General features: G+C 52.3%; 53 protein-coding genes (2 of these 53 running past the window's edge). 23 read left to right on the top strand and 30 right to left on the bottom strand.

From position 1 onward, the window contains the following. On the bottom strand, window positions 1-558 hold the 5' portion of the coding sequence (locus tag H7U12_RS07230) for a M15 family metallopeptidase (RefSeq protein ID WP_186635216.1). Its footprint begins 162 nt before the window's first position; the window shows 558 of its 720 coding nt (coding positions 1-558); it begins with the start codon at window positions 556-558; its stop codon lies off the left edge, out of view. Next, entirely contained in the window at window positions 555-719 is a 165-nt protein-coding gene (locus tag H7U12_RS07225) for a hypothetical protein (RefSeq protein ID WP_186635213.1), read from the bottom strand. The genes H7U12_RS07230 and H7U12_RS07225 overlap by 4 nt, the downstream gene beginning before the upstream one ends. Before the next feature lie 398 nt (window positions 720-1,117). Here H7U12_RS07225 and H7U12_RS07220 point away from each other — a divergent pair, with 398 nt between their 5' ends. Both H7U12_RS07220 and H7U12_RS07215 read left to right on the top strand, forming a co-directional pair. Then, on the top strand, window positions 1,118-3,979 hold the full coding sequence (locus H7U12_RS07220) for a M16 family metallopeptidase (protein WP_186635209.1): 2,862 nt from the start codon (window positions 1,118-1,120) through the stop codon (window positions 3,977-3,979). A 311-nt stretch (window positions 3,980-4,290) separates the two neighbouring features. Beyond that, the gene (locus H7U12_RS07215; protein ID WP_186635206.1) at window positions 4,291-4,947 is read left to right on the top strand and encodes a hypothetical protein; all 657 of its coding nucleotides are present in this window, start codon (window positions 4,291-4,293) and stop codon (window positions 4,945-4,947) included. Window positions 4,948-4,956: 9 nt separating this feature from the next. Here H7U12_RS07215 and H7U12_RS07210 read toward each other — a convergent pair whose 3' ends face one another. Next, the gene (locus H7U12_RS07210) at window positions 4,957-7,671 is read right to left on the bottom strand and encodes a TonB-dependent receptor plug domain-containing protein (RefSeq protein ID WP_186635203.1); all 2,715 of its coding nucleotides are present in this window, start codon (window positions 7,669-7,671) and stop codon (window positions 4,957-4,959) included. Window positions 7,672-7,865: 194 nt separating this feature from the next. Here H7U12_RS07210 and H7U12_RS07205 point away from each other — a divergent pair, with 194 nt between their 5' ends. Both H7U12_RS07205 and H7U12_RS07200 read left to right on the top strand, forming a co-directional pair. Continuing rightward, complete coding sequence (locus H7U12_RS07205; RefSeq protein ID WP_186635200.1) at window positions 7,866-8,183, top strand: thioredoxin family protein; 318 nt, start codon at window positions 7,866-7,868, stop codon at window positions 8,181-8,183. A 7-nt stretch (window positions 8,184-8,190) separates the two neighbouring features. Further along, window positions 8,191-8,433 (top strand): DUF6952 family protein, encoded by a 243-nt coding sequence (locus H7U12_RS07200; RefSeq protein WP_123131649.1) that lies wholly within the window; start codon window positions 8,191-8,193, stop codon window positions 8,431-8,433. Between the two features lie 84 nt (window positions 8,434-8,517). Here H7U12_RS07200 and H7U12_RS07195 read toward each other — a convergent pair whose 3' ends face one another. The 5 genes from H7U12_RS07195 to H7U12_RS07175 all read right to left on the bottom strand — a co-directional run bounded on the left by H7U12_RS07195 (window position 8,518) and on the right by H7U12_RS07175 (window position 13,931). Continuing rightward, window positions 8,518-9,126: a TetR/AcrR family transcriptional regulator gene (locus tag H7U12_RS07195; protein ID WP_186635197.1), complete on the bottom strand. Its 609-nt coding sequence runs from the start codon at window positions 9,124-9,126 to the stop codon at window positions 8,518-8,520. 138 nt (window positions 9,127-9,264) lie between these two features. Further along, on the bottom strand, window positions 9,265-9,873 hold the full coding sequence (locus H7U12_RS07190) for a TetR/AcrR family transcriptional regulator (RefSeq protein ID WP_186635194.1): 609 nt from the start codon (window positions 9,871-9,873) through the stop codon (window positions 9,265-9,267). Between the two features lie 391 nt (window positions 9,874-10,264). After that, the gene (locus H7U12_RS07185; protein ID WP_186635191.1) at window positions 10,265-11,710 is read right to left on the bottom strand and encodes a hypothetical protein; all 1,446 of its coding nucleotides are present in this window, start codon (window positions 11,708-11,710) and stop codon (window positions 10,265-10,267) included. A gap of 163 nt (window positions 11,711-11,873) precedes the next feature. Continuing rightward, a complete protein-coding gene (gene crtD, locus H7U12_RS07180) occupies window positions 11,874-13,361 on the bottom strand; it encodes a 1-hydroxycarotenoid 3,4-desaturase CrtD (RefSeq protein ID WP_186635188.1) in 1,488 nt (495 codons plus the stop codon). Window positions 13,362-13,487: 126 nt separating this feature from the next. Next, a complete protein-coding gene (locus H7U12_RS07175) occupies window positions 13,488-13,931 on the bottom strand; it encodes an SRPBCC family protein (protein WP_186635185.1) in 444 nt (147 codons plus the stop codon). Window positions 13,932-14,043: 112 nt separating this feature from the next. Between H7U12_RS07175 and H7U12_RS07170 the strand changes: the two genes are divergently transcribed. From H7U12_RS07170 to H7U12_RS07160, 3 genes are all read left to right on the top strand, one after another. Then, window positions 14,044-14,715, top strand: a complete 672-nt coding sequence (locus tag H7U12_RS07170) for a hypothetical protein (protein ID WP_186635183.1) — start codon at window positions 14,044-14,046, stop codon at window positions 14,713-14,715. Between the two features lie 146 nt (window positions 14,716-14,861). Then, a complete protein-coding gene (locus tag H7U12_RS07165) occupies window positions 14,862-15,521 on the top strand; it encodes a hypothetical protein (protein WP_186635180.1) in 660 nt (219 codons plus the stop codon). 239 nt (window positions 15,522-15,760) lie between these two features. Next, the gene (locus H7U12_RS07160) at window positions 15,761-16,390 is read left to right on the top strand and encodes a DUF2939 domain-containing protein (RefSeq protein WP_186635177.1); all 630 of its coding nucleotides are present in this window, start codon (window positions 15,761-15,763) and stop codon (window positions 16,388-16,390) included. Window positions 16,391-16,494: 104 nt separating this feature from the next. Here the strand turns inward: H7U12_RS07160 and H7U12_RS07155 are convergent, their stop codons facing one another. The 13 genes from H7U12_RS07155 to H7U12_RS07095 all read right to left on the bottom strand — a co-directional run bounded on the left by H7U12_RS07155 (window position 16,495) and on the right by H7U12_RS07095 (window position 30,457). Then, on the bottom strand, window positions 16,495-16,737 hold the full coding sequence (locus H7U12_RS07155; RefSeq protein ID WP_186635174.1) for a PLD nuclease N-terminal domain-containing protein: 243 nt from the start codon (window positions 16,735-16,737) through the stop codon (window positions 16,495-16,497). Window positions 16,738-16,808: 71 nt separating this feature from the next. Next, window positions 16,809-17,573: a type I methionyl aminopeptidase gene (gene map, locus H7U12_RS07150; RefSeq protein WP_186635171.1), complete on the bottom strand. Its 765-nt coding sequence runs from the start codon at window positions 17,571-17,573 to the stop codon at window positions 16,809-16,811. A 164-nt stretch (window positions 17,574-17,737) separates the two neighbouring features. Beyond that, a complete protein-coding gene (locus H7U12_RS07145) occupies window positions 17,738-19,255 on the bottom strand; it encodes an ArnT family glycosyltransferase (RefSeq protein ID WP_186635168.1) in 1,518 nt (505 codons plus the stop codon). A 150-nt stretch (window positions 19,256-19,405) separates the two neighbouring features. Then, window positions 19,406-20,227 (bottom strand): AraC family transcriptional regulator, encoded by an 822-nt coding sequence (locus H7U12_RS07140; RefSeq protein WP_186635165.1) that lies wholly within the window; start codon window positions 20,225-20,227, stop codon window positions 19,406-19,408. 30 nt (window positions 20,228-20,257) lie between these two features. After that, window positions 20,258-21,253 (bottom strand): SDR family NAD(P)-dependent oxidoreductase, encoded by a 996-nt coding sequence (locus H7U12_RS07135; RefSeq protein ID WP_186635162.1) that lies wholly within the window; start codon window positions 21,251-21,253, stop codon window positions 20,258-20,260. A gap of 311 nt (window positions 21,254-21,564) precedes the next feature. Beyond that, entirely contained in the window at window positions 21,565-21,975 is a 411-nt protein-coding gene (locus H7U12_RS07130) for a hypothetical protein (RefSeq protein ID WP_186635159.1), read from the bottom strand. Window positions 21,976-22,127: 152 nt separating this feature from the next. Then, entirely contained in the window at window positions 22,128-22,649 is a 522-nt protein-coding gene (locus H7U12_RS07125; RefSeq protein ID WP_186635156.1) for a hypothetical protein, read from the bottom strand. Between the two features lie 378 nt (window positions 22,650-23,027). Continuing rightward, complete coding sequence (locus tag H7U12_RS07120; protein WP_186635154.1) at window positions 23,028-23,531, bottom strand: hypothetical protein; 504 nt, start codon at window positions 23,529-23,531, stop codon at window positions 23,028-23,030. Window positions 23,532-23,647: 116 nt separating this feature from the next. Then, window positions 23,648-26,587, bottom strand: a complete 2,940-nt coding sequence (locus H7U12_RS07115) for a DEAD/DEAH box helicase (RefSeq protein WP_186635151.1) — start codon at window positions 26,585-26,587, stop codon at window positions 23,648-23,650. A 218-nt stretch (window positions 26,588-26,805) separates the two neighbouring features. Continuing rightward, complete coding sequence (locus H7U12_RS07110) at window positions 26,806-28,029, bottom strand: FtsX-like permease family protein (protein ID WP_186635148.1); 1,224 nt, start codon at window positions 28,027-28,029, stop codon at window positions 26,806-26,808. 155 nt (window positions 28,030-28,184) lie between these two features. Beyond that, complete coding sequence (locus tag H7U12_RS07105; RefSeq protein ID WP_317170755.1) at window positions 28,185-28,580, bottom strand: GNAT family N-acetyltransferase; 396 nt, start codon at window positions 28,578-28,580, stop codon at window positions 28,185-28,187. Between the two features lie 557 nt (window positions 28,581-29,137). Continuing rightward, window positions 29,138-29,950 (bottom strand): class I SAM-dependent methyltransferase, encoded by an 813-nt coding sequence (locus H7U12_RS07100; RefSeq protein ID WP_186635143.1) that lies wholly within the window; start codon window positions 29,948-29,950, stop codon window positions 29,138-29,140. A 54-nt stretch (window positions 29,951-30,004) separates the two neighbouring features. Further along, the gene (locus tag H7U12_RS07095; protein ID WP_186635140.1) at window positions 30,005-30,457 is read right to left on the bottom strand and encodes a ribosome-binding factor A; all 453 of its coding nucleotides are present in this window, start codon (window positions 30,455-30,457) and stop codon (window positions 30,005-30,007) included. A gap of 96 nt (window positions 30,458-30,553) precedes the next feature. On the opposite strand from H7U12_RS07095, the gene H7U12_RS07090 reads away from it, so the two are divergent. Then, on the top strand, window positions 30,554-31,963 hold the full coding sequence (locus tag H7U12_RS07090) for a hypothetical protein (RefSeq protein ID WP_186635136.1): 1,410 nt from the start codon (window positions 30,554-30,556) through the stop codon (window positions 31,961-31,963). A 382-nt stretch (window positions 31,964-32,345) separates the two neighbouring features. Here H7U12_RS07090 and H7U12_RS07085 read toward each other — a convergent pair whose 3' ends face one another. From H7U12_RS07085 to H7U12_RS07075, 3 genes are all read right to left on the bottom strand, one after another. After that, on the bottom strand, window positions 32,346-33,134 hold the full coding sequence (locus tag H7U12_RS07085) for a TPM domain-containing protein (RefSeq protein ID WP_186635133.1): 789 nt from the start codon (window positions 33,132-33,134) through the stop codon (window positions 32,346-32,348). Further along, on the bottom strand, window positions 33,134-33,595 hold the full coding sequence (locus H7U12_RS07080; RefSeq protein WP_186635130.1) for a TPM domain-containing protein: 462 nt from the start codon (window positions 33,593-33,595) through the stop codon (window positions 33,134-33,136). The genes H7U12_RS07085 and H7U12_RS07080 overlap by 1 nt, the downstream gene beginning before the upstream one ends. Before the next feature lie 125 nt (window positions 33,596-33,720). After that, entirely contained in the window at window positions 33,721-34,299 is a 579-nt protein-coding gene (locus tag H7U12_RS07075) for a LemA family protein (protein WP_186635127.1), read from the bottom strand. A 320-nt stretch (window positions 34,300-34,619) separates the two neighbouring features. On the opposite strand from H7U12_RS07075, the gene H7U12_RS07070 reads away from it, so the two are divergent. The 7 genes from H7U12_RS07070 (at window position 34,620) to H7U12_RS07040 (ending at window position 40,063) form a co-directional block, all read left to right on the top strand. After that, window positions 34,620-35,618, top strand: a complete 999-nt coding sequence (locus tag H7U12_RS07070; protein WP_186635124.1) for a sugar phosphate nucleotidyltransferase — start codon at window positions 34,620-34,622, stop codon at window positions 35,616-35,618. Between the two features lie 107 nt (window positions 35,619-35,725). Then, window positions 35,726-36,670 (top strand): NAD(P)H-dependent flavin oxidoreductase, encoded by a 945-nt coding sequence (locus H7U12_RS07065; protein WP_186635121.1) that lies wholly within the window; start codon window positions 35,726-35,728, stop codon window positions 36,668-36,670. Between the two features lie 243 nt (window positions 36,671-36,913). Beyond that, window positions 36,914-37,156 carry a DUF433 domain-containing protein gene (locus tag H7U12_RS07060; protein WP_186635116.1) on the top strand — a complete coding sequence of 81 codons (243 nt, stop codon included), beginning with the start codon at window positions 36,914-36,916 and terminating at the stop codon, window positions 37,154-37,156. After that, window positions 37,140-37,463 carry a DUF5615 family PIN-like protein gene (locus H7U12_RS07055; protein ID WP_186635114.1) on the top strand — a complete coding sequence of 108 codons (324 nt, stop codon included), beginning with the start codon at window positions 37,140-37,142 and terminating at the stop codon, window positions 37,461-37,463. The genes H7U12_RS07060 and H7U12_RS07055 overlap by 17 nt, the downstream gene beginning before the upstream one ends. 1 nt (window position 37,464) lies before the next feature. Beyond that, window positions 37,465-38,055: a Crp/Fnr family transcriptional regulator gene (locus H7U12_RS07050; RefSeq protein WP_186635111.1), complete on the top strand. Its 591-nt coding sequence runs from the start codon at window positions 37,465-37,467 to the stop codon at window positions 38,053-38,055. A 177-nt stretch (window positions 38,056-38,232) separates the two neighbouring features. Next, window positions 38,233-39,063, top strand: a complete 831-nt coding sequence (ygiD, locus tag H7U12_RS07045) for a 4,5-DOPA-extradiol-dioxygenase (RefSeq protein ID WP_186635108.1) — start codon at window positions 38,233-38,235, stop codon at window positions 39,061-39,063. 247 nt (window positions 39,064-39,310) lie between these two features. Then, window positions 39,311-40,063: a DoxX family membrane protein gene (locus H7U12_RS07040; protein WP_186635105.1), complete on the top strand. Its 753-nt coding sequence runs from the start codon at window positions 39,311-39,313 to the stop codon at window positions 40,061-40,063. Between the two features lie 94 nt (window positions 40,064-40,157). On the opposite strand, the gene H7U12_RS07035 is transcribed toward H7U12_RS07040, so the two are convergent. Beyond that, window positions 40,158-41,426, bottom strand: coding sequence for an exo-beta-N-acetylmuramidase NamZ family protein (locus H7U12_RS07035; RefSeq protein ID WP_186635102.1), 1,269 nt, complete (start codon window positions 41,424-41,426; stop codon window positions 40,158-40,160). Between the two features lie 250 nt (window positions 41,427-41,676). On the opposite strand from H7U12_RS07035, the gene H7U12_RS07030 reads away from it, so the two are divergent. After that, window positions 41,677-42,621, top strand: a complete 945-nt coding sequence (locus H7U12_RS07030; protein WP_186635098.1) for a hypothetical protein — start codon at window positions 41,677-41,679, stop codon at window positions 42,619-42,621. Window positions 42,622-42,697: 76 nt separating this feature from the next. On the opposite strand, the gene htpG is transcribed toward H7U12_RS07030, so the two are convergent. Further along, window positions 42,698-44,527 (bottom strand): molecular chaperone HtpG, encoded by a 1,830-nt coding sequence (htpG, locus tag H7U12_RS07025; protein ID WP_186635095.1) that lies wholly within the window; start codon window positions 44,525-44,527, stop codon window positions 42,698-42,700. Window positions 44,528-44,974: 447 nt separating this feature from the next. On the opposite strand from htpG, the gene H7U12_RS07020 reads away from it, so the two are divergent. The 5 genes from H7U12_RS07020 to H7U12_RS07000 all read left to right on the top strand — a co-directional run bounded on the left by H7U12_RS07020 (window position 44,975) and on the right by H7U12_RS07000 (window position 51,581). Then, window positions 44,975-45,403, top strand: a complete 429-nt coding sequence (locus tag H7U12_RS07020) for a hypothetical protein (protein ID WP_186635092.1) — start codon at window positions 44,975-44,977, stop codon at window positions 45,401-45,403. A 51-nt stretch (window positions 45,404-45,454) separates the two neighbouring features. Continuing rightward, window positions 45,455-47,812, top strand: a complete 2,358-nt coding sequence (locus tag H7U12_RS07015) for a TonB-dependent receptor (RefSeq protein ID WP_186635089.1) — start codon at window positions 45,455-45,457, stop codon at window positions 47,810-47,812. A gap of 44 nt (window positions 47,813-47,856) precedes the next feature. Then, window positions 47,857-48,462, top strand: coding sequence for a hypothetical protein (locus tag H7U12_RS07010; RefSeq protein ID WP_186635086.1), 606 nt, complete (start codon window positions 47,857-47,859; stop codon window positions 48,460-48,462). A gap of 242 nt (window positions 48,463-48,704) precedes the next feature. Further along, on the top strand, window positions 48,705-48,998 hold the full coding sequence (locus H7U12_RS07005) for a hypothetical protein (protein ID WP_241749208.1): 294 nt from the start codon (window positions 48,705-48,707) through the stop codon (window positions 48,996-48,998). A 159-nt stretch (window positions 48,999-49,157) separates the two neighbouring features. Then, on the top strand, window positions 49,158-51,581 hold the full coding sequence (locus H7U12_RS07000) for a TonB-dependent receptor (RefSeq protein ID WP_186635083.1): 2,424 nt from the start codon (window positions 49,158-49,160) through the stop codon (window positions 51,579-51,581). A gap of 268 nt (window positions 51,582-51,849) precedes the next feature. Here H7U12_RS07000 and H7U12_RS06995 read toward each other — a convergent pair whose 3' ends face one another. Next, complete coding sequence (locus H7U12_RS06995; RefSeq protein WP_186635080.1) at window positions 51,850-52,734, bottom strand: TraB/GumN family protein; 885 nt, start codon at window positions 52,732-52,734, stop codon at window positions 51,850-51,852. Between the two features lie 215 nt (window positions 52,735-52,949). Here H7U12_RS06995 and H7U12_RS06990 point away from each other — a divergent pair, with 215 nt between their 5' ends. Beyond that, entirely contained in the window at window positions 52,950-54,185 is a 1,236-nt protein-coding gene (locus H7U12_RS06990; protein WP_186635077.1) for an MFS transporter, read from the top strand. A gap of 99 nt (window positions 54,186-54,284) precedes the next feature. Here the strand turns inward: H7U12_RS06990 and H7U12_RS06985 are convergent, their stop codons facing one another. Continuing rightward, entirely contained in the window at window positions 54,285-55,013 is a 729-nt protein-coding gene (locus H7U12_RS06985) for a hypothetical protein (protein ID WP_186635074.1), read from the bottom strand. Between the two features lie 140 nt (window positions 55,014-55,153). Between H7U12_RS06985 and H7U12_RS06980 the strand changes: the two genes are divergently transcribed. Further along, window positions 55,154-55,459, top strand: coding sequence for a DUF4286 family protein (locus tag H7U12_RS06980; protein ID WP_186635071.1), 306 nt, complete (start codon window positions 55,154-55,156; stop codon window positions 55,457-55,459). A gap of 284 nt (window positions 55,460-55,743) precedes the next feature. On the opposite strand, the gene H7U12_RS06975 is transcribed toward H7U12_RS06980, so the two are convergent. Further along, window positions 55,744-56,220 (bottom strand): GNAT family N-acetyltransferase, encoded by a 477-nt coding sequence (locus H7U12_RS06975; RefSeq protein WP_186635068.1) that lies wholly within the window; start codon window positions 56,218-56,220, stop codon window positions 55,744-55,746. A 137-nt stretch (window positions 56,221-56,357) separates the two neighbouring features. After that, window positions 56,358-57,048, bottom strand: the final stretch of a protein-coding gene (locus H7U12_RS06970; RefSeq protein WP_186635065.1) for a prolyl oligopeptidase family serine peptidase. The gene runs 1,502 nt beyond the window's last position; only the last 691 of its 2,193 coding nucleotides appear in the window; its start codon lies off the right edge, out of view; its stop codon occupies window positions 56,358-56,360.

Below are 57,048 nucleotides of genomic sequence, written 5' to 3'. Positions count from 1 at the left end.
TAACTTGGCGTAGTCAGAATGAGCTTTGGGCGTGAAGGCATCGTAAGCGGTGGGCATTTTCAGCTCTTTTCCGTCTCTCAATCTGATCAAGGTCAGGTCCATGGCGCAGCCGCGGTTATGGCGGGAGCCGGTGCGCGGGGAGGCCACAAACACAGAGTCTTTCACTTTCTCGAAGAACTGCACTGTGACCTGGTACGGGCGGTAGCCATCGTAAATCTTGAGGCCCAGCCCCAGCGGTTTCAGCTCGGCCTGGATCTTCTTCAGCGCATCGGCCACGGGTTTACGGGCGTAGGCCGTGGCCAGCGTGTAGACGGGCTCGCCGGCCAGGTTGTCTTTTGTGGCGTATCTGATGTCCAGCACCAGCCCCGGAATGTAGGAAGCTAACTCCACCAGCTCCTGTTTGGGATCTTGCGCCACTAACTCCTGGTACAAGGCGGTGCTGGAAACCACGGGTAAGCCGAAGTGGTTTTTAGGAATGGAAGACAGCGCCGGAGCCTGGGCGTGGGCAGTGGCTACGGTGACCGTCCAGAGCAGGAACAGGAAGAAGTGCTTTTTCATTTGCGCTGATAGACGATGTACGCTAAAATACCCGAGGCAAGAAAGGTGATGAGCCGGAGCCACTCTATCCGGCCGGTGGTAAAATAGGTGAGGCAAAGGGCGGTCCAGGCTAACAAAGTCCCCAGGCAGAAGAGGAACAAAATGAGCTTTCTATTTTTCATGCGGTTGTCATATATAAGAATAGCGGCCGATGCCGCGAATAGGTGTTGGTGTTTTCCATCGCCTGAACAACTAAATAAGGGAAATAACTCATTTTACGCCTCTTTTTACGAAAATATGCCCAAAACGCAGCAAAGCGATTCTCGCCTAAATATAGCTAACATCTAATATATAAGTTTTCTGAAACAGAAGTCAGCTCCATCTTCCTGCGGAAATTCTAAAGGAGGAGATTCGGTCTGCTTTGGGCCTGTTTTCCGGAAAACGGGTGCGAAACGGAAAGAAGCAGCCAAGCGCAAAATCCCGCGTCTTTCTCTGTAAGAAATCAGCTTGAGCCGCTACTAATAAGACAGCCGATACAAGTCATCAAACCTAACTCACCTCAAACCCTTTTCCTCTGATCATGAACAAACGAATCAAAGTGGCCTGCTTGTCTATGCTGATAGGCGGTATGGCAATAAACCCGGCCCAGAGCGTGTGGGCGCAGGCCGCCAAGAAGCCTGCGGCCAAGACCTCGGCGGCGGCTGCCAATTTCGACCTGAAGTACGAAAAATACAAGCTGCCCAACGGGCTGGAGGTAGTGCTGCACCAGGACAAATCAGACCCGAAAGTGGCGGTGGCCATCATGTACCACGTAGGTTCCAGCCGTGAGAAACAGGGCCGCACCGGCTTTGCGCACTTCTTTGAACACATGCTGTTCCAGAACTCAGAGAACGTGGGCAAAGGCAACTTCATCAAAGGAGTAAACCAGATTGGCGGTACTTTCAACGGCGGTACGTTCACGGACGGAACCGTGTATTATGAAGTAGTGCCCAAAGACGCGCTGGAAAGAATCCTGTGGATGGAGTCTGACCGCATGGGCTTCTTTATCAACACCGTGAGCGAATGGGGACTTGAGAACGAGAAGCAGGTGGTGAAAAACGAGAAGCGCCAGCGTGTGGATAACCAACCCTACGGCCACACCAACTACGTGATCCTGAAGAACCTGTACCCGGCCAGCCATCCGTATAACTGGGAGGTAATCGGGTCACTGGAAGACCTGCAGAACGCCACCCTAGCCGATGTCAAAGAGTTTTATGAACAATGGTACGGCGCCAGCAACGCCACGTTGGTGTTGACCGGAGACTTTGAGACGCCCGAGGCCAAGCAACTGATCTCAAAGTATTTTGGCGAGCTGAAAAACAAACCAGAGGTTAAGAAATTAACGCCGCAGCCCGCCAAACTTACTTCTACCAAGTCACTTTTCCACGTGGATAACTTTGCCAATCTGCCCGAGTTAACCATGGTGTACCCCACGGTAGAGCAGTACCACAAAGACTCGTACGCCCTGAGCATGCTGGGCAGCCTGCTGTCTGAAGGCAAGAACTCGCCCTTTGAGCGCATCATTGTGGAAGAGAAGAAACTGGCGCCGGGTGCCTCCGCGGACCAGAGCTCCGCGGAGATTGCCGGTACCTTCCGGGTACGGGTGCGCGCCTTCGATAAGAAAGACCTGGACGATGTGCAGGCCGCCGTATTTGCGGCGTTTGACAAGTTTGAGAAAGACGGCGTGAACCAGCAGGAGCTGGATCGTTTGAAGATCAAGGAGGAAACCGCGTTGTACAACGGCATCTCCAGCCTGCTGAACAAAGCCTTCCAGCTGGCCCAGTACAATGAGTTCGCTGGGGACCCGGGCTTCGCGAAGAAAGACATTGCCATGACCCAGGCCGTTACCGCGCAGGACATCATGAACGTGTACCGCAAGTACATCAAAGGCAAGCCGTACGTGATGACCAGCTTCGTGCCCAAAGGGCAGGAAGAACTGGCCGTGAAAGGCGCCGTGAAAGCCGAAGTGGTGGAAGAGAAAGTAGTGGCCGGGGCCGAGGGAGCCAATACGGGCACTGAGCCTACCACCTTCGCCAAAACGCCGTCTAAAATTGACCGCAGCAAGATGCCGGAGCTGAGCAACAATTTCGCGTTCAAAGCCCCCGCTATCTGGACTTCGCAGCTGAAAAACGGCATGAAAGTGTACGGCATTGAGCAGAATGAATTACCGCTGGTGCAGTTCAGCATTCAGCTCAAAGGCGGCATGCAGCTAGACGCGCCTAACAAGATCGGGACTGCCTCTCTGGTGGATGCCATGCTGCTGGAAGGCACCAAAAACAAAACCCCGCAACAGCTGGAGGAAGCCATCGGGCAGTTGGGCGCGTTCATCAACGTAAGTTCTTCGTCTGAGAACATCACCATTTCCGGCAACACGCTGGCCCGCAATTTCCCGCAGGTGATGAAACTGGTGGAAGAGATTCTGCTGGAGCCGCGTTGGGACGAGGCCGAGTTCACGAAAGCCAAGCAGGCGGCCCTGAACCAGATCAAGCAGATGCAAGCCAACCCGTCGGCGGTGGCGTCTCTGGCCTTCAACAAAGTGCTATACGGCGAGAACAGCCGCTTCGCCTACCCTACGGCCGGCACCATGCAAACCGTGGAAGGCATTACGCTGCAAGACCTGAAAGACTACTACCAGAAGAACTTCTCGCCTAGTGTGGCTAGTTTCCAGGTGGCCGGTAGCGTGAAACAAGCCGATGTGGCCAAAGCCCTGGCCAGCCTTGAGCAGAAATGGACCGCCAAAAACGTGGCGTTGCCTGCCCCGGTAACCGCCACCGCCAAACCAGCCGCCCGCCTGTACTTTATTGACCAGCCAGAGGCCAAACAGTCGGTGATTTACGCCGGGTACCTGGCCGTGCCGGTAGGTTCACCAGACTACGCCGCGCTGCAGGCCATCAACCACAAACTGGGAGCCGGATCGGCCTCTACCCTGTTCAACGTGCTGCGTCTGCAGAAAGGCTACACCTACGGGGCAGGCTCCGGGTTCTCGCGCCGCCCAACCGCGCCGGGCATGTTTGCCGCTTCATCCAGCGTGCGGACCAACGTCACCAAAGAATCACTGCAAACTTTTGACGAGATCCTGAAAACCTACGGCACCAGCTACACAGAGCAGGATTTAGCCACCACCAAAGGAGCCTTGGTCAAAGAAACGGCATTGAGCTACGAGACCCTGGGCAGCCTGGTGAATCTGCTGGAGACCATCAACACGTACAATCTGCCCCTAGATTACCTGAAGCAGAACGAAGTCGCCATCCAGAACCTGAGCTACACCCAGGCCAAGAGCCTCATCAACAACTACATCGACCCGAGCAAAATGGTGTACGTAGTGGTAGGCGATGCCAAAACCCAGTTAGCCGGCCTCAAAGACTTAGGCTTAGGAGAACCGGTTGTGTTGCAAAACAAATAGCAGCAAGATTTCCTCCTTTCTCAAAAGCCCGTTGCCCCCGCAGCGGGCTTTTGTTTTGGGGCCATTTTCCGAAAAACAGCTTAATTCTGGACGGATAGTTCTGAGGACTTTTTCTGAAAACGGGCTTAAAACGCTCAGTAACGCTTTCATTTTTGCTTTTAACCGAAGGGCGATATGTCCACTGGCCGCTGCTTTTGTGATTCATGCCGACAAGCCCCATCTTTGTTCCCGTAAAAGCACGTAGTGCCCTTTTAAGAACAGAACCCATGCGGACACCCAAGATATATTTGATTTGCCTTAGCCTCAGCTTTTTGGCCCTCGGATGTGAACCAGAGAAGCTGGAGCGCGGAAAAGAAATGGCAGTGGAAGCCGAACGGCACAAAGTAAAGCGGATCACCGAGGAAGACATGGAGAAACAGGCCATTGCCGCCGGTGATACCATTATCCGGTTGGTGGAAGGAGCGTTCCTGCAGTTAGCCGAGAGCCAGCCCAAAGAGCAGGCGCTGTTTGTCGCGCAACCAGACAAGCTGCCCACCGTGAACAGCATTCTGCAACGCTACAACGCCACCCTGAAACGGCAGACGTTCTCCTCTGAAGCCGAGGCCCAACAGTACATCACCAAAGCCGGACTTGTCACTTCTGATGGTAAAACCCAGCCCACGGCCACCCTGCAGGTGCGCGAAGGACAAGTGAATTACCAGCGACCCATTGAAATCAGGAGACGCAACTGCGCCAGCTGCGATGAACCCAGCCTGCTGGACTACACCTCCCCTACGCTGGAGCAGCTACGGGTCTACTCGGCGCAGGGCAAGCCCGAGGGGCTCACAGAAGGCCAGGTACGCGGCCTGTGGCTTATCTCCTTCCCCCGGCAGAAGATCATTGAGCAGATTACCCTCAAGACGAAACCATCGCGCCGGGGCCGGGGCGGCTTTTTCGGGAGCAAACCAGATACTGCCGCCAAACAGTAGCCCAAGCCCTTACTTCACCTGAAACGTGGCGGTCATGCTGCCCATCTTCCCGGTGGTGGTCATGCCCTCCAGGATAGCCCGGTAGGTGGTTTTCTGGTCGGCGGTGAAGAAGGTGATTTCGGCTTTGCCGGTGGCGTCTGTCTGAACTTTGGGGTTCCAGTACAGGGTGGTGCGTAAATCAGGCATGACCACGTTGCTGGTGTCGGGCTTGTCATAGCGGGGCAGGTAGAACTCGCGGGCTTTCTGGAAGTACAGACCCTGGTAGGTGGCCATGCCCGGCATTTTTCCGGCAGTAGCGGTTTTGTCGCTTTTATCGCCTCCTTTCTTGGAAGTAATGGCAATCACCCCATTTCCGCCCCGGGAGCCGTACACCGCCGAGGAAGCCCCCGGTTTCAGGATCTCCACGGCTTCTACGTCATTGGGGTTCAGCGTTTGGATGAAGGAGGCATCTATCTGGGTACCGTCCAGCAAAAAGAGCGGTGGTCCCCCACCCCGCATGCTCACCTGGCCGTTGCTCACCTGTAAGCCGGCTACCCGTCCCTGTAAAGCTTGTATGATGTCCATGCCACGGGGGAGTTCAGAACCGCGCAACACTCTATCGGCGGTGGAATGCAGGCTGCCGGCGGCGGGTTTGAATTCTTCCTGTTTCTTGCCGCGCACGTTCACCTGCTGGAGCATGATGCCACTTTTGCCGGAGAACTGGTCCAGTTTCAGCTGCTCGCGGTTCCGTTGCAGGTAGGCCCATACTTCATTGGAGTAAGGCGCGGGAACGGGCTCATACGGCACCTGCGGGAAAGCCGGGATCTGCGGTAAGTTGTTGTCCAGTTCCAGCATAGACGTGACTACCCCCTTGGTGGTTTGCACGGTAATGGTGGAAGTATCCGGGAAACTGGCCAGGCTGAACTGGAATTTCCCCCGGTCATCGGTCTGGAGTTTGATGGCGCTCATGGGGTTATTGCCGTTCATGAGCGTAATGTCTGAATAGGCATCGGGCTGGCCCGTAATTTTGGAGACGGTGCCGCTCACGTATAAATCCCGTTCGGCGCGGTACTGCATCTGCGGGAACTTGTCTTGCAGAATATCTTTCCAGACAAACCGACGCCACCCCTGGGTGAGCAGCAGGTTGTCCAGGGCCAGCACCACCTCGGGCGCAGCCGAGCTGAAGTAGTACGAGGGATCTTCCACGTGGCCTTTCAAATCTGAACTGAGCAGCAGGTAAGACACCAGGTTGGCGGCGTGCGGAGCCGGAGTGACGGTTTTCTGGTCGGTGATGGCCAGGGAGAAGTTGCCGGCCACGGGAGCGCCGGTCTCGTCCTTGGCCTGGACCTGCAACGTGACTTTCTCGCGGGGTTTGTAGGCGGGTTTGTCTGGGGTGATGCTCATCTGGACCTGCGGACCGTGGTTCACAAACACCAGCCGTTCGGCCAGGGGCTCACCGGTGTCAGAGAAGACGGTGAACTGCACCAGACCCGAGGGGAATTTGTTTTTGGGCACCTCTACCTGAAAGACCTCGTGGGCGGTGGGGCTGGAGGCGGCGTACAGGACCTCGCCGCGCACCTGGGCCACCAGATGCAAGGCCTTGGGTTTGCCCACGCTGTCTTGCTTGAAGCCCAGGCTGTAGAACTTAACCCGCATGGCCGGACCGGTTTTGTTATCGATGGAGAAAATAAAGCCTTTTTTCTGCGGAACCGGCAACGGGTATTCCTTGGCTACGCTTTTGGGTGCCGTGAGGCGCGCCGTGTATTTCTGGCCGGCCTCCGGAATAAAGCCGATGCGGCCCATCCCGAATTTCAGACTTTTGAAATCAACTACTTTCTGGCCCTGCTGGTTGTAGATGGCACCTTGCACGTCTTTCCCCAGGCCGTTGGCGTCTACCGCTTTAAAACCTACCACGTTCCAGAGGCCGCCCACCAGATTACCCCCTTCGGGGAAGAACTGCAGGTCCAACTGATCTTTGGGCGTGGGAATGGCGATGGTGCGGTTCAGGTTGCCGCCCGGTTGCTCCAGGGTTAGAAAGAGTTTAGGGCTGGAGGTTTCATCATGGGGTAGGAACAGCCGCAGGAAAGATTTGCCCTCCGCGGAGGTCGTGGTCTTTTTAGTGCCGCCCTTTTTATCGAAGTTGGTGGAATAGGAAAAGCTGGTCTGGGCCAGGGGCTTTGCCGCGTAGGTTTGCAGGCGCAGGTTCACCAGAACAGAATCGCCGGAGGGTTGGGGTTTGAAGGTGAAGGCCGTGGAAGTGACTACATCGGTTTTGCGCGGGCTCCAGATGGTGATGTTCTGGTGGAAGAAATAAGCCTCGTCAAAGTTCTGCATCCAGCTGGTGAAGGCGCGCAGGCGGTACGTACCCTCGGGCAGATCATCGGGTAAGGCGAAATCGCCGTGGCCCTTGCCTTTGTCCAGCCGCACCACGCTGGTTTTGTAAAACGTGTTCTCCGGGGTGATCAGTTCTACGTACAGCACTTTGCTCAGATCGCTGGGCTGGTGGTTCTGCGCGTTGACCAGATAGGCCTTGAACCAGATGTCTTCGCCGGCGGCGCAATACGGCTTGTCTAGGTGCAGGTACACTTTCTCCTGCGGGTACTTGTTGTGCAGCGTGGTGAGGTTGGCGACGATCTTGTTGATGACGCCGTTCTGTTGCCAGGCCGGCGGAGCGAAGGCGGCCAGCAGGCCCACCAGCGCCAGCAGTAGAAAGAAGAAGCTTTTAGGGAAACGTAGAAAAGGCATGCAGCGGAAATATGTGAGAACCTGAGAAAGCACAATGATCTGTCCGTAACAGACGCTTTCAGGAGACAACGTAATTTAGCGCAGTCTTTTACATAATAAAAAGGGATAGGCTGTTTTTGGCCTTTATTTCTGAAAATAGATCAAAAACGTTAATTTTGCGCTTGATTCATTTTTTAAATGTACCTACATATATTATGGCCATCATTCAAGCAACCGATACAGATTTCCAGGACGTGCTGAAAAGCAACGAGCGGGTAGTAGTGAAATATTTTGCGGACTGGTGCGGCAACTGCCGGCTGTTCTCGCCTAAGTTCAAGCGCATGGCTGCCAACGAGGAGTTCGCGAACGTGGCGTTTCTGGACGTAAATGCGGAAACCAGCCCCGAAGCCCGCAAACTGGCCGGCGTAACCAATCTGCCTTACTTCGCGGTGTTCAAGAACGGCGAGTTGGTAGAAGGTGCCGCCACCAGCAAAGAAGACTTTGTTCTGGATATGGTTCGTAAACTAGCCTAATACTCCCATGAAAATACCTGCCATCAAGAAACTGGTAGAAACGCAGACCATTGAGAGCCTGCGCGAAGCCGAGGAACAACTCATCAACGAAGAAACCCCCGCCTTTGAGATTGAAGGCGCTGACGAAGGCGAGAAACTGACCCACGTCTTCGGGGCTATCTGGATCCTCAACCACATGGGCGACCACAACACTGATTTCAAAACCGCCCTGCGCGAGTTCACCCAGAAGGTGCGAGTCTCCATCAGCTAATACGCGGGAGCGTTTCCTTACCAAAAGAAAAGCCTGCCACTGGAGAAGTGGCAGGCTTTTCTTTTTATGCGTTTTAGCGGTGTTTTACTTTAAAGAGGCGAAAAACTGCTCGGCTTTCTTCACGCCCTCATCGGTGCAGATGCCCCGGATGTAGTACAGGAAAACGCTTCGGAACACTTCGGCCACGTTGAATCTTTCGGGCGGAAAAGTCACCGGGTTCACAATCATGGACAACTGCTCCAGCATGATCTTGGTGACCAGCTGGATGTTGAGGTCCTGCCGAAGCTCCTTCTGCAGCACGCCGGCGTTCAGGAGATCATACAGCAAGTGCGCCGAGTAGTCATTGGAGTGCCGCCAGTAAAGGTTCCAGGCCGCCGGATACTGCTCCTGAATTTCCTGCAGCAGAGTTGGCTGGGCTTCCTGTATGGTTTTCAGGCCCAACTGCACCACCAGCAGCAGCCGCCGCAACGGACTCGCCTCCTGCTGAAACAAACGTTCATGCTCCTCTTTGCGGCTTTCCAGGTCATACTGCACCACCTGGGTCACCAGATCATTCATGTCGTTGAAAAATTCTCTGAACGTGGCGGAGGAAATATCAACCCGATCAATAATTTTCTGCTCGTCTAAATGAGCCAGTCCTTCTTGTCTGATGAGGTGGAGCAATTCCTGTAAAACAGTTTGCTTAAAAGTCATATAGAAGTTTAGAATTCAGAGTAAAACCGAACAAATGGTGCTACTCAGGTGGTGGAAGAATGCAAAGATATTCTTTTACCTGGGAAGTAGGCGATTCCTGCCTCCCAGGCAAAGGGGCACTTGCCCCCGCATCTTAGGTTAAAGTGAAAAATCAGCGAAAAAGTTCTCCAGCACCTTATTGCCTTTTTCGGTGCAGATGCCTTGCAGATAATACAGGAAGATTCCCCTGAAAACCTCGGCCATGTTGTAGCGGTGGGGCGGAAAGAGGGCCTGGTTCAATAGGATATTGATCTGCTCCAGCAAGACTTTGGTGACTACCTCAATGTTAAGGTCGGGCCGAAAAAGGTGTTGCTGAATGCCTTTGTTCAAGAGGTCATAGAACACGTAGTACGAGTGCATCTGAACGTGCCGCAGGTACAGCGCCCAGATGCGCGGGTACAGGTGCTGGATCTGGAGGAAGAAACTGGGGGTAAACTGCTGTAGCTGGGTCACGTGGTGTTTAATGACCTCCAGCAGCTTCTGGATGGAGTCATCCGCCTGCGTGAGAAGCGTGTTCTGGACTTCTTTCTGCTCGGTCAGGTAAAGCTCTACGGCCTGGCGCAGGAAGTCTTCTTTATCTGAGAAAGACTGGTTGAATTCTTCCCCAGATAAACCGAATTCCTGCATGAGCCGCCGCTCTGTCAGGTCTTTTACCCCATTGGCAGAGAAGGAGCGCATGGCCGTGCGTAAGAGCTCGTCCTTGGTCATAATACTGTTCCTTTGCGCAGGTGCTGGCCTTAAACAAATATAACACTTTCCAGATCATTTCCTAGGATAGAGCGGTAGTAAAAGGCAGCTGGCCAGAGCTTTGGTTTGTATCAGTTCTCATCGGACTAGTTAGTTTTCCATCGCCCGCTAGGGCAAGTTTCTTCTGAAGTCAAAGCCGAGGATAGTGTTGTCTTTTAGGGAGGAAAACAGGAAAGCTGTTGCGTACAGCAGCAGGATTGACAAGCCAGATGCAGGCGCCTTTCCGCTTACTGGTGAGAACACGCACTAAGGGCGATGGTAGACCGCGTTTTCTTTCCGAATCCAGTTCAGGTTTTAAGCTTCTTTTCACCAAAACAGGCCCAAAGCGGGTAAAGTAATAATGGCTCTGTGGTTATTGAGAAAGCGTGGTTACCGCTGTCGGTTTCCGGTACAGGCGCAGGTACACCTGCCCTTTCCTGACCTCATGCACCGTGATCCAGTGGCGCTGCAGCTCGGCCAATTCCTGGTCAGTGAAGCCGTTGAATACGTTGGAGTACAGAATGTAGGTGTGCCGGCGGAGGTCCTTGGCCGGAAAGTGCCGCTGGTCATGCGTTAAATCTGTGGCGGCGGGAGGCGCCAGGTTGGGGAAGTCACTGCCCACCTGCTGCCAGTCTATCTGGTGCTGGTCCAGGTACGTCATCATCTCCTGCCGCAGAGTAAAGTAAGGCAGATGGGCCAGCGTGGCATCCCACCCTTTGGCAATGCGCTCCGGATAGACCCAGAAATGGCCACTCACCAAACTCACGGCGAGTACCACATACAGCGTCCGGCGTAGTTTCAGATTCGGGGTCTGCGCCAACAAGTGCGCCGTCAGAAGCCCCAGCAGCACATACACCACCAGCCAGTAACGGTGCCCAATGGGGTTGGTGAACCACACCAGCACTCCGCTTAAAGTCACCAGCGGCACCAGCAGCAGAATCAGGAGTTTTGGGGCCTCTTTCGGGAAACGGGCCTTGAAACGCCACAGCAAAATGCCGGCCGTTACCCACAGCGCTATACGGCCAAAATCAAGCAGCCGCCAGGCAAGGAAAACGAGGTTAAGGCCGAAACCCTTCAGGGAGACAAGCGCCGAATAGGAACTCCAGGCAGAGGAAGGAGCATACCCTATCCACCCGAAATGCCGGTAATGCAGCCCCAGCCAGGTGATCAGCAGCAGTCCGGCGGGCACGTACGGGCGCATCAGCCTAAGTACTTCTGAAAGTCTGAGGTTCCTGTTTTCGTGCCAATGCAACAGCAGCTGCGTGAGGAAAACCGCTACCAACAGAATCTGGCTTCTAGGCGAGAGAAGCGCCATGAATACCAGCGCCAGACCTAAGAGCCCGTGGCGGCGTTGCAGCAGCGCATTCAGGCAAACCAGGTACAGGAAGAGCAGCACCACGTCTGGGGCCACCTGCGCGCTCTGGGCCAGCAGCGTGGGGTCCAGGAAGATGAGCAGCAGGCTCAGGAAAAGCCAACTCGGGGGTAAGAATCTCCTCACCAACAAGTACAACTGCCAGACGATGCCCACCAGAAAAGGCAACATCAGAAAATGGCTCACCGGCACCGATTTCCCGAACAGATGCCAGCCCGCGGCCACGTACATGCCAAACAGCGGCGGATACCCGGCTATCTCCTCGGGCACGAACAAGGTGGAGAAACGCGTCTGATAATACCATTGCCCGTACCGGGAGGCCAGCAGAATGCTATCCCAGAAGAAGCCGTTGTCCTGCACATACCACGTGAGCGCCACCGCCAGCGCCACAAACGGCAGCACTACCGGTAAGGCTTGTCTGAAGGAAGATTCACGGGGTGGTATCAAAGGAAATAAGCGAGCAGTTAGCAACGGATGATAAGAGGCAGAGCCCTGCAAAGAACAGCAATTGCCCCAGAAAAACCATCTGTCCTCAGAGGTTATCTTCCGGTAGGGAAAACCCGTTTAGGGGCCGTTTTCAGAGAAGAAGCCCAAAACTAAAACGTCCGGATCAGGTCTGCGCGGGAGCGGCAACCGGCGGAACCAGATCAGCGGCGATTTTCGCGGAAAGCAGGCACAACGGAATGCCGCCCCCCGGGTGCACACTGCCGCCCACAAAGTACAGGCCCTTCAGTTTGCTGGTGAAGTTGGGGTGCCGCAGGAACGCCGCCATCCGGTTGTTGGAGGAACTGCCGTACAAAGCGCCCGCAAACGAAGACGTATCAGCCTCGATGCCCCTCGGGTCCCAGATTTTCTCTACCGTGATGAGCGAGGCGATGTCCGTTCCCAGGGAGTGGCTTACTTTCCGGAGCACGCTCTGGCGCGTCTGCCGGATGAGCTCGTCCCAGTTCTGGCCGGCGTTGTGCGGCACGTTCACCATCACAAACCAGTTCTCGTGGCCCGTGGGAGCATCCTGAGGGGTTAATTTAGAGGTGATGTTCACGTAGACCGTGGGGTCCTCGGCCACCGATCCTTTCTGGAAGATGTGCTCAAATTCCTGCTGGTAGTTCTGGCTGAAGAAGATGTTGTGCAGGTCCAGCTCCGGAAACGTGCGGGAGATGCCCCAGTAATAAATGAGCGCCGAGCTGCTGCGGGGTTGTTGCAGGGTTCGCTCCGGGGCGGGCTGGTTGGGGAGCAGTTTGCGGTAGGTGGGCACCACGTCCATGTTGCTGACCACCACCTCGGCGGAGTACGTTCCCTGGCCCGTGCGCACACCCGTGGCGCGGGTGCCCAGGACCATGATTTCCTGCACGGTTTCATTGTACCGGAATTCCACGCCCAGCTCCTCTGCCAGTTTGACCAGGCTCTCCGCGATGGCGTAAATGCCTCCCTCCGGGTAAAAGGCCCCGATGTTGAACTCCAGGTGCGGAATCAGGTTGAGCGTGCCGGGTGCCTGGTACGGGTCAGAACCGTTGTAGGTCGCGTAACGGTCCAGCAGCTGAATGAGCCGCGGGTCTGAGAAGGCTTTGGCGTTGGCGGCGTGCATGGTGGTAGTCAAGCCCAGTTCGGGCAGGGCGGGCAGGGTTTTCAGGACATCGGGGCTGAGGTAGGTGTCCAGCTTGTGCAGCGATTTGTGCAGGAACGTGTTAGCGGTGGCGTGGTACAGCCGGGCTACTTTCTGCAGGTGCCGGTGCAGCTGGTCCGCCGGAATACCCAGCTTCGCTTCTACTTCGCGGGCAAACGCATCGGCGGAGGCGTGGGCGGTGAGGCGGGTGCCATCGGGCCAGAAATACTGCGTGACAATGGGCAGCCGCTGGTACCGGAAATAGGCCTGGGGCGCGCGGCCCGCCAGCGTAAAAAGGTCATCCACCAACTGCGGCAGCGTGAACAATGAGGGGCCCGCATCAAAACGGTAGCCGCCGGGCAAGGTGAACTGGGTCATTTTCCCCCCGAAGGAGGCGTTGGCCTCCAGTACCGTCACCGCATACCCTTTCACCGCCAACCGAATGGCCGCCGCAATGCCGCCTATCCCAGAACCAATGACTACTGCTTTTGCCATGTTGCCAATCTACGCAGTTTCCCGCTTTTTCCTGTTCTTAACATGTTCCACGTGTAAAAGTTTGGGCGCGGCCCTGCCCGATGTCTCCTGTTTTAAGCCTTCTTTCCGGAAAACAGGCCCTAAACGCTAGTTCACTTTCCCGAAGATGCGGCGGTACACGGGGCCTCGGGCCGCAAACTGCGCATACAGCACCGGGTACAGCAGCAGGTCCAGCACGCGGGAGCCGGTGCGGTACTCTATCAGTTCATGGATGACGCTGTGCGGGCCTTCCTGGGTGATGAGGTGCCGGTGCCGCCAGTATTTCAAGGGTGCGGGCAGCTCCTGCCCTTCGTCTACAAACCAGGCTTCGCGCTCCGTTACCTCCCGTTCGGTGATGAGGCTGGTCCACCGGCGCTTGATGGGGCCGGCCTGCAGCTCCACCTCTACCCTATCCCCGGGGAAACTTCCATCGAACCGTAAAATTTTTAGCGTGGGGAATGGGGGTGAAAGGGCCTTGAACAGGTCTACTGTAAAACCTTCTAAAACGGCCCGGAAATGCTGGGCCACGGGAGTCTGGAGATGAAGTTTCATGCCGGCCAACTAGGTGCAATGAGGTAACCTGTTCCCCCGCCGAATGTTCCCGAAACCGGGCTGCGCCGAAGAGAAGAAAAGTAAAAGTAGGAATCCATACGAGAAAAGGACGATGAGAAGTGCACTTTGGGGAATCGCGGCTTTGGTAGTGTTGGGGTTAAGCAGCTGTAACCACTCCCGGAATATCTATACCAGCCCGGCGTTTCAGGCAGCCGCCCAGCACCACAAGACCATTGCTATCTTACCTTTTGACGTGCAGGTGGGCCTCCGGCCGAATCAGATGCGGCGGTTAACTCCAGAGCAGCTTTACGCCCTGGAGTTGCAGCACGGGAAAGCGGTGCAGAGTGCCTTTCAGATCCATTTCCTGAACAAGATCAACCGGAACAGGGAGAAGATTGCCGTGCAGGACGTGAACCTGACCAATTCCATTCTGAAAGAGCATGATCTCCAGCCGGAGGAACTGCAAGCCATTCCGGCCGCAGAGCTGGCCCAACTGCTGGGGGTGGACGCCGTGCTGGTGGGCTCCCTCACCACTGAGAAACCCGTCTCTACGGCGGTAGCGGCGGCCATAGCGGTGTACACGTTGCTGTACACGCCTTACATAGGCGGTAGCGGCCCCACCAACACCGGCAACACCATGATGCGCATCTATGACGGAGCCTCCGGTGACTTGTTGTGGAGTTATGATAAAATGCTTTCCAGGGGCATCGGCAGCGATACGCACCACATCATCAAAGCCATCACCCGGAAAGCCACCCGGCAACTGCCTTATGCCAAAAGGTAACCGTTGCTTTGAGGAGGTTTTGAGGAGGTTACCTTGATAGCAGTATGTTTTTAATCGATTTAATTATATATATTACAGTAGCTATATAGGCGCTGCCCTGCGCTTTAACTTTCAACCCTTCATTTCACCATAAACTTATAATCCGTATGAAATCTACAGCCGTAGTACTTGTGTTGTTGGCTCTGTTCCTGAGCGTGGGCGTGTCAGCGCAGACAAAAGAAATTTACACCAACCCGGCCTTCGCCAGCCTGGCCAAGCAGCACAAGACCATTGCCATTCTTCCGTTTGATGCCCGCGTGGGCCTGCGCCCGAACCAGATGAAAAACATGACCCCGGAGCGCATCAAGGAGATGGAGCAGAACGAGGGACTGGCCGTGCAGAGCGCCCTGCAAACGTACTTCCTGAAAGTAAGCGCCAAAGATGACTATACCGTTTCTTTCCAAGATGCCGCTACCACCAACGCCCTGCTGCTGAAAAACAACATCACCCCAGAAAACATCAAAAGCTTCACCCCGGCCGAGATCTCTAAAGTGCTAGGCGTGGACGGCATCATCACCGGCACGTTCTCCACCGACAAACCCATGTCTGACGGCGCGTCTCTGGCCCTGGGCTTAGTAGTGGGCGTTTACGGCGCTACCAACTCCGGCAAGACCGCCATCAACATCTATGACGGCACCTCCGGTGAACTGCTCTGGAAATATGAGAAAAGCCTTTCCAGAGGCTTGGGCAGCGACACCAACACCATCATCACCACCATCATGCGCAAGGCGTCTAAAAAATTCCCTTATTCTAAGATCAAAGCCTAAGTCGGTTTTTCGGAAAGCCGCAGGCAATCGGGCACTGGTACTTGTTGCCGGTGCCCGTTTGGTTTTATGGCCGTTTTCTAAAAAAGACCCTCAAAACAGGGGCTGGCCCAGGCCCGGGTAAAAGCGTTTTGCAGGATGTGCGGCAAGTGAAATCTTTTTAGTAATATTACTAGCCTTCTTCTGCAAGAAAGAAGGCGTTTGTACGCAATCAATTCAAGCTTTTATCCAAGCCTTCTTACATGAAAAAAGTACTTCTCCTTTTAGTGGTTGTGGCCCTGTGTGCCGGTGGCTATTGGTTCTATAACCGAGCGAAAACGGGTCCTGAGGCCTCGTTGGTGGAGATCAGGTCTGCCCTGGAAACCAAAGACATGACCAAGCTGCAGAAGTATGTAGACTTCAAGCGCACCTCTAACAGCCTGGTGGAGCAAAGCCAGAACATGGCGGTAGAGTTGCTGCCCCAGGAACTGCAGGGTGCCGCTAACCTGCTGCGGAGAGGCCTGAAAGCGAAGAAACAGCTAACCTCGGCTGTGCGCAGCCAACTGATCCAGAGTGTGGAAACGGTGTCTGGCCAGAAAGTGCCCGAGGTAGCCGATGTGGTGAAACTGCTGCCCGTTGGCAAACTGATCAACACAAAGCTTTTACCGAAACTGGAGTTTGAAGGAGTAGACCACGTCAACCGCCAGGACTCTATTTCCCTGGTAGGCCTGAAGGTGCGTCCCGTGAACAGCGACGAGTCCATGATTGTGGAACTGCGCATGCTCCAGAAAGAGGATTACTGGCAGGTGGTAGGCGTAGAGAACTTCAAAGAGGTACTGCCCCGGTTGATTTCCATCGGGAAGAAGAATAAAGATCAGGGCACCGCGGAATAAGGTTTACGGCCTGTTTTCTGAAAACATGCTCAAAACAGAAAGGGGCGCCAGCAAATGGCGCCCCTTTCTGTTTTGCGGGAAATAGTACAAGTAACCTTCTCTTGCTAGGCGCTAACTGGTTTTATTTTCTGTTTCCGGCCGATGAGCAGGTAGAGAACAGCCCCTAATACCGGTACAAAGACAATCGCAATGAGCCAGATCAGTTTCTCCAGGCTGTTCGCAAATTTACTCGTGAGCAAATCAACGAGCGACCAAATCCATAAAATACCAGGAATGCCCACCATGAGCAGCAAAAGCAGTAACTCAGGAATACCAATATTCGCGATAAATAAGAAGCTGTTTTCCATGTTGTTAGAGTATATGAATTTAGGATAGAAATATAAAGTATAGGATGGTTAGTTTGCAGTTTAGGTTTGCATTACGCCCAAACTTCATTCATCTCGGTTAGGATAATAGGTGCTCCGTCGGTCACTACAATGGTGTGCTCGTGCTGGGTCACAAAACCGCCTTTGTTTCCTACCAGTGTCCAGCCGTCTTTCAGGGTATTCGCAATAGTGGAGTTTGTTGAAATGAAGGTTTCAATGGCCACCACGGAGTTTTTCTTGAATCTATTCAAGTTGTACCGGTCATAGTAGTTGGCTATCTCACTGGGTTCTTCGTGTAATTTTCGGCCAATTCCGTGGCCCGTTAGGTTCTTGATGACGGTATACCCAGACTTTTTGGCTTCATTCTCAATCAAGCGGCCTATTTCGGCAATCCGAACTCCTCCCTTGATGTTTTTGATGGCTTTTTGTAAAATCCTCTTGGAAGCGTCTACCAGCGGCTGGTGGTTGTGTACATCTTGGCCTAACACGAAGGAACCGCCATTGTCTGCCCAATAGCCGTCCAGTTCCGCCGAAACATCGATGTTAATCAAATCACCTTCCTGCAGTACTTTTTCGTCTGAGGGGATGCCGTGAGCGATCTCCTTATTCAAGCTGATGCACGTCCAACCCGGAAACCCATACGCGAGCGCCGGCGCTGATTTTGCCCCGTATTGCTTCAGTAACTCTCCTCCAAAGGAATCCAGCTCTTTGGTGGTCATGCCTGGTTGAGCGTAGTTGCGCATTCCTTTCAAGGTCAAGGCGACAATCTTGCTTATATTCTGCATCCCGATAAGCTCGGCTTCTGATGTGATTGACATAGGGAAGTTGTTTAGTGGATGGGAATGTCTCTATTCCTGTAAATTGGGGTTATGACTTAGTAATGTGCTCAATACTTACTATATAAGTTCGGTTACTTAAGGCTGCTGCACCTTAAGTAAATGTTTAATAAAAGCACTTTGGCCAACACATTGCCAAATCAATGTTAGTTCTTGCTTTCGGAAATTTCATCTTTAATTCTCTTGTTGAGGTCAATCTTTGAACCAATAAACGCGAATATTGAAGTGCCAAATTCTCGTGAATATTTGTTTGTTATAGAATCAGAAATCAATGAAGTTTCAAAAAAAGGTGATGTTTCTTTAAGTTCAGCCTCAACTTCATGTGATTGTTTTATTCTGATTAAGTTTACATAGTTTTTATTTAGGTCAAACCAATCTATATAGTCAGCATTGAAGGAAACGGCTTTTATTTTTTGCTTAGTATAATAATTTATAGCTCCTGCTTGTCCATAATTATCACACAGGATAAGTGTTTTTTCTTTGTTCGGTAATTTAGAAAATACGCTATCCACTTTGTGAGCCAATTCTCTCCAACCTAACATATCAGCATAGTCTTGCGGTAGTTCATGGTCTTTGCCATCTTCCCAACGGAGTAAGCCTAGTTTTTGGTAAGTATGGTTACGGGTTATTATATGTTCAGGACTTTTGTTTGGAAAAAATATAGTATAAATAGGAATGAAAAATAGAATTGGAATTGAAATAGCTACTGGCTGTAAATATTTTTTCCTGCCTTGATTTATTTTGTCTGCAATAAATACTGAACCAAAAGAAATATAAATTGGATAAAGTCCTATGGCATAATAATCTTTTGCTTTGAAATAAGCAAAAACCATTAGGGTAAACATCATTGCCCAAAAAAAAGCTGAATACTTTTTATATGGTTTATAAATAATGAGCGCATATAAAGCTGAGACAATAACGAATAAAGAGCCTGAAAAGAAAAATAGTTGTGATTTAAAAAAATCTACACGGTTTACATTCACTAGCTGTGTATTTGATAATTCATTCAAATGATGGATAACCGGAAAATTATTTTTTAACTGCCAATTTAGATTAGGTGAAATAATAAGCAGTCCAAGCAAAATTGAAAGATAGAAATGTTTGTTTGTAAATATCTTGCGTTGTTCAGTTAATAAAATAGAAGGTAAAAGACCTATTGCAAGAAAAGCTATGTTGTATTTATTTAAAAATCCAATAGCAAAAACAAAAGCACCAATGTAAAGCCATTTGATGCTTTCAGTTTTGAAATACTTGATCACGACAAAATAGAAGGCCGTCCAACTTAATACGTCAAAAGAGTTTGGCTGATATAAGATATTTAATCTTAAAACTGCAGAGAATAGAATACAGGTAGCACCTAGGATCAAAGCAAACAGATTTCCGTTCAACTCCTCAATTGCTTTCCATACTATTAAAATTGTCAGAGCCCCAAAGAGTGCCGGGAAAAATTTTACCCAAAAAACAGAGTTGCCAAGTAAATAGATTAAATAGGAAACCCATGACGTGAATGGCGGAACAGATTGAAAACCCCAAGCCAAGTGTTGTCCTTGGTCAAGGTGTAAATATTCGTCTCTCTGTAAGTCGTAGTCTGAGCTTATTAAAACGTATTGCAATAAGAATTTCAGTAAAATAAATCCAATAAGAATTAAAGTTTTCTTTGTCATACGATGAAGTCTGCTAAAACTACCGCGAACATGGGCTTTGTAATGGTGAAGGGTTCTGTATTCAGTGAGCCGAGCTTTTGCACCCAAGTTAAATAAGATTTCTAACGTTAAGCACTTGTTCTTGAAGCCTGCCATTCCGCAAAGCCTAGATTAGCGGCTGGTAGTTCGGTTGGCAAGTTCTGTTGGAGTCAGTCCGAATTGCTTTTTAAATGCGTAGGAGAAATGCGATAAGTTTTCGAAGCCAGTTTCTAAGTACACTTCCGTAGGCTTCTTCTTTTTCTCGGCAAGTTGATAATGGGCCAGTTCCAGGCGTTTCTGCGTGAGCCAGCGTTGTGGGGTGGTGTTGTATATTCCCTGGAAATCGCGTTTGAAAGTAGTCAGACTGCGACCTGTCAGGTAGCCAAACTTCTCCAATGGCATGTTGAACATAAAGTTCTTTTCCATAAAGCTGGCTAGTTCAATTTTATGCGGTTCTTCAAAGTTGGCTAAAAGGGTATCAATGTCTTTGTCAATGGTTCTAAGGATGGAAATTGCTTCCGTAATTTTTAGTGAGGCGATATCCTCAGGGAATTTTTCCTGCAGGTCAAAATACGGAATTAACGAAGCAAGACAACTTTCTAACAACGGGTGCTTGTCAAAACTTCGGATTCTCTGCGTTGCAGAAACTTTGGGCTTTATGTTTAAATGCGCGTAAAACCCGCGGAGTCTGTCTATGGACAAGTGCATGACAACCGATTTATGCGGAAGCCCATCTTTGGGATAATTGATAATGGTTGCTAACTGATTTCTTGGAATGAGGAAAATGTCGCCGGCTTTAAATAAATAGTTCTGGTCGGCTTGAATGATCTTTGTCTCGCCCGAAATAAACCACACAAGCATATGGTGATCAAACACAACTTCGGTCTTAAATAACCTGTCTTCGTAGCAAGACAGCTTGATATCTTCGGTGATGTATTTTAATTGGAACTCCATATTGCCCGTGTGGTTACCTATTTACAAAGCTCAATCAAGTGGAAATGGTATGCCTGTCAATTTCTCACTTAACTCCCACAGGCGTTTTGCGTTGGTTTCGTCTAACGAGTAAGGTTTCACACCTACTGAAAATTCTTGCCCAAGATGCAATTCTGAGATATCATTGTCTTCGCAATACACCCCGCCAATGTGGTCTAGTTGCGGACTGGTCGCACACCAGATTGTGGTAGATGCACCTTGTGGAACGGTTTTGAGCGATGCGACAATTTCAGGCAACATATTTCCTTCTTCATCACAATAGCCCATTTGTATAAATAACTCTAAGGGTGCTTCTCTCCCTAATTCTGTTCCTCCAATAGAGCCTGGGTGTACGGAATAAGCCCTTACCCCAAATTCTTTTGCCCGGCTGTCTAATTCAAGCGAAAACAAATTAACCGCTGTTTTTGACTGTCCGTACCCTTGCAAGGTTTCATATTCGCGATGTTCGAAATTGGGGTCTTCAAAATTGAAGGGGGCAAATTGATGACCTTGTGAAGAGACATTTACCATTCTTGCTCCGCTGGCTTTCTTTAATGCGGGCCACAGTTTGCTGGTGAGGTGAAATTGAGCCAAATAATTAACCGCTAATTGTGATTCAATTCCCCGGCCGTCTCTGCGCAGCGGGACCCACATAATCCCTGCATTGTTGATGAGCACGTGCAAAGGTCTTTCTGAAGCCAGAAACTTTCCTGCAAATGTGTCAATCGAAGCTGGGTCCATCAAGTCCATTTCTTCTATTTCTACATTGCCAATCCCCTGTAGATTTTTCTTTGCCTTATCCATGTCCCTTGCCGGAACAATAACTTTTGCACCTGCGTTGGAAAGCGTTTTTACCGTCTCCAACCCAATTCCGGTGTTACCCCCTGTAACAAGGGCAATTTTCCCGCTGAGGTCAATTCCTTTGATTACTTCTGTTGACGTTGATTTTGCGTTGAAGCCCGAACCCAGTGGCTTCTGTAATGCTCCGTTGTAATTTGATTGTCCCATGTTTTAGTTATTTGGTTGGGACAAAAGTAGAGTGCTTTCTGTCTAGCGATTTTGTTTAAACGTCCGAATTCACTTTGTTCAAACGTCCACTTGTTGAGGAGGGGACGTGGGGCGTTATACTTGCTGCTAACTGCCTGATGTAAACGGCGGCAAGACCCTTAATCTAAGCTGGCGTTCAGCTGTTGTTGTATGGCGGTGTTCTTCTGCGGTTGACTCTAGAGTTCAAATTTTGTTTTAGGCTAGTTTTCAGGAATTCAGTTCAAAGATGTTTGTCTATTCAGTTTTAGGACTAGTATCGCCAAATGCGACTCTTATTCATTGATAGGATATGTAGGTAGCCGCTTTGCTATTCTAACAATATAGAATATTGATATGCTTACGGGCCAGACTAAAACAAACAACTCACCTGGCTCTTTCATTGATGCTAACCAATTCAAAGCTTTTTGTCCACTGAAGCCTATAGAAACTAAAAACGAAGCCACCCCCATGGCTAAGAAAATAAGAACCATCTTGCGCCTTTCACCCGTATTTTCTATTAATAGCATCAAAAGCCCAAAGTAACCGAATAATCCAAGTAAGCTTTGGGTTAGCAGTACAGAACCCTGTAAGTTTAGGGGAAAAGATTCTACAAGACTAAACACAATAAATAAAGAAATTATAAACAGATAAGTAGAAGGCACTAAAGCAGAAACAACCGTTCCGTAATAAAATAATTTAGACATTATTTTACTTTTTCGATTTATCTATTTGTAGATAACACCTTTTTAGGTTTCTATCTTTTTTATCATTAATGCCATACTACGGCTTGTGCATGAGGCGTGCAAGGCCGCCGGCCGAAGCATGGCTTATGCACAATGTTAGCACCTGTAATTTTTTATTCTTTCAGGAGTATCACATCTGCAAGTTTGCCTATTTCGCCGCTGAACATCTTCATGTCTTTGTCGCTTTTATGCGGGGTGAAGTTGATAAACAAACTGCTACCTTTTCTGCTTAGCTCGTTGATGTTGTAAGTATCCATGTACTCGAATTTATCTTCTGCTTCTGCGGAAGAGTAGAAGATGCTCCGCTCACTTACTTTCTTTAAATTCTTGTCGGTCTCCAGTATGGACAGCCCGTTCGTGAGGAATATCCTGTTTCCGATAGCTATTGGGTTTGTTGTATTCTGTAGCGGTTCAGGATATTTCTTTATTTCTGCCCTTACCGTGTCCAGAATATAAGCATGACCTGTGTTCGCATTATCCTCTGTAACCATGTCAAATATTGTGAAGACTACTAAGTTTTTGTCAACAACTACTTTTGAGATGTCGAAGGCCTCTGTTCTGAATATACTTTTGCCGTTTCTATTGATTTCAAAGTCGTAGTGCTCCTCTTTGGAGGGAGAGTCTTGTATATTCAAGGAGTAAGAACCGAGACGGTATGTTCCCGTTTTTTTCTATTCGGATTGTGTTTAGGTCAAGGTTCTTTGCCGCCTTAGCTACTGTAAAGTAAGCCGTGTCGGCTTTAGCGGGGAGAGTGTTGTCCCTGGCAGTAACTTTTATCATTATTTGCGGAGTGGGTAGTCTGATTTACAGGAGGTGCTGACTTTTCACTAACTGGATTGCTTTTGGTGTTGCCTTCTGTGGTGCAGCTCAACTGTCCAATAAATATGAAGATGTTTAATAAGCCTGTAAATCTCCTTCTCATATGTAAGATTTGATTCTATTTATTGGTGCCAACGGACTAGAATAAATAACGAGCAAGGCCGTAGCTTGATGTTTATACTAGTCCGTTGCTGTTATTCTATTGTCATTACTGCTTCCGATTCAAAGTTTTCTAAATTTGAAAACTTAAATTCATCATCTTTGGAAGGTCGTATTTTATGGAATTTGACTACGCACCCGCCGTAAACATCAATCTCTTCCCCAGAGTAAGTTGTCTCACAGAATGATACTACAATTCTAAAGTCGGCGTCAAAACTGGAAGTCAATTTGTGATGCAGTCTTTTGGCCAGTTTGAGTCCAATCGGTAAATACTCCAACTCGCTGTTTAAGTGCTTATAGTAGTCGTCTACATGAATATCATTTAAGAAGACTTCATATTCACATTTCTTAAAATCTGTGTCCAAGTCACCAGGCCCGAAGTACTGAAAGTCTTTAATCAGTATACAATCTTGTTCAATTCTAAATCCGGAATCTATAAGCTTCTCTAATTCTTCTGGCAGGTCTGTTTCGGTGCTTTCTAACTTATACTGAATTTGGTTCAAGTATGAGTTCAGATGAGAATTTGATTCTATTTTCATTCTTTTTAATTACAGCTAATTACCATATAAACGGAATACCTCCGGTTATTGGTGCTTTGGATGGAAGTAGCTACCTACGTTTTCACCCTCTTTTCCCAAAACAAGTCTCTAAACGCTTAGCTTAGCAAGCTTTCAATGTCCTCTTTGGTGAGACGTTTGATGACGGCTTCATCCGTGGAGATGAGGTCAGAGACCATCTGGAGTTTCTTGTCCTGGAGGGCCAGGATTTTCTCTTCCACGCTGTTCTTGGTGATGAACTTGTAGGTAAAGACTGTGTTCTGCTGGCCAATGCGGTGGGCGCGGTCTACGGCCTGAGCCTCTACGGCAGGGTTCCACCACGGGTCCAGAATGAACACATAATCAGCGGCGGTGAGGTTGAGGCCCACGCCTCCGGCTTTGAGCGAGATCAGGAAGACGGGAAGGGTAGGATCGTTCTGGAAATGGGCAACCTGCGCCTGGCGGTCTTTGGTGGAACCGTCCAGATAGGCGTACCTGATCTTGCGCTCGTCCAGGGCGGCTCGCACCAGGTCCAGGTGTTTCACGAATTGGCTGAAGACAAGCACCTTGTGGCCTTCGCTCACCACGTTGCGGGTCAGGCGCAGCACCTCGCCCAGCTTGCCCGATTCGGCTTCTGAGGCGGGATCAGCCATGCGGGGATGGTTCGCGATCTGGCGCAGTTTCATCAGACCCTGCAAGAGCATGAACTGCGACTTGGCCGCGCCCTGCTCCTCAATGTTCTTCAGTATTTTGTTGCGGTAATAGGACTTGGTTTCCTCGTAGGCGTGCTCCTGCTCCTCCGTCATCTTGCAGAACGTGATGTGCTCAATCTTCTCGGGCAGTTCTTTGGCCACTTGGCTTTTATGGCGGCGCAGGATGAAGGGCTTGATGAGCGCGTGCAGGCGTTTGGTTTTCTGTTCGTCTTTCAGCTTTTCAATGGGGCGTAAAAATTCCTTCTTGAAGAAGTTCTGGGTGCCCAATAAGCCCGGGTTGATGAATGACATCTGGCTCCACAGGTCCAGGGTGCTGTTTTCCACGGGCGTACCCGTCAAGATCAGCCGGTGCTTGGATTTCAGCTCCCGCATGCTGATGGACGTGTTGGAATTGGGGTTTTTGATGGCCTGGCTCTCGTCCAGAATCACGTAGTCAAACAGGTACGTCTTCAGGATCTCGTGGTCCAGGCGCACGATGCCGTAAGACGTGAGAATGAGGTCATAGTGCTTGAACTGCGCCACGTTTTTGTTGCGGTACGTGCCGGTATAGGTGAGAATGCGCAGCTGCGGGGTGAACTTCTGGGCTTCGGCCAGCCAGTTGTAGATGAGCGAGGTAGGCATGACCAGCAAAGACGCCGTCTGAGCACCATTTTCCTTTCGGTGCTGCAAGAGCGCCAGCGTCTGCACGGTTTTCCCTAGACCCATGTCATCCGCTAAACAGCCGCCGAAGTGGTATTCCTGCACAAAATGGAGCCAGTTATAGCCCGCTTTCTGGTAAGGGCGCAGTTCGCCTTTGAAACCGAGCGGCAGCGGCTTGTCTTCCACGGCTTCAAACTCACGGAGCTTTTCCAGCTTGCGGCTCATGGTCACGTGGGCCAGGTTGCCGTTCTGGAGGTCGCTCACCAGTGAGAGGTGGTGTTTGCGCAGTTTCAGCTCCTCGTCGCCCTCAGAGAAGGCAAAGAGTTCCAGATACTGGGTAAACCACTCCTCGGGGATGATCGCGATCTGGCCGTTGGGCAATTTGTACTCGCGGCGTTTGGTGAGAATGTGGTTCCGGAGCTTGATGAACGGAATTTCGTACGGCCCGAAACGGACGGTGCCGTAAATATCGAACCAGTCATTGGTTTCGTTGATGCCCACGTTCACCGAGGTCTCGCCAATGAAATAGTTTTTCTCTGACTGGCTCTGCTGGAGGGTAAAGCCCAGTTCTTCCAGGGTTTTGGCGTAGCTGTTCAGCCACCCGAACGCCTGGGGCTTGTCCAGGATCGCTTGGCCGTTTCTGATCTCCAAGCCTCGGCTGGAAAGCTCCTGCACAAAATGGGCTTCCTGATCCAGATCGCGGTGCAGCCGGTGGAAAATATACGACTCAGCAGTTTTCTCCACGCTCACGCTGATCTTCCGGGGCTCCTGCGTGCCTACGGTATAGGGGCCGTAATTGAAATTGAGCTGGAAAACGATCTTGTCGCCATCTGAGGGAGGGGCGATTTCCTCCTCTTCCTCGTCTTCACCGGCGGCGGCAAGCAAAGCCGGCGAAGGCTCGGCCACGGCCAGTTCTGAGAACTGCAGCTGGGGCTGCGGCACGTAGCGCTCAGATTTTATATCGAAGCCTTTGGCGTACACGTCAAACTGCTCTATGAGCGGGGCCACAAACTTGCGGTAATAGCTTTCCTCCACGTTGCGCGGCACGGCAATGAACTTCTTGTTCAGAAACGGTTGCAGCTTCTTGCCGTCCACTTGCTTTTCAAAGCTGTAGAGGCAGTCGTTCAGCAGCAGCCAGGCCGGCTCTTTGCACACCAGTACCGCGTCCTGATACTGGAACTCCAGCCGTTCGCCTTTGTACTTGATGGTGGGGAAGTAATGGGTGTTGTCATCGTTGCGGCGGAAGTGGAACAGCACGGTGGCTTTCTCGGTGGCCATGTTCAGGCGCTTCCAGGTGGGCTCGCCGTCTTTGCCCATCACAAACACCATCTTGTCCTGCAGCAGGTCCAGAATCTTGGCCATGCGGCTCTGGATGTAGTGGTCAATACTTTCCTGCAGGAGTTTATCGCCCTTGGCGGGGTCATAGGTTTTGAAGAAGAAATCAGCGAGGGTGGTTTTCTTGATCGCGAATTTCTTGAACACCGCGTCCTGCTGGATCTGGTCTACCAACTCAATCAGCTGGAAATCAGTGTCGTTGAGCCGTGAGGCGAACTCATCGGCGTTTTTAATGGAGATGTTCTGGTGCTGGAGGGTGAGTTGCCGTTTGGAGTTGACCTGCACCACAAAAGACTCAAACAAATAGCCCAGGTATTCATGCTCAAAAAGAGAATAAATAACTTGAAATGGCTGTGTTGTAAATACTTTCATGGCAAGGTGCTCGCTATCCCAATATTGAAAGTACAACAAAATCTTTTTCGCACCGCAGTAAAATGCAGAATTTTTAGCAAATCACTGAGTATTTGGTAGCTACAGTCCTACTTTTTGCCTTGTTTTCATAAAACAGACCCAAAGCGGCGGGCCGGAAAACCGCCAATAATACAGAAAGGATTTTAAGCCTGCTTTCCTGAAAACGGCCCCAAAACGGACTACAGGTTTTCCCGGATGGAGAGGGCGGCGGCGCGGCGGGCGGGCCGGATGGACACCAGAAAGGTGATGAGAATGATGGCGGCGGCCGTGAGCAGGAAATCAGTGGGGCGCATCAAGACCGGGTACGCTTCCACCACCGAGGTGCTCATGCCCATGGACACCCAGCCAAACGTCTGCTGCAGCCAGCAGATGGTCCCTCCCACCACCAAGCCCACCACGGCCCCGGTAAAAGCTACAATGGCACCCTCCAGCAGGAAAACCCTACGTATCGTTCTCGGGTCAGCGCCCAAAGAGGCCAGGATGGCAATGTCTTTCTGTTTGTCCAGCACCAGCATGGAGAGCGAGAAAAAGATGTTGATGGACGCGATGAGCAAGACAAAGGTGAAGGTGACAAACACAAACAGCTTCTCCACCTTCACGGCCCGCAGAAGGCTCACGTGCTGTTGCTCGCTGTCCTGTACGTTGAAACCTTCGCCCAGCAGCTCCTGCAGGGCGGACTGCACCTTCTCAATTTGCTCTATGTTCTCGGTTTTGATCTCCAGCGAGGTGCGCTTGTTTCCGTAGCTCAGGAGCTCCTCCGCGAAGCTCAGGGGCACAAACACGTACTGGTCATCGTACTGGCGTTCAATGGCAAACACGCCGCCCGCCTGAATGCCCAGTTGCCGGAAGGCGTTCTCTGGGTTGATGATGGTTTTCTTGCCCGCTTTGGGGTACAGGAACTGCAGCGGCGAGAACGGGTTCTCGGGCCGGATGGAAAGCTGGTACTGCACGCCCCGGCCGATGAGGGCAAACTGCTTGCCATCGCGTTTCAGGCGGTAGTCGCCGTCCACAATGGCGGAGTCAATCTGGTTCTGTTGGAAAAAGTTATCACTCACGCCTTTGATCTTCACCACCATCTGGCGGTCATTGTAGCGCAGCAGGGCGTTGTCTTCAATCACTTCGGTGAGCAGCGCCACGCCCGGCGTTTTCCGGATCCGTTCCAGCAACTGGGCATCGGTCTCAAACGATTTGCCTTCTACGGTGGTGATCTTGATCTCGGGGTCAAACTTGCCGTACAGCGACCGGATGAGGTCTTCCAGGCCGTTGAACACGGAGAGCACCACAATGAGCGCCATGGTGCCCACGCCCACGCCAATCATGGCGATGATGGAAATGATGTTGATGATGTTGCGCTTCTTTTTAGAGAAAAAATACCGCCGGGCGATAAAAAGGGCAACGTTCATTTACGTGGGAATGAGTGAATAAGGGATTGATTAGGTGCCGGAAGAGAGATTTCGCTTCTCCTCGTTCAGGTCACCTTTACTGTTCTGAGGCAAAAGGGTTCTGTTTTCTGCCCGCGGAAGCCCGAAATTACGTCTTTTTAGAGGTTATCCCAAGTTTATCCTTCTTGCACCGGCTGTTGGGCGATCGGCTTGCTCATGCAGACGCTGTTTTCTATGTTCACGTACTGCCCAAAGTTGGGAATCACCTGATAGCCGCTCTTGGTATACAGCCTGATGGCCTCTGGCTGCGCTTTGCCAGTTTCCAGAATAAGCGAGGCATAACCCAGCTCGGCCGCCCACTGCTCCAGTTCTGCCAGTACTTTGCCCGCGATGCCCTGCCCCCGGAACTCCGGCAACACAAACATGCGCTTTATCTCCAGGGTATCTGGCGAGTACGCTTTGATGGCGCCGCACCCTACCGCCAGCTGGTTGTTGTAGGCCACCACTACGTACCGGATAGCGTCAATTTTGTTGAACTGGGCGTAAAACGAATGGTCGTCTCCATCCCTCACGTGAAGATCTGCGTCTAACAGAGAAACAAGTTCTACAAATTCTGGACTGGTTGAATCTGTTCTGACTAACTCTATCATAGTGAGGGAATAGCTACTGGTGACAGGTAACTTTCCGGTGAAGTTAGCAGTTCTTGGGAGATTGTCAAACCTCCAAAAAATGAGGCCGTTCTGGGGCTATTTTTCAGGAATGACCCCGAATCTGAAATCCTCCCCTTTTCTGGGTCCTGGGTCCATAAAAGAACGCCGGAACTGGACAACTGTACCGCCTGAATAGCTCTTCGCTGACGTGTGGAGAGCTCTTCAGGCCGGATGGCAGAGATTTATTCCAGAAGAAAGATGAGCGGGCGGTGATGGTTGCGGTAGTCGTTTTCTCGTCTATTCCTTCTCCCAAGCGCAAACGTCCGGACTTTATCTGAGTTTCTGTTTTAGGCGTAGTTTTCAGAAAGTAGGCCCAAAACACTAGCGCCAGCTAAAGCCTTTCAAACCTGATGGTAGGAATGGCTTTAGCTGGCGCAATATGGAATAGCGTTTCTCTATGTTGAGAAGAGTTCTTTCTTCTATTTCCAGGCTTTCACGATGAGGCCGGTACCGGTGGGGTGCTTGCCGTTGGTGTCCAGCCAATTCAGGAGAAGGCAGAACGGATACACCAGCAGGTAGTAGAACGGCAGAAGGAGGAAGAACAGCTTGGAAGCCCCCAGCATCAGGATGGGGTACTTCATGCTCAGGCGCCACGAGATCTTACCCGGACTTCCGTAGGAATAATGCGCCTCGGTGCGGCTGAACCCGGCGCTTTTCAGTTTCTGCTGGATTTCCTGGATGTTGTAGCCGTCGCGTACGTGCTCCTCAATGAACGAGCTTTCCTCGTCGCCGTGCACGTCTGAGCCGCCCTGGTCTGAGGGGGTGGAGATCAGCAGCATGCCGCCGGGGCGCATAGACGCATGGAAGTTCTTAAACACCTCCACGTCTTCCAGGATGTGCTCCATCACGTCAACAGACAACACCAGGTCAAAGGTGGGCTGCGGCTCACGGTAGGTCACCAGGTCCTCCTTGCGGAACATGACGTTGTGCCGCCCGATCTTCTGGAAGAAGTTGGCGCAGTCTGCGATCTGCTCATCCTTTACGTCTACCGCCAGAATGCGCCAGTTGGGGCTCAGGCCGGAGAGGTAATAGCTGTATTGCCCGAAGCCCGAACCGGCGTCCAGGATCTGGATAGGCTGCTGGCGCTTGTTTTTGGCCCACGCCCGCAGTTCCTTGTGGATGTGCCACGTGCGCAGCAGCAACAGGTCTAACAGGTTATAGAAAAGCTTGCGCAGGAAAGGCGTTTTGTTGAACGCCTCGCCCAGAACGCGTTTTATGGGATCGTACTGCATGGGTGGGTTTAGTAGCTGGCTTGCGTAGCAGGAAGTAGCGCAGGATGGGTGAGACTACCGCTCTTCGGCGTCTTCTTCGTCATCCTCGCCGTCTTCGTCAGATAAATAATAGTCGTCCTCGGTCCGGAACGGGTTGGTAGGATCTTCTTTGGATTCTGAGGGGATGTCCAGCTCAGAGAGGATCTTGTCCATCTTGGCGGCGTACTCGGCGGTATCGTCCAGATAGAAGATCAGCTCGGGGATCACGCGCACCTGGTTCTTGATGCGTTTGGCCAACTCGTGCCGGATGGTCTTGGTGTGGACCTTGATTTCGTTGAGCAGATCGCGCCCGTTGGGGTTGAGCAAAAGGCTCAGGTGTACTTTGGCCACGCCCAGATCCGGAGACACGGCTACCCCGCTTACTGAGATATAGGTGCTCTGAAACAAATGGGAAACATCGCGCTGGAAGATCTCAGCAAGTTCCTTTTGAATCAGTCTGGCGAATTTTTGTTGGCGTTTACTTTCCATGGTTCCGCAAATATCGTATTAATTTCACATTTTTACCCCACAAACCGCCGTCCTCTTTGCCGCAAGGTGCGAGTAGACGGCTAAGCCGCGCATTGCTTGATACGATTCTTCCGCAGTTTGTTTCCGTCCAGGTGGGTGGTGTTGGTACTGCTGTTTCTCCTCATCCGGCTTCCGTTGCTCATTTTCGGGCTGCCCAGTACGCTTTCTGAGCTGCATTATGTGCTGCTGGGCGAGCGCCTGCACCAAGGTTTTACCCTCTACCAGGACCTCTACGATACTACCGGGCCGCTCTCTGGCCTGGTGTATTGGCTTCTGGATGCTGTAGCGCCGCGCTCTTACCTGGCGCACCGCCTGCTGGCCACGTTTCTGCTGGGCTACCAGGCGTTCCTGCTCAACTTCGTGTTCAACCGCAACCAGGTGCATCCCTTCAAGTCGTATGTGCCGGCGCTGCTGTACATGCTGTTTGGCAGCATCTTCTTTGAGCTGGATGTGCTGTCGCCGCTACTGCTGGGCCACACGTTTGTGGTGCTGGCGGTATACAGCCTCACGGCTATCTCCAAGGAAGCCTCCAACGCGGGCCGTCTGTTCAAGGCCGGCTTCATGCTGGGGCTGGCGGCGCTGTGTTACCTGCCCATGGTCTGGTTTCTGGTGCTGGGCTTCTTCGCGATTATCTACTTCGCCTCCGGGGCCTTCCGGAGCACCTTGCTGATGCTCACCGGTTTTGTGTTCCCGTTTACGGTGGTATTGACGTATTTTCTGTACCAGAACGCCTTAGGGCCCTTTCTGGAGCAGGCGCTCACATGGTCCTGGCAATTATCGTTTGACTTGGGCTTACCCGTGGGGCAGGTGCTCACCGTGGCCGCCCTTCCCCTGGGCTTGCTGGTACTCTCTCTGCTGAGTCTGCCGCTGGTGAACCTGGGTGCGAACTACCAGGCGCGTTTCATGCAGTTTATGCTCATCTGGACCATTGTGGTGGCGCTGGTGCTCATTAGCGGGCACGATGGCTCCGTGAAAGGCTTGATTTTGCTGCTGCCCCTGCTGGCTTATTTTGGCATCTTCCTATTCAGTTGGTGGGGAAACCGCTTGTGGATAGCCGAGCTCCTGTTCCTGGTGCTGGTGGCGGGCGTGATGGCCATGCGCTACAACCCGCTGGGCTTAGTTTACCCGGCCCTCGGCCTTCAGCCGGAGCTGATACAAGTGCGGGATGATCCCAAGTACCGGCAGGTGGAAGGCCAGTCCATGCTGGTTCTGGGGCCCGACCTGAATTACTACCAGCACAACAGCCTTGGCTCACCGTACCTGCGCTGGGATCTTGCCAAGCCGTACTTCGGGCGGTTGCATTACTACGAGTCGCTTTTCACCATTCTGCAAGACCTCCGGAAGGCTCCTCCGGCCTACATCGTGGACCAGCAGAACCTCATGCCCGAGCTGCAGTACAAACTTCCCCTGATCTTCCAGCGCTACGAGAAAGTAGAGAACGGGCCCTATTACCGCCGAGTCCGCTAAGCCCGGCCTTCGTTTTGGGGCCATTTTCTGAAATATAGGCCTGAAACGATATAGTGTTAGAGGAAGGTAGTCTGTAATATAGAGGTAATTCTATATTGAAGTGGCGGCTTGAACGGCAGTTTAAGTTGTTGGTGAGAACACCAACAACGGCGGAGGCAACGGCGAGAAACACCAGCTACGGCAAAAGAAAAGACCTCACAGGTTTTCAAAACCTGTGAGGTCTAAGATGTCTAGATTGTTTTAAAGCTGCTTTCAGGAAAACGGCCAAAAGTAGTGGTATGAACCGAAGAAGCGTTTTGGGCCTGTTTTGTTGAAAACAGGCCCAAAACGCTTTCCTACAAACTTAGCTGGGTGCTTTTCTTTACACGGGGAGTTGATCTGTTTACCAGCTGGAACCGGCCCCGCCGCCTCCGAAGCTACCGCCCCCGAAACCGCCGAAGCCACCACCTCCGCCTCCTCCAAAGCCACCGCCGCCGCCAAAGACGCCACGTCCGCCGGAGAAATCCCCGAAGATAACGGGTGGGAAGAAAGGTCCGCCCAGGGTGCGCATTCCGCCACCACGTCCGCCCCGGCCTCCGCCGCCTCTGCGGCTGATGATGAAGATAAGGATCAGAATCCCGATGATAATCCAGAGGAAGGGAATGCCGCCTTCTTCATCGCCCTGGCGTTGCTTGGGATCGGCTTTGTATTCGCCGCTGGCCACGTCAATGATGAAGCTGGTGCCTTTGTCCAGACCGGCGTAATAGCGGCCCTGCTGGTACTCGGGTTTGATGGTGTACTCCGTGATGCGTTTGGCGATGGCATCGGGCACTACGCCTTCCATGCCGTAGCCGGTGGCAATGAACACGCGACGCTCATTGACTGCCGTAAGAATGAGAATACCGTTGTTTTTGCCCTGTTGGCCTATGCCCCATTGCTCGGCTAGCTTAAACGCGTAGTCTGAGATGTCATACTGGCCAATGGAGGTGATGTTGACCACGGCAATCTGAGTGGAGGTACTGTCATTGTAGTTGACCAGCTTCTGCTCCAGCGCCTGTTCTTCCTCTGGGGAGAGGATGTTGGCCAGGTCATTGACCAGCCGCGGCGGAGACGGCCGGGGCGGAAAATCCTGCGCCAGCCCTAGTCCTGCCCAAAGCCACAATATCCCTAGAAGCCAGATGGTTTTTCTCATTATTTTTGGTTCTCGTCCAGGTTTTTGCCGAAGGAGATATCATCAGACAGCTCGTTGATGTCTTTGTGGTCTCCGGCGTACGGGAAATAGCTTTTCAGTTGCTCGCCCGCCATGGTGATGCCTTTCCGTAAGCCCTCGGCGTACCGGCCTTCCTTGAAATCAGCGATCACGGTTTTATTGATCTCGACCCAGAAATCCTTAGGTACTACCGCGTTGATGCCCGCATCGCCCAGCACGGCAAACTTGTGGCTTTTCATGGCCACGTAGAACAGCACGCCGTTTCTGAGCTTGGTCTGGTGCATGTGCAGGTAGGCGAACACCTGGGTGGCTCTGTCTAAAACCTCGCCCTCACAGGTGTCTTCAATGTGCACCCGCACCTCGCCAGAGGTGTTGCGTTCCGCTTCCTGAATGGCCTGTACAATAACGGCCTCGTCTGCTGCTGTGATGGTGTCGCGGGGCATGGAGTGGGAAGTTCTGAGTCTTGAGTGATGAGTCCTGAGTCAATAGGGACTTCTGTTTAGGGGCTGTTTTTGTCAAAACAGCCCCTAAACAGAAGTTGAAGTCTGGCTAGCGGCTACGCGCTTCCTTAGAACTGGACCGTTGGGGCGTTCTGGGCACCGGCAGCGGCCTCAAAGTAGCCTTTCTTCTCAAACCCGAACCAGCCGGCGAAGAAGTTGCGCGGGAACGCCCTGATGTAGGTGTTGTAGTCCTGCACGGTGGTGTTGAATCTCTGCCGTTCCACCGAGATTCTATTCTCTGTGCCTTCCAGCTGGGCCTGCAGCTCCAGGAAGTTCTGGTTGGCTTTCAGGTCTGGGTACGCCTCGGCGGTAGCCATTAACCGCGACAGGGAGCCGCTCAGCTGGCTTTGGGCTGCCTGGAATTTCTCCAGGTTTTCGGGGGTCAGATCGTCGGCGTTGAGTTGGATGCTGGTGGCTTTGGACCGGGCCTCTATGACTTGGGTAAGTGTTTCTTTCTCAAAGTTGGCGGCTCCTTTCACGGTGTTCACCAGGTTGGGCACTAAGTCTGCGCGGCGCTGATAGGAGTTCTGCACCTGCGCCCACTGGCTGGACACCTGCTCGTCTTTCTGCACCATATCATTGTATCCGCAGGAGCTCTGCGAGGCCAGAATCACGAAGCCTACAAGGTAAAGCAATAGTTTTTTCATAGTTGAGGTAGTTTATTCAGAAGGTATGGTACGCAATATCCGTATTTATCAGTAATAGGCAACCTCTATACGTAACAGAAGGGAAAATGTGCGTTTTTGCCGCAGTTTCCTGAAAACGGCCCTAAAACGGACGGTTCAGGAGATTGCCCCGCCAGCGCGATGTGCCTGCCGAAAGATAACAAGGTTCCGGGTAAATATTCAAGAAACGCTATAAAGATTTTAGGCCTGAGCAGTTTCCAAACCTGTTTCTGGCGCCGCCCATGTGTACGAAAACCGGCAGAATTGCGTAGCTTGTGATGAAAAGCCTTCTTGAGAGTAGTATGAAAGCAATAATTCCGGTGGCTGGAATGGGAGCACGCTTGCGGCCCCACACCCACACCCAACCCAAGGCCTTGGTGCCTATTGCCGGCAAAGCCATTCTGGGCCACATCATTGAGCGGCTGCAGGCGGCGGGCATCAGGCAGTTTGTGCTGGTGGTAGGATACCTGGGCGAGAAAATCATGCACTACGTGCAACGCAAATACCCGCACATTGAAGCCGAATTTGTGGTGCAGCAGCCCCGCGAGGGCTTGGGGCACGCGCTTTGGTCTGCCCGGGAGACCTTCCGGAATGAGAAAGATGTGCTCATTCAGCTAGGCGATACCATTGTGGACGTGGACATGCAGCAGTTCTTTTCTTCTGAGCACACCATGCTGGCCGTGAAGCCAGTGAAAACGCCTACCATGTTCGGGATCGCCGAGATGGACAACGGCGGCTTCATCACCAAGGTGATTGAGAAACCCAAGATCCCGAAGTCCAATTACGCTTTGGTGGGTCTTTACAAGATGGCCAACCCGGCAAAACTGGTAGAGGCCCTGGAGTACATTGTGGCCAACGACATCCGAACGCAGAACGAGCACCACCTCACCGATGCCCTCATGCACATGATCCAGCACGGCGAGAAAATGGTGTCGTACACGGTAGACCACTGGTTTGACTGCGGCCGCAAAGACACGCTCCTGCAGGCCAACGCCACCCTCCTGAACCGGCCGGAGTTCAGACGCGCCGAGTACCCCGATTTCCCCAACACCATCATCATTCCGCCGGTGAGCATTGGCAAGGGCGTGCAGATCTCCAACTCCATTGTGGGTCCCAACGTAGCCATTGGCGAAAGCGCCATCCTCAACTACACCATCGTGCGCAACTCCATCATCGGCGGCTACGCCGAGCTGGGATACGCCGTGCTGGAAGACTCGCTGGTAGGCTCAGACTCCGCCCTGAAAGGCTTAAGCCAGCGCCTGAACATCGGCGACAGCACCGAGATTGATTTCAGCCACTAAAACGCGTATCAAGTATCGCGTATCAAGTAGCACAAATTTATAGGTTATCATTTCACCAACTCATGTAGACAATGTCTTGCTACTTGCTACATGATACTTGCTACCAAATGAGCAACAGAATCACCCAACTCTTCAACATACAATATCCCATTATACAAGCCGGCATGATCTGGTGCAGCGGCTGGAAACTGGCCTCGGCGGTGAGCAATGCCGGCGGGCTGGGCCTCATTGGCGCGGGCTCCATGTACCCAGACACGTTGCGCGAGCACATCCGAAAATGCAAGGCCGCCACAAATAAACCGTTTGGTGTGAACGTGCCGCTGCTGTACCCAGATCTGGACGAGCATTTCAAGATCATCATGGAAGAGAAAGTGCCCGTGGTGGTCACCTCGGCGGGCAACCCCAAGACTTGGACGAAGATACTGCAGGAGAACGGCTCCAAAGTCATCCACGTGGTGAGCAATGTGAAGTTTGCCCGTAAGTGCGAGGAAGCGGGCGTTGACGCCATTGTGGCCGAAGGGTTTGAAGCCGGAGGCCACAACGGCCGCGAGGAAACCACTACCTTCTGCCTGATTCCGTTGGTGCGCCAGGCCGTGAACCTGCCCCTAATCGCCGCCGGCGGCATCGCCAACGGAGCGGGGATCTTCGGGGCCCTGGCCCTGGGGGCCGATGGGGTGCAGGTAGGCAGTCGGTTTGTAGCCAGCGTGGAGTCCAGCGCGCACCCAAGCTTCAAAGACCGCGTGGTGGCGGCACAGGAAGGTGACACCGAGCTTTCTTTGAAGCAACTCACGCCCGTGCGCCTGCTAAAAAACAAGTTCTACCAAGACGTAAAGGAAGCCGAACTACGTGGAGCTTCTAACCTGGAACTGGCCGAGTTGCTAGGCTCCCGCCGGGCCAAACACGGCATGTACGAAGGGGACCTGGACGAAGGCGAACTGGAAATCGGGCAGATTGCCGCGCTGGTCAACGACATCAAACCCGCCGGCGAGATCGTGCACGAGATGTGGCAGGAGTTTCTGGCGGCAAAAGCAAAGTTTTGTGGAGAGTGGTAGTAGGCTGTTTTGGGCCTGTTTTCCTGAAAACTAGCCTAAAACAGTCATGCTCTTTTCAATGTTTCTGAGGTAGGGGCAATCCCTGGTGGTTGCTCTTTTTCGGAACGGCACTTGTAACAGGACTACTACCAGGGATGGTCCCTACTCTATTTCGATGTTGGGCTGCGTTCACTGTCTCCAGCTCTCGTTTGAGCCCATTCCGTGAAAAAGAGCCTCTTGTTCCCTTTACGCGTATATTTGAGTATGGCAGCTATCAAAGATTATATCACCATTGACCAAGACATTCTGGCTGGGCAGCCCGTGTTTAAAGGAACCCGGGTTCCCATTGAGGCCCTGTTCGCTCACCTGGAGAAAGGAGTTTCACTAGATGACTTTCTGGAAGATTTTCCTACGGTCCTCAGAGAGCATGCGGTGGGCGTTTTAGGGATTGCAGAAAAACTAGTGACGTCAAAAAACATTGAGCAGCTATATGAAACTGCTGCTTGATGAGAACTTGCCCAAACGCCTGAAAACCGACTTTGCAGAACACGAAATCTACACCGTTCGTGACAAAGGCTGGAATGGGAAGAAGAACGGGGAGCTCATGCTGTTGCTCTTTACCGAAAGCTTTGATGCTTTGCTTACTTTTGACAAAAACCTCCAGTTCCAGCAGAACTTTACCAAGTATTCCACCCCGGTCCTTTTATTGGCTGCGCCAGATAATACGTATATGACGCTGAGCACAATGGTTCCGGTGATCAGGGAAGTTCTAGCTCATCCTTTGCGCCCAGGCCCCACTGTAATTTCTTTCTGATTTGCCTCACGACCTCCTCACCGCGGCCCTCGCCCAACACGTCTCGCTCACGCCCGAGGAGGAAGCCGCGTTTATGGCCATCTGCGTCACGCAGGAGGCGAAGAAGAAACAGTTTCTGCTGCGCACCGGCGAGTTGAACCAGCAGATATACTTTGTGCTGCACGGCTGCCTGCGGTCGTTTATCGTGGACCAGGCGGGCAAGGAGGTGAACCTGGAATTTGCGGTAGAGCGGTACTGGATCAGCGACATCTCCTTCCATCAGCCAGCCTTGCTTTCCATTCAGGCGTTGGAGCAGACGCAGTACGTCCAGATCAACACCAATGCCTTTGAGCTGCTCACGCAGGAGCATCCTGTTTTTAACCTGTTTTACCGGAAACTGCTCCAAAACGGGTACTTCGCGTTTAAAAAACGGATGCTGAATGGCATGACCCAGACCGCCGCCGAGAACTACCGTGATTTCCTGCTCAAATTCCCCAGCCTGAGCCAGCGCATTCCGCAGTACCACATCGCCTCGTACCTGGGCATCACCCCAGAGTTCTTTAGCTCCATCAAATCAGCGGGGCTGGACCTCTACCAGCAGGCCATTTCTTAAACTACCTTATTCTTTTTGGGCATCGGTCTCCTCACCTTTGTAGAGTGAACCTGCGGTAGCGATAGCCTTGTTGTATTCATCGCTCGCCCAGGAAATACACGCCTTTTTTCGCGCCCCAAAGCAACATTCGTGAAAAGAAGAACTTTCATACAATCCATAGCAGGAGGAGCAATCACGATGACCACCATAAGCGCTTTCAGAAAATTTACCGAGGATCTAACCTCTCAGGACTATACCATGCCGGTGCTCTTCATTGGGCACGGCTCACCCATGAACGGCATCGAAGACAATGAATTCAGCCAGCGGTGGAAGAAGATGGCGCAGGAGATTCCGGTGCCTAAGGCGGTGCTGGTGGTCTCGGCGCACTGGTTCACTAGGGGCACCAGAATCACGTCCATGGACTTCCCGCAGACTATCCATGACTTCGGCGGATTTCCGCAGGAGCTGTTCGCGGTGCAGTACCCCTCGCCCGGTGACGCGGCCCTGGCGAAGGAGACGGCGGAGTTGATTACCTCTACCCACGTGGAACTTGACCACGACTGGGGCCTGGACCACGGCACCTGGACCATCATCCGGCACATGTACCCCCAGGCCAACGTACCCGTGCTGCAACTCAGCATTGACTACACCAAAGGGCCGCAGTACCACTATGACCTGGCTAAAGATCTGACGGCGCTGCGCAAGAAAGGCGTGCTCATTGTGGGCAGCGGCAACATGGTGCACAACCTGCGCATGGTCAGTTGGAGCATGATCAACGGCGGCGGCTACGACTGGACCCACACCATCAACGAGAAATTCAAAGCCCTCATCCAGAACCGCGACCACCAGCCGCTCATTAACTACCAGACCTTGGGCAAAGAGGCGTTGCTGGCCATACCTACGGTAGAACATTACCTGCCGCTGCTGTACACGCTGGGCTTGCAGGGCAAAGACGAAGAAACCTCGTTCTTCAATGACAAAATGGTAGGCGGGTCTTTGACCATGACCTCGGTGAAAATAGGCGCTTAGGCGCTCACGTCATATCTCTGAAACAGGCCGGAAGCGATTTCGGCCTGTTTTGGTGAAAATACCTCCAAAACGACCAGCAGCTGTTTTCTTTCTGCTGAGGATCAGGTAAAAAGCCGGAGTTGGTCTAGGTGATGCGGCGGTTGGTCTAAAAGATTTTCAGGCGGAAAGAGAGCTGCTTTACTTGTGGTCATCAAAGGAGCGGCTTTCTGGAAAATCGCCCCTGAAACGTACTTCAACCGTTAAGGCCATGATCAAAAACAAAGACTTTCTGGTGCTCCTTACCCGCCTGTTTCTAGGCTACGTCTTCTTCTCGGCGGGAATCTGCAAACTCACGCACGGTAACTTCGGGCAGCTGATTGGGCCGCCGTGGCTGGAGGAACGGCTCGCGGAATATGGGTTAGCTTTTTTCGCGCAGGTGGTGGCCGTGAGTCAGGTGGTAATAGGCGCACTACTGTTCTCGCAGCGGTTCAGCACGCTGGGCGCGGTGATGCTGGTACCCATAAACATCTCTATTCTGGCCGTGACAATCTCCCAGAACTGGAGTGGCACACCCTATGTCAATGCGGTTTTTCTGGGCCTGAACGTGGCCTTGCTCCTGTATGAATATCAACGGTTCAAGTTTCTGTTTTCGGCAGAGGCAATAGCACCTGTAGGGCCCTCTGCGTTGGAAAAGTACAGGAACGGCAGGCTGCCCTGGGCTATTCTTCTTTCGGCGGGAGCCACAATGGGGAGTGCCCTGCTGCAAACTACCGTCATCACCAATTCCCTTGGCTTGCTGACTTTTGCTTTGGTGGGGGCCTGTATCTTGCTGCCCGATGGGCTGAATAAATGGGAGAAGGTGATAGTGGCGCAGGCGATTACTAATATGTTCCTGATGACGCTGGGTTCTATCTCTATGCTAATGTCTGTTTTAGTTGCTAACACGGCGGTTCTCCTGATCCTGCTGCTGGTCAACCTGTGGCGCTCAAGTAGAAGAAGCGCGATGCTTCCCTTCGCTTGACAGAAAGTAGTCGAATAAAAGAGGCCAGAAACGTACGTTTCTGGCCTCTTTTGATGAAAACAGGGCTAAAATGGAAGGGCTACGCCGGTTTTGCTCAGGGGTACAACAGGTACTTCTTGCGCATTTCCTTGTACGCTTTCAGGCCCGGCTCCCAGGTTTCTCTGATTCGCTCTTCAGACCAGCCTTCTTCTATCTGCTTCCGGAAATCGGCTACGCCGGCTAGTCGTTCAATCACGCCCATCTGCTTGCTGTAGGATGAGTCAAAAAACCGCGCTTTCTCGGGGTAGGCTTTGTAGAGTTCTATCATCCAGCTCAGGTTGATCTGGCGCTTCTTTCTGAGTTGCTCCACGTCATAGTTCCGCAGGTCTAACCCGTAACACACCTCGTTCATGTGCAGCGGCGATTCGCTCATGCCCTGGATGCTAACCGGGGTGAAATTGAACTCGTATTTGCCTTTCAGGGCCGGAGCACCCAGCACGGCGAATGGCATGTGCGTGCCGCGCCCCTGGCTGATGATGGTTCCCTCAAACAGACACAGACTGGGGTACAGCATCACGCTCTGCGGCGTGTTCAGGTTGGGCGAGGGGTTCACCGGCAGCACGTACGGCATGTCATGGTGGTAATTGGCCAGTTTGATGATGTGGAGCTTGTTCAGCTTCAGGCCTTTCTCCATCCAGCCTTCGCCGTTCACCATTTGGGCAAACTCACCTACGGTAAGGCCGTGCGCAATGGGAATAGGAAACTGCCCGATGCCCGATTTATACTTCATATCCAGAATGGGACCATCAATCATGTACGCGTGCGGGTTAGGCCGGTCGAGCACCATCATCTCCACGTTGTGCTCGGCGGCAGATTCCATGACATCGCGCAGGGTGTTGATGTTGGTGTAGAAGCGTACGCCCACGTCTTGGATGTCATAGATGAGCACGTCTATGCCCGCCAAATCTTCTTTACTGGGCTTTTTCTTTTTGCCGTACAAGGAGATAATGGGAATGCCGGTTTTCGCGTCTACCTCGTCGTCTACCTTCGCGCCGTTGCTGGCATTTCCTCTGAAGCCGTGCTCCGGCCCGAACACCTTCACAATCTGAATCCCCGCCGCCAACAGGCTATCCACACTAGACTTCCCGCCGATGGTGGAAGACTGATTCACCACCATGGCCACTTTCTTGCTTTTCAGGTACGGCACATATTTCTCGGTCTGGTCGGCCCCGGTGATAAGCCCCGGTTTGGCTTTGGCTGAGGTGGAACTGCTTTGGGAGGAAGGAGTTGTGGCCGTGGTAGAAGCTTCCTTGGAACAGGAAGAACAGCCTAACGCCAAGGTTAAAAAGCCGATGGAAAGGTAAGATAGGAAAGATTTAGTCATAGTTTTTGGGAGAACAAGTTCAATGAACGGAAGAATGCTTGCAATGTAGAAAGGAAGCAGAGAGTTAGAAAATGTTTTTAAAAAAAATTAAAAAGAGAGGATTGTAAAAGCCTCCTCTTATTGAGGTATGGCACTTACATTGTAAATAGCAATTTGACAACCACAATTTTATATATTCAACTTTTAGAAGAAAGCTCAATATTATTACTACTCAACAATAGGATTTGAACTCCTAGAAAATTTAAATTAAATGGATTCAGTTGCAGCTTTCATTAAGTATGAAGGAAAACTTGTTGAGGATGGCTTTTTAGATGCTCGAAAAACAGCAAGTGCTTTATCTGGTATAGATGAGGCACTTAGATTTTTCTTGTATCAGGAATATCCTGACTTAGAACTTATTCCTTTTGAAATTCCAGTTCGAATTAGAAAAGGAAGTTGGGAAGCAATATTCTCAGAGAATCTTGACGAGTTGCTTCTAAAAGGATTAGCGGCATGGGGTATCGGCAAGTATGTTGGAAGTGCTCTTGAAGAAATGGCCAAGAATGATTTCAAAGATTTTGGGTTTAAAGACATCTTTAAGAATGCCTTCAAGGCAATGACCTGGGTTATCAAAGCGGCTACTCATTTAGGGTCATTAAGTAGAAAGCATTTTAGAAATATATCTTTCTCACCAGACAATAGGTTTATTGGGTTGAAAAACGATTATGATAGAATACTCTGGTTTCCTGTTGAATTTCTGGAGCATTTCTCTAATTGCCCCGAAAGTCTCTTCCAGAAGTTAATTGGTATTGTTGAGGAAGACAGAGAATTTGTGATAGGCTATATTGAACCGCTAGAACAGGAACAAGCAAGGGTAAATTATAAAAATAAATATATATTCTTAAATGAGGAAGAGGACAAAGAAGTACTCTTCCCAGAACTAGAACATGGTGCCTATGTTGAATTAGAAGGTCATATCACAAGGGGCAATGAGAAGACGAATACTTTAGGTTTACTTTACCAAAACCATGTGTTAACGTGTTTACCTCAGAGAGGAAATATCAAAGATTACAAAACTGCGCTTTTCAATAACTGTGTAATCAAGGGGTATATAGATAGACAAGACAAACAAGGAGTCTTTATTGAAAAGAGGCCCAGAATTAAATTCACCTCTATCTCCATTGTTGATTCAAGAGGTCAGCTTAGTTTCCTTTAATATCTCATTAAAACCAAAAGAGGCCGAAAACTTACGTTTCCGGCCTCTTTTTATAAAAACAGCGCTAAACTAGCCGCTATTCTTTGTCAATCAGCTCCACGCTACGCTTCACGAAGGCCGTTAAGGCAGCCCCAGACAGCATGTTCTGTGACAACAACGCCAGGTCATAGGCTTGCTTCGCGATTTTCTCGCCGCGTTCGTCATCGCCTTTCAGGATGCGGTGGTTGATGGGGTGGTTGGCGTTGATGGTCACGTTGTACATGTCGGGTAGGTTGCCCATCATCATCATGCCGCCACCGCCGCCCATGCGGTTTATGTCTTTCATGCGGCGCATGAATTCAGGTAGCGTGATAATCACCGGCTGGTCATCCACGCTCAGGGCTTCCACGCCCACGGTCATGTTCTGGTTAGAGATGGCTTTCTCAAACAGCTCCTTCAGACGCGTGGTTTCGTCTTCAGACAGCACGCTCTCCGGTTTGGCATCGGTCTGGATGAGCTTGTCAATGGTGTCGGCGTCAACGCGTTTCAGGGTCGTTTTCTCCAATTTCTGCTCTAACTGACCAATGAAGTGCGGGTCAATCATGGTGTCCAGCTTCACCACGTCATAGTTGCGGTTTTTGGCAGTCTCAATGAAAGCGTGCTGCTTCTCGGCATCAGTAGTGTAGAGAAGAACCAGGTTGCCGTCTTTGTCGGTTTGGTTGGCCTGCACGTAGTTGCGGTACTCTTCCAGGGTGTAGAACTTCTCGTCGGTGCTTTGCAGCAGCGCGAAGTCTTTCGCTTTCTCGTAGAACTTGTCATCTGACAGCATGCCGTACTTCACGAATACGCCAATGTCGTTCCACTTCTCTTCGTAGGCGGTGCGGTCTTTCTTGTAGATTTCGTTCAGCTTATCAGCCACCTTCCGGGTGATGTAGGTGTTGATTTTCTTCACGTTGGCATCGGCCTGCAGGAACGAGCGGCTCACGTTCAACGGAATGTCTGGGGAGTCAATCACGCCGTGCAGCAGCATCAGGAACTCCGGCACCACGTCTTTCACCTCATCGGTGATGAACACCTGGCGGCTGTAGAGCTGGATTTTGTTTTTCTGGAAATCGAACTCGTTCTTCACCTTCGGGAAGTACAGAATACCGGTGAGGTTGAACGGATAGTCCACGTTCAGGTGAATCCAGAACAGCGGGTCCTCCGAGAACGGATACAGTTCTTTGTAAAAGTTCTTGTAGTCCTCGTCGGTTAAGTCAGACGGAGACTTGGTCCAGATAGGGTTCGGGTTGTTGATAACCTCGCCGTTGAACTCCACCAGAATAGGCAGGAACTTGCAGTATTTGTTCAGGATGGATTGCAGACGGGCTTCCTCCAGGAACTCCTCAGAATCCTCAGCGATGTTCAGAATCACATCCGTTCCGCGCTCGGTGCGGGTTCCGTTGGTGATGGAGAACTCGGTAGAACCGTCGCAAATCCAGTGCGCAGGCTCCGCGCCGTCTGCGTGTGACAAGGTGTCAATCTCCACGGTGCTGGCCACCATAAACGCCGAGTAGAAACCAAGGCCGAACTGACCGATGATTTGGCTCTTGTCGGCGTTAGAGTCTTTGTAGCGCTCCACAAACTCGGTAGCCCCCGAGAACGCAATCTGGTTGATGTATTTCTTGATTTCCTCGGCGGTCATCCCTATCCCGTTGTCCGAGATGATGATTTGCTTTTTCTCCTTATCCACCTTCACGGTCACCTTCAGCTCGCCTAAATCGCCTTTCAGCTCACCAATGCTGGAGAGGCTCTTGGCTTTCTGGCTCGCGTCAACGGCGTTAGACACCAGCTCCCGCAGGAAAATCTCGTGGTCTGAGTACAAGAACTTCTTGATGATGGGGAAAATGTTCTCGGTGTGAATCGAAATCGTGCCTTTTTCTTCCATTTCTTTCTATATCGATGTTATAAGTAAATTACTTGTTTTCTATTCCACTTCCGGCTGCGCCGATGTTCCTGTTTTGAGCCTGTTTTCCGCAAAAGAGGCCTAAAACGCATTTCGTCCCCCTTTGAAGGGGGTAGGGGGATGATTACTCCTGCCGATTACTCTTGCAGAGTTAAGCATTCCCGAGAGTCACTTCTGCTCGTTTCATAGCTGCTGTTGTTCGGTCCTCATCTAGCCTTGTCATCCCCCTATCCCCTTCAAAGGGGGACAACCGGGAATATTTGCTATTTCAAAACAACCGGCCACCAGCTGCAACAATTCTTCCCTTGGCAAAAGCTGTTCCAGACGGCTGAAAGTGACAGGTTGGCAGATTGTCTGGCGGCAAAAAACACGTAAAGGCAACCGTTCCCACGAAAACTTTGTATATTTGGCCGAACCTAACCTGTTTCGGTGAAAAACTTCTCGCGCTATAGTGCCCTGTTTTTGCTGCTGCTGTTCGCCCGGGTCATGACCCCGGATGCGCTGCTGCTGCAACTGCACGCGCACGAACACACGCCGGAGCACACCCACCAGCCGGGCAAGCAGGAGCTTAGCACCAAGCACAACCACTGTCCGGTAGACAACCTGTTCCAGGCGTCTTTCCAGGCCCCTGAAGGGGTAGTGGTACCGGTTCCGCTGGTGCACGCGGTGCAGCATGGTTCTTCTGTGACGCTGGTCGGTTACGCCACCGCTCCGGCGCATTCTTTCCTGCGCGGCCCCCCCGGCCTCCTCTTCCCTTTCTTAAGTATTTCTTCGGCAGGAGAGGCCAGGCCTTTCCGTGCGCATCCGTTTAGCGGCTGTTTTCCTGAAAACGGACCTGAAACGCCTTTGCGCGCCTAAGAAACCGTAGGGCACCCGCCCATTTATTTTCCATTCTTTATTCTTACCCAATTGCGCGAATATCTTTCCTATTCGGCGTGGCTGGTGCTGTGCGTCTGGCTGTCCTTGTCTGTAGGATGGGCTCAGCCCGCTTATGCGCCGACCGCAGCCTCTGGGGTGGCACCGTGCGGGCTTACCCTGTCTGGCCTCCTCACCGACCGTGACCAGCGGACTCCTTTGGTGGGCGCCACCGTTCAGCTAGAGGGCACCCCGCACGCCACCAGTACCAACGCCCAAGGCCGCTACCAGTTCACGGGGCTTTGCCCAGGCACCTACCAGCTCGTGGTGTCTTATGTGGGCTATACGCCCGAAAAGCGGCAGAAGCGGCTCAGAGCCACGGCTGAAACCATGGACTTTGCGCTGCACGCCGATGCTACCCTGCTGAAAGCGGTGGAAGTGACCGGGCACCAACTGCCAACCGCGGGGGCCACTACGGGCTCCACCCTGAGCGGACAGGCGCTGGAAAGAACCAAAGGCGGCTCGCTGGCGCAGGCGCTGAGCACCGTGGCGGGCGTGACCATGTTGCAGACGGGCGGTACCATTGCCAAACCTGTCATCCATGGACTGCACAGCAACCGCATTCTCACGCTGAACAACGGCATCCGGCAGGAAGGCCAGCAATGGGGCGCCGAGCACGCCCCGGAGATTGACCCGTTTATTGCCCAGCGGCTCACCGTGGTGAAAGGCGCGGAAGCCGTGCGGTACGGCCCCGAGGCCATTGGCGGCGTGGTGCTGGTGGAGCCTCCGGCCCTGCCTTCCACGCCCGAACTGCACGGCGAGCTGACCACCGCCGGGGCCAGCAACGGCCGCAGCGGCACGGTGTCCGGCATGCTCCACGGCGGGCTGAAGCAAGTGCCGGGGCTGGGCTGGCGCGTACAGGGAACGCTCAAGAAAGCCGGTAACCTCAAAACCGCCGATTACTACCTGGAGAACACCGGGTTACGGGAAGTCAACTATTCGGCGGCGCTGGGCTATACCTCTGAGAAAATAGGTGCCGAGCTTTTCTACAGCCGCTTCCAGACGGAGTTGGGGATTTTCAAGGGCGCGCACATTGGCAGTCTGGAAGATTTGATGACCCGTATTTCGGCGGAACGTCCGTTGGAGGACGGTGCTTTCTCTTACGGGATAGGCGTGCCCCGGCAGCAGATAGACCATCATCTGCTCAAAGCCAAAGGCCACCTGCACCTGAGCGAGGGCGAAAACCTGGACGTAGTGTATGGTCTGCAGCTGAATCAACGGCAGGAGTTTGACATCCGGCGGGGCGAGTACCGCAGCGTACCGTCTCTGGACATGGAGCTCACCACCCAAACCCTGGACGTGGCCTATGACAAACTCTATCAAAATGGCCTGAAAATCACCACGGGCCTGAACGGGATGTTGCAGATTAACAACAACGTGCCGGGTACGGGCGCTATTCCGCTTATTCCCAACTATGACAGCTATGCCGGCGGGGGCTACCTCATTGGCAAGTTCATCCAGGAAAACTGGGAACTGGAGGCCGGGGCGCGCTATGACTACAAGTACGTGAACGCGCGCGGCTACTATGACAACGCGGAGGCCTACGGCGGCATCCGGCGGTTCCACAACGTGACGGGTTCTTTGGGTGGCGCGCTGCACCTGCACCCCGCCTGGACCATCCGGACCAACGTGGGCTCTGCCTGGCGCCCGCCCGTGGTGAATGAGTTGTACAGCAACGGCCTGCACCACGGCACCGCCAGTTATGAAACCGGAGATGTTACGCTGCAAAGTGAGAAGAGCTACAAGTGGACCAACACGCTGGAGTACCATGCCAACCAACTTCAGCTGGAGGTCACCGGTTATATCAACCACATTCAGGACTACATTTATTTGGATCCATCGGGCGGATTTTATGAGAGCCTGCGCGGGTCTTTCCCCACGTTCCAGTACCGGCAAACCGATGCCCGCTTCTGGGGCAGTGACGTGTCTTTGCAGTATGATTTCTGGAAACGCCTCCGCTACGAGCTGAAAGGCTCACTGGTGCGGGCCACCAACCTGCGGCAAGACCAATACCTGCCCTGGATTCCTACGGACCGGCTGGAGAACAGCCTGAGCTGGAAACCGGAGGGGAACGCAACCTTCAAAGACACCTATCTACAAGTGCAGTCACAGTGGACCGCGCGGCAGCACCGCTACACCGTGGGCAGTGACTTCGCGCCCCCGCCTGCCGGGTATCATCTGCTGCACCTGAACGCGGGCACCCAATGGAAGCTGGGCGAACACGCACTGGGCCTCCATTTATCGGTGAATAACCTCACCAACACCCTTTACAAAGAGTACATGAACCGCTTTAGGTACTATGCCCATGACACCGGTCGCAACTTCACGGCCCGGCTTACCTGGCGGTTCTAACCCATTTACAAAAGCATTTTTAACCTCAAAATCTCAAAAAGACCATGAACAAGTTATTCCGTTCGTTTTTAACCATTGCCGCTTTGGGCACTTCTCTGTTCTTCACCGCCTGTTCTTCTGATGACCCGGAGCCCGAAGTTCCGCAGGAAGAGTTTGACGGCGTGAAGTTCCATTTCATTGAACTGGAAGTGGAGCCTCACGGCGACCACAACCATTACCACCAAACCACCGACACCGTGAAAGTGACCGTGGCCAAAGACGGTACCGTATCGCCGCACCACGTACATCTGGAGGAACACGCGCATTACCGCCTGTTTATAGATGTACAGCGCAACGGCAAGTCGTTGAACCAGGAATTCATTGACGCCGGAGACGAGCACCAGTTCTTCTTTATCCCGTCCAAGCCAGATTACCTGGCCTATACCTATGAAGACAAAGACGTTAATGGCCGCGGCATCGGGCTGAAGGGCCGCTTTGAAGTCCTGAAAGCCGATGACGGTTCTTTTGACCTGAAAGTGGTGCTGCGCCACGGTCTGGACAAAGCCCACGCGGCCGCCGCGCAATGGAACAACCCAGACTACCGTTTTGCCGGGGGCTCAGATGACCTCAACGTCACCTTTGAGATTCACCCCTCGGGCCATGACCACTAAGAAGAAAGCCGTTGGCTAGCTTCCCATTTTAACCACCAGGAGCCGTCTCAATTGAGGCGGCTCTTTTATTGTAGCAACCCGCCCATTCCTGTTTTGAGGCTGTTTTCAGAAAAACAGGCTCGAAACGACTTTCCGCCTCTCCAGGCTCAGATTTTCTAGATAGCCAAGAATTAAGGATTTAGCTTATATTTGTAGACACTCCTCTTGCTGTGCGGAATCTTCGGAACCTAAGTGCCTACCTTTTGCTCCTGCTGTTTTTGCGGGTGATGGTACCTGAAAAGGTGCTGGTGGCCCTGCACGCCCACGCGCACTCAGAAGACAAAGCCCATGATGAGAACCGGCCGCACTTAGAGAAAAAGCACACGCACTGCCCTACCGCCGAGCTGTTTGATGCGCCTTTCCAATCTTCGGAAACCATTGTGGCGTTCTCGGCTCCGCTTCCGCTGGCAGATAGTTACCAGGCTGGCTACGCCTTCATCTGGAAGTTCAGTTATCCGCACACCGCTTCTCCGCGCGGTCCGCCGGCGGTGGCCTAATCCTTTCCATTTTCCTTTTTCAGAACATTCCTGGTGCTGTACGCGGCGCAAGGGGTGGCTATTGCTGAGTCTTCATTTCGATGTCTCTGTCTGCTGATGGTGCGCCTTTACATTGCGCCCGCGCTGACGGCGGACTCCTATTTTCTTAAACCCACCTTCATGGCTTTCCAAAGATTTTTTCTTTTGATAGGCTTGCTGTTTTCCTTCGGAAGCACGCTGGCCCAGAGCAACAATTCCCTTTCCGGCACCATCACCGATGCCCAAACCGCTAGCCCCTTGATTGGGGCCACTTTGTATTTAACGGACTTAAAACGCGCCGTCACTACGGATGTGAATGGCCAATACCAACTGCAAGGACTGCCCAAAGGCCGCTTCCTAACCGAGGTCCGTTACATCGGGTACGTGACCAAAGTGCAGGCCATTACCATTAACGGGGCGGTAACGGCTAATTTTGCCCTGGCGCCTTCGGTGACGGAAGTGCGGGCGGTGGTGGTCACGGGGGTTTCTTCTTCTACTGAAGCCCGCTTGAATCCGGTGCCTACCACGGTGGTGGGCCGGGAGCAACTGGACCGGGGCAGCGCCACCAACGTGATTGACGCCATCGCCAAAACGCCGGGCGTAGCGCAGATTTCCACGGGGGCGGGCATTTCCAAGCCGGTCATCCGGGGCCTGAGCTTCAACCGCATCATCACCCTCAACGACGGCATCAAGCAGGAAGGGCAGCAGTGGGGCGACGAGCACGGCATTGAGATTGACGAGTACTCCGTAGACCGTGCCGAGGTGGTGAAAGGCCCGGGCAGTCTGATGTACGGCTCAGACGGCATTGCCGGGGTCATCAACTTCCTCACGCCAGACCCCATTGAAGAAGGCAAGGTCATCGGGAACGTTTCTACCAATTACCAGACCAACAACAACCTGCTGGGGTACTCGGCCTACAACGCGGGCAACCTGAACGGCTTTAACTGGGCCGCGCGCCTGAGCCAGAAAGTAGCGGGCAACTACCGCAATGACTATGACGGCCGCGTGTATAACTCGGGCTTTAGGGAAACGAACGCGAACGGCTACGTGGGCCTGAACAAAAGCTGGGGCTACTCGCATTTGGCGTTCAGTACCTTTAACCAGACGGTGGGCCTGGTGGAAGGTGAGCGCGATGAGAACGGCAACTTCCTGAAACTGGTGAACCGCAACGGCGAAGCCGAAGAAGAAACCGCCACCGAGGAGGACTTGAAAGGCTATGGTATTGGCATTCCGCAGCAGCGCATCAACCATTTCCGGGTAGCTTCGCAGAACAACCTGGTGTTTGACAATTCGCGCCTCACGTTCAACCTGGCCTGGCAGCAGAACCTTCGCCGCGAGTACGGCAACCCAGTAGATACTGAGGAAGAGGAACTGGCCATGCGTCTGCGCACCTTCAATTATGACGTGAAGTATTTCTTGCCGCACTGGGGAGCCTGGGAGCCCACCGTGGGCGTAAACGGCATGGTGCAGCAGAACCGCAACGAAGGCGAGGAAGTCATTATTCCGGAATACCGGCTGTGGGATGCGGGCGTGTTCGCGTTTATTAAACGAGAGTTCGGGCCGTTGCACCTGAGCGGCGGGCTGCGCTATGATTACCGGAGAATCAAATCAGATGCGTTGTTTATGACCGACGAGGATGCGTTCACCGCCAACCCCGAGGAAGCCGCCGAGACCAAATTCAATCCCTTCACCACTACCTTCTCCAACGTCTCGGGAAGCGTGGGCGCCACGTATAGCCTCACCGATAATCTGAGCGTAAAAGCAAATGTGGCGCGAGGGTTCCGGTCACCCAACATCGCGGAGCTGGCCTCCAATGGTCGGCACGAAGGCACGTTCCGGTACGAGGTAGGCAACACCGCCCTGAAAGCCGAGACCAGTTTACAGGCCGATGCCGGCCTGACCTATGACAGCAAACACGTGACCCTGGGCGTAAACGGTTTCCGGAACAACATCCAGAACTACATCTTCGCGCAGAAACTGACCAGCGTGTTAGGCGGAGACTCCCTCTCCGGCGACGAAGATGATCTGGCTCCTACCTTTAAATATGTGCAGGGCGATGCTTACGTGTACGGCGGCGAATTCACGATGGATATCCATCCGCACCCGCTGGATTGGCTGCATCTAGAGAACTCCTTTTCCTGGGTGAAGTCTATTCAGAAGAACGTACCGGCAGAAATGAAGCACCTGCCGTTCACCCCCGCCCCCCGGCTAGATACTGAATTGCGCGTCAGTTTCCCCAAAGCGGGTGCTTACATCAGAAACTGGTACGCCAAGGCAGAGCTGGAAACCTACTTTGAGCAGGATAACGTGTACAGCGCCTTCGGCACGGAAATGCCCACGCCGGGCTACAGCTTGCTTAACCTTGGGCTAGGCGGAAACTTCGCCAATGCCGCCGGGAAAACTAGGCTCTCGGTGTACCTCATCGCCAACAACGTGCTGGATAAAGCCTACCAAAGCCACCTGAGCCGCTTGAAGTACGCCCCGGAGAACCCCGCCACCGGCCGAATGGGTGTGTACAACATGGGCCGCAACGTGAGCATCAAAGTGGTGGTGCCCATCGGGTAAAAGTCTCGGGTAAGCCGCTTTGGGTTTTTGACCTCTTTTCAGAAAAAGGCGCAGGAAACACCTCTTGCGCCTTTTTCTATTTACCGTGTTTTCCGTGCATGCTTCGCCAACTAAGCTGGGTAGGTTTTCGGAAAACAGCCACTTCTGTTTATCGACTCCTTTCCTGAAAACAGCCCTGAAACGGGAAGATCTATACACCACAAAAGCGCGGGCCCGTGTCAACCAAATGAGACGGGCCCGCGCTTTTACGTATCTTGGGGTTGGAGGCCTATTCCTGAACGGGCTCTACTTTGTAGCCTTGGGCGCGAAGCAACTGGATGAGCCCTTCCTCTCCGGCTAAGTGGGCGGCTCCCACGGCCACGAATGACGGACTTTTCTTCATCATGTCTACCATAGGCGCCAACCATTTGTGGTTACGCTCATCCAGCAGCAGGTTGTTTGATCCTTTGGCGTCTTCCTGCGAGGTGATCAGGGAATAGAGACCGTCTAAATCTTCTTGTTGGTAAAGGCTCAGCAGGTTCTTCATCAGTTTCCGCTGTTTATCAAACTGCTTCACGTTGTTGAGCAGTTGGCTGGTCTGAACTTCCAGGGTAGATTGGTCAAAAAGGGCCACCTGCTCCTCTGGGGTTTCCAGCACATAAATAGACTTGTGCCATTTCTTGGCCATGTCCAGCAAAGCCAGGTCATAAGACTCAGGGCTGTAGCCCAGTAATTTAGGGTACAACAGCAACTGACCCAGGAAACCTGGCTTGATAAACCGGTACTGCTGCATGTTGCGCTCCAGAGAGTCTTCCACAAAGTTGGCCAGCAGGTTATACTCCTGCGCAGTCATCAAAGACTCCAGCGGCTGGTTCATGCGCATGGTCTTGGAAAGAAGGCGGCTCAGCTTGGGGCTGTCCAGGTCTACCTCAAAAATCACGGTCTGGGATTTCACTAATTTTTGTTTTACCTTACTAGGCAAAGCAAACTGATCTTTGGGAACCAGGTGGAAGGTGCCGTAGAGATAAGAGGTCTTGATGCCTTTGCCGCTTACCTTCCAGAGTAACGATTTGCTTTGAGGTTCAAGTGAAGCACAAGCGCCGGTTTCAATGAAAGAAACGGTTGAAACCAGAAGTAAGAAGAAGTAAATAAAAGCGCTTTTATACGTGCTCATATGATGAAGGTTGCAGAACTTTAACAAAAGTAGAACTTTTTTTTAGAGTAGAATATGATCTTTATCAAGATTCCGACGAAACGGGGTAAATCCTCGCCCAATCCTAACCGTCTGTTCTTAAATAATTTATCGAATTCCGGTCATATTTGAAGATTTATATCAAAAGTGCAAAATCTTCCTATTGGTAATGATCGTCTATCTCTTCTGCCCGGCCCATGCAAACCACTACTTCTTCGGCTTCTACAAGTAAACTCTTAAACACGGCGGTTATTGTGGCCGCTTTAGGCTACTTTGTAGACATATATGACCTGGTGCTTTTCAGTATTGTGCGGATCGCCAGCCTGCGCGACCTGGGCGTGACCGACTCGGCGGCCTTGCTGGAGGATGGGGTCCGTCTGATAAATATGCAAATGACGGGTATGTTGCTGGGCGGTATTTTCTGGGGTATTCTGGGCGATAAGAAAGGGCGGATCTCCGTGTTATTTGGTTCTATTTTCTTGTACTCTTCCGCGAACATTGCAAACGGGTTTGTCTCCAGCCTGGAGGCGTACGCCTGGCTGAGGTTCATTGCGGGGGTTGGGCTGGCCGGGGAGCTGGGAGCCGGTATCACGCTGGTGTCAGAAGTCCTGCCGAAGGAGAAGCGGGGTTATGGTACTACCATCGTGGCCTCGGTGGGTATCTCGGGGGCTATTCTGGCGGGCATCATCGGGGAATACTTCCACTGGCGGACGGCCTATTTTGTGGGCGGCGGCTTAGGTCTGCTCCTCTTGCTGCTCCGGATTGGGGTGTACGAGTCAGGTATGTTTGCGCGCACGCAGCAGCAAGACGTAGCACGGGGCAATTTCCTGAGTCTCTTTACCAATGGTGCCCGCTTCCTGAAATACGTGAAATGTATCTTAGTGGGAGTTCCTATCTGGTTTGTGATTGGCGTGCTCATCACGTTCTCGCCCGAGTTTGGCCAGGCATTGGGCGTGCCCGTGGCCATTTCAACGGCCAAGGCCATCGGTTTCTCTTATTTCGGGTTGAGTTTGGGAGACGTGGCCAGCGGGTTACTAAGCCAAAAGCTGCAAAGCCGGAAACGTGCCGTAATACTCTTTCTCTTCTTGCTGGCGCTCGCCATTCTCCTTTACCTGTTCGCCCATGGTGCCAGTGAGACCTATTTCTACGTGTTATGCTGCGCCCTGGGCTTTGCCAGTGGCTATTGGGCCATGTTTGTGACCATTGCGGCAGAACAGTTCGGTACCAACATCAGGGCCACGGCTACTACTACGGTGCCTAACTTTGTACGCGGTGCCGTTGTGCCGTTCACCCTTATGTTTAGCGCCTACAAAGAAGAGTGGGGCTTGTTACTGACGGCCGGGGTACTGGGAGTAATAGCGCTGGTCATTGCGCTGGCGGCCATCTTAACCTTACCAGAGAGCTACGGCAAAGAGCTGGACTATGTAGAGTAAAGTTTAGGGGCCGTTTTCCTGAAAACGGCCCCTAAGCAGATGGCTTATCACTGACAGCGCCGTTCTAGTTACCCACGCCCTGGCAGCAGAACAGTAGCGTCATTTTCTTTCAAAGGCGAGGCGAAATGATTGAAAGGCGATAGAATCACCGGCTTTTAACTGACTTACATCTGGGCGCTCCTGCAAGACATTGTTTACTCCGCTAATCTTGGTGTAGCTCCTGGGGCTATATTGCCCATTGAGGTAGTCATACTGCACTAAAACATAATTCAACCTAGGGAAATGCAGCTGCCCATTGGTGATTTGTGCCACCATTGTAGTCAAATACCGGTAGATAAAACTTTGCGAGGGAACAGAAAGGGGCTCACGGTAAGCATAGGGATGTAGGTAGAAAGCATTGGAGAGCCTGAAGAGATACTCATCTTGGCTTCTGTTCCATTCCGCACCTACATAGGTAATGGTATCTTTTCCCACCAACTCCAAATCCTTTCCCTTCTTCACAAGAGAGAAATCGGTCCAATTGTGCAAAGAAGCTCTCTTTAATTGAGCATTTCCAGCTGAAATGATGCGTAGAGAGTCTACAAGCCCCACCAGCACATTCTCTTTATAGCCGTTTTCAAATAGAAAGGACTCTCCATATCTCCGCGCAAACTTGCTGATGACCTGCGGGTCTGTGACTTCCCCTTGGCGGGTAAAAACCCTTATCTTAGAGGTACTCTCTAAATAAGCCGAAGTGTACGTAGAGGGATATTCTAACGGAGCAGTCTCCTCCTCTTTCTCACAGGCAGCCAACACCAGGGCAAGTAATACCAGGTAAATTTTCTTCATTTAATTGGGTATTCTTTGTTAGATCACTTACCCGTAACTTACACAATAAGAATAATATAAGAAAATAGCCCCTCTACAAAAGCAGGCACCATTTCGTAAGACTACTTGTTAGCCAAGTAAGATAAGCAGTATTTTCGCACATGATTCTTTTCAACGAGACCGTAAACATAGACAACAGGGTGGCCGCCGACTGGCTCCAGTGGATGCAGGAAACCCATATTCCGGAGGTGATGGCCACTACCTTCTTCATTAAGTTTCAGCTGGCCAAAGTGATGGAGGAGGAAGATACCGGGGGCACCACCTACGCCATCCAGTACTATGCCCGCCACATGGATGACCTGCTGGAGTACCATCGGGAGCATGACAAGGCCATGCAGGCCAAAATGCAGGCCCAGTACCCCGGCCAGTTCGTGTCTTTCCGGACCGTGCTGGAGGTTGTGGAATAGGCGCAGCGCGAACCTCGGGAATGCTCAGGAAGCTTTTGCCAGTATAGGGCGCGATTCGCGGATAAGCAGACAGCCAACGCTAATCTGTTTCTGCCCCGTTTTTATGAAAATACCCTGAAACCGGACTTCGGTTTCAGGGTATTTTGCTTTTATCCGGCAGGGCGCAGGAGTATTCTTTACATTGTGGAGAAACTGCTTTCAGGAGGTTTTGGGGCCGTTTTTTGGATAATAGGCCTAAAATGCGCTCCGCAGGTGTAGCTGATGCTAGGGTGTAAACCCGATGTTTAGAACCGGTGGAGTTCTTCCTGAGATAGGTTGCAGTTGATCCATTCGCCGTCCAGGTTGGCTCCAATGCTGCGGTAGAACCCGATGGCGGGCTCGTTCCATTCCAGTACCTGCCACTTCATGCGTTTGTAATTTTCCTCTTTGGCGGTCTGCACCACGGCGTTGAACAGCAACCGGCCCAGCCCCTGCCGGCGGAGGCGCTCCGTGACCACAATATCTTCCAGGTACAGCATTTTTCCTTTCCAGGTAGAATAGGCGGTATAATACAGCGCGATGCCCACAATGCCCTCCTCGGCAGAATCGGCCACGAAGAATTCAAAGATCGGCCTCTCCCCGAAGCCGTCGCGGCGCATGTCTTCTATCGTGTTGGTGACTTCGTCAGGGGCTTTCTCGTAAACCGCCAGCTCCACAATCAGGGCATGCGCGCCAGGCAGATCGGCCTCAGTTCCTTTCCGGATTTTTATGCTTAAGCTCATAAAGTCAAGGTTTTTATAGCCATGCTGTCGGCTAGTGGCCGCAAGGTACACGGTCTGATGCGCATAAAAAAGCCCCATCGTTTCGCGGCAAAAGGCGAAACGACGGGGCGAAAGGCAGAAATTAAGCAGGGAAAGACCTACTGCGCCGCGAACGGATTCACGCCCATGTTGTAGTACACAAAGGACCAGACATCGGCGGCTTCGGCAATCTGGGCCGTGGTGGATTTCCCGGCCCCGTGCCCGGCTTTCACGTCAACCCTGATCAGGTACGGGTTAGGCCCCGCGCCTTTCTCCTGCAGCGTGGCAATGTACTTGAACGAGTGCGCCGGCACCACGCGGTCATCATGGTCGGCGGTGGTTACCAGGGTGGCCGGATAGCTCACGCCCTCCTTAATGTTGTGGATAGGCGAGAATTTCAGCAGGTTCTGGAACTGCGCCGCGTCATCAGAGGAGCCGTATTCCGGCACCCAGGCCCACCCGATGGTGAATTTATGAAACCGCAGCATGTCCATCACGCCCACCGCGGGCAGCGCTACTTTGAACAGATCGGGGCGCTGGTTGGCCACGGCGCCAATGAGCAGGCCGCCGTTAGAGCCACCGGCAATGGCCAGTTTCTGCGGCGAGGTGTATTTCTGGTCTCTCAGGTACTCGGCGGCCGCAATAAAGTCGTCAAACACGTTCTGCTTGTTGGGCGTCATGCCCGCTTTGTGCCAGGCCTCGCCGTACTCACCGCCGCCCCGGATGTTGGCCACCGCAAACACGCCGCCGTTCTCCAGCCACACCATGCGCGCGATGCTGAACCCCGGGGTCATGGAGGTGTTAAATCCG

The organism is Rufibacter sediminis (assembly GCF_014269285.1).
Classification (GTDB): Bacteria; Bacteroidota; Bacteroidia; order Cytophagales; family Hymenobacteraceae; genus Nibribacter; species Nibribacter sediminis.
The sequence above is the reverse complement of the archived record's forward strand: the minus strand, read 5'-3'. Positions and strand labels throughout refer to the sequence as shown.

What these genes read in the sequence shown, in the direction of transcription:
- H7U12_RS07225 (WP_186635213.1), bottom strand. Translation starts at nt 719, where the DNA reads ATGAAAAATAGAAAGCTCATTTTGTTCCTCTTCTGCCTGGGGACTTTG.
- H7U12_RS07220 (WP_186635209.1), top strand. Translation starts at nt 1,118, where the DNA reads ATGAACAAACGAATCAAAGTGGCCTGCTTGTCTATGCTGATAGGCGGT.
- H7U12_RS07210 (WP_186635203.1), bottom strand. Translation starts at nt 7,671, where the DNA reads ATGCCTTTTCTACGTTTCCCTAAAAGCTTCTTCTTTCTACTGCTGGCG.
- H7U12_RS07205 (WP_186635200.1), top strand. Translation starts at nt 7,866, where the DNA reads ATGGCCATCATTCAAGCAACCGATACAGATTTCCAGGACGTGCTGAAA.
- H7U12_RS07200 (WP_123131649.1), top strand. Translation starts at nt 8,191, where the DNA reads ATGAAAATACCTGCCATCAAGAAACTGGTAGAAACGCAGACCATTGAG.
- H7U12_RS07195 (WP_186635197.1), bottom strand. Translation starts at nt 9,126, where the DNA reads ATGACTTTTAAGCAAACTGTTTTACAGGAATTGCTCCACCTCATCAGA.
- H7U12_RS07190 (WP_186635194.1), bottom strand. Translation starts at nt 9,873, where the DNA reads ATGACCAAGGACGAGCTCTTACGCACGGCCATGCGCTCCTTCTCTGCC.
- crtD (WP_186635188.1), bottom strand. Translation starts at nt 13,361, where the DNA reads ATGGCAAAAGCAGTAGTCATTGGTTCTGGGATAGGCGGCATTGCGGCG.
- H7U12_RS07175 (WP_186635185.1), bottom strand. Translation starts at nt 13,931, where the DNA reads ATGAAACTTCATCTCCAGACTCCCGTGGCCCAGCATTTCCGGGCCGTT.
- H7U12_RS07170 (WP_186635183.1), top strand. Translation starts at nt 14,044, where the DNA reads ATGAGAAGTGCACTTTGGGGAATCGCGGCTTTGGTAGTGTTGGGGTTA.
- H7U12_RS07165 (WP_186635180.1), top strand. Translation starts at nt 14,862, where the DNA reads ATGAAATCTACAGCCGTAGTACTTGTGTTGTTGGCTCTGTTCCTGAGC.
- H7U12_RS07160 (WP_186635177.1), top strand. Translation starts at nt 15,761, where the DNA reads ATGAAAAAAGTACTTCTCCTTTTAGTGGTTGTGGCCCTGTGTGCCGGT.
- H7U12_RS07155 (WP_186635174.1), bottom strand. Translation starts at nt 16,737, where the DNA reads ATGGAAAACAGCTTCTTATTTATCGCGAATATTGGTATTCCTGAGTTA.
- map (WP_186635171.1), bottom strand. Translation starts at nt 17,573, where the DNA reads ATGTCAATCACATCAGAAGCCGAGCTTATCGGGATGCAGAATATAAGC.
- H7U12_RS07145 (WP_186635168.1), bottom strand. Translation starts at nt 19,255, where the DNA reads ATGACAAAGAAAACTTTAATTCTTATTGGATTTATTTTACTGAAATTC.
- H7U12_RS07140 (WP_186635165.1), bottom strand. Translation starts at nt 20,227, where the DNA reads ATGGAGTTCCAATTAAAATACATCACCGAAGATATCAAGCTGTCTTGC.
- H7U12_RS07135 (WP_186635162.1), bottom strand. Translation starts at nt 21,253, where the DNA reads ATGGGACAATCAAATTACAACGGAGCATTACAGAAGCCACTGGGTTCG.
- H7U12_RS07130 (WP_186635159.1), bottom strand. Translation starts at nt 21,975, where the DNA reads ATGTCTAAATTATTTTATTACGGAACGGTTGTTTCTGCTTTAGTGCCT.
- H7U12_RS07120 (WP_186635154.1), bottom strand. Translation starts at nt 23,531, where the DNA reads ATGAAAATAGAATCAAATTCTCATCTGAACTCATACTTGAACCAAATT.
- H7U12_RS07115 (WP_186635151.1), bottom strand. Translation starts at nt 26,587, where the DNA reads ATGAAAGTATTTACAACACAGCCATTTCAAGTTATTTATTCTCTTTTT.
- H7U12_RS07110 (WP_186635148.1), bottom strand. Translation starts at nt 28,029, where the DNA reads ATGAACGTTGCCCTTTTTATCGCCCGGCGGTATTTTTTCTCTAAAAAG.
- H7U12_RS07100 (WP_186635143.1), bottom strand. Translation starts at nt 29,950, where the DNA reads ATGCAGTACGATCCCATAAAACGCGTTCTGGGCGAGGCGTTCAACAAA.
- H7U12_RS07095 (WP_186635140.1), bottom strand. Translation starts at nt 30,457, where the DNA reads ATGGAAAGTAAACGCCAACAAAAATTCGCCAGACTGATTCAAAAGGAA.
- H7U12_RS07085 (WP_186635133.1), bottom strand. Translation starts at nt 33,134, where the DNA reads ATGAGAAAAACCATCTGGCTTCTAGGGATATTGTGGCTTTGGGCAGGA.
- H7U12_RS07080 (WP_186635130.1), bottom strand. Translation starts at nt 33,595, where the DNA reads ATGCCCCGCGACACCATCACAGCAGCAGACGAGGCCGTTATTGTACAG.
- H7U12_RS07075 (WP_186635127.1), bottom strand. Translation starts at nt 34,299, where the DNA reads ATGAAAAAACTATTGCTTTACCTTGTAGGCTTCGTGATTCTGGCCTCG.
- H7U12_RS07070 (WP_186635124.1), top strand. Translation starts at nt 34,620, where the DNA reads ATGAAAGCAATAATTCCGGTGGCTGGAATGGGAGCACGCTTGCGGCCC.
- H7U12_RS07065 (WP_186635121.1), top strand. Translation starts at nt 35,726, where the DNA reads ATGAGCAACAGAATCACCCAACTCTTCAACATACAATATCCCATTATA.
- H7U12_RS07060 (WP_186635116.1), top strand. Translation starts at nt 36,914, where the DNA reads ATGGCAGCTATCAAAGATTATATCACCATTGACCAAGACATTCTGGCT.
- H7U12_RS07055 (WP_186635114.1), top strand. Translation starts at nt 37,140, where the DNA reads ATGAAACTGCTGCTTGATGAGAACTTGCCCAAACGCCTGAAAACCGAC.
- ygiD (WP_186635108.1), top strand. Translation starts at nt 38,233, where the DNA reads ATGACCACCATAAGCGCTTTCAGAAAATTTACCGAGGATCTAACCTCT.
- H7U12_RS07040 (WP_186635105.1), top strand. Translation starts at nt 39,311, where the DNA reads ATGATCAAAAACAAAGACTTTCTGGTGCTCCTTACCCGCCTGTTTCTA.
- H7U12_RS07035 (WP_186635102.1), bottom strand. Translation starts at nt 41,426, where the DNA reads ATGACTAAATCTTTCCTATCTTACCTTTCCATCGGCTTTTTAACCTTG.
- H7U12_RS07030 (WP_186635098.1), top strand. Translation starts at nt 41,677, where the DNA reads ATGGATTCAGTTGCAGCTTTCATTAAGTATGAAGGAAAACTTGTTGAG.
- htpG (WP_186635095.1), bottom strand. Translation starts at nt 44,527, where the DNA reads ATGGAAGAAAAAGGCACGATTTCGATTCACACCGAGAACATTTTCCCC.
- H7U12_RS07010 (WP_186635086.1), top strand. Translation starts at nt 47,857, where the DNA reads ATGAACAAGTTATTCCGTTCGTTTTTAACCATTGCCGCTTTGGGCACT.
- H7U12_RS07000 (WP_186635083.1), top strand. Translation starts at nt 49,158, where the DNA reads ATGGCTTTCCAAAGATTTTTTCTTTTGATAGGCTTGCTGTTTTCCTTC.
- H7U12_RS06995 (WP_186635080.1), bottom strand. Translation starts at nt 52,734, where the DNA reads ATGAGCACGTATAAAAGCGCTTTTATTTACTTCTTCTTACTTCTGGTT.
- H7U12_RS06990 (WP_186635077.1), top strand. Translation starts at nt 52,950, where the DNA reads ATGCAAACCACTACTTCTTCGGCTTCTACAAGTAAACTCTTAAACACG.
- H7U12_RS06985 (WP_186635074.1), bottom strand. Translation starts at nt 55,013, where the DNA reads ATGAAGAAAATTTACCTGGTATTACTTGCCCTGGTGTTGGCTGCCTGT.
- H7U12_RS06980 (WP_186635071.1), top strand. Translation starts at nt 55,154, where the DNA reads ATGATTCTTTTCAACGAGACCGTAAACATAGACAACAGGGTGGCCGCC.
- H7U12_RS06975 (WP_186635068.1), bottom strand. Translation starts at nt 56,220, where the DNA reads ATGAGCTTAAGCATAAAAATCCGGAAAGGAACTGAGGCCGATCTGCCT.